The organism is Streptosporangium sp. NPDC000563 (assembly GCF_040299985.1).
Classification (GTDB): domain Bacteria; phylum Actinomycetota; class Actinomycetes; order Streptosporangiales; family Streptosporangiaceae; genus Streptosporangium.
The window spans coordinates 1669649-1727319 of the sequence record NZ_JBEPDA010000001.1; the positions used below are offsets into that span (position 1 = coordinate 1669649).

General features: G+C 70.1%; 43 protein-coding genes (1 of these 43 cut by a window edge). 24 read left to right on the top strand and 19 right to left on the bottom strand.

Annotated elements, in window-relative coordinates; translation table 11 throughout:
* Positions 1-95 precede the first annotated feature (95 nt).
* The gene (locus ABT352_RS07930) at positions 96-2339 is read right to left on the bottom strand and encodes a beta-propeller domain-containing protein (RefSeq protein ID WP_350943355.1); all 2244 of its coding nucleotides are present in this window, start codon (positions 2337-2339) and stop codon (positions 96-98) included.
* Positions 2340-2428: 89 nt separating this feature from the next.
* Between ABT352_RS07930 and ABT352_RS07935 the strand changes: the two genes are divergently transcribed.
* Together ABT352_RS07935 and ABT352_RS07940 are read left to right on the top strand one after the other, a co-directional pair.
* Positions 2429-4009, top strand: a complete 1581-nt coding sequence (locus ABT352_RS07935) for a succinic semialdehyde dehydrogenase (protein ID WP_350943357.1) — start codon at positions 2429-2431, stop codon at positions 4007-4009.
* A 160-nt stretch (positions 4010-4169) separates the two neighbouring features.
* Positions 4170-5861 (top strand): GMC family oxidoreductase N-terminal domain-containing protein, encoded by a 1692-nt coding sequence (locus tag ABT352_RS07940; protein ID WP_350943358.1) that lies wholly within the window; start codon positions 4170-4172, stop codon positions 5859-5861.
* 94 nt (positions 5862-5955) lie between these two features.
* On the opposite strand, the gene ABT352_RS07945 is transcribed toward ABT352_RS07940, so the two are convergent.
* Positions 5956-6363 (bottom strand): winged helix-turn-helix transcriptional regulator, encoded by a 408-nt coding sequence (locus tag ABT352_RS07945; RefSeq protein ID WP_350943359.1) that lies wholly within the window; start codon positions 6361-6363, stop codon positions 5956-5958.
* Positions 6364-6447: 84 nt separating this feature from the next.
* Between ABT352_RS07945 and ABT352_RS07950 the strand changes: the two genes are divergently transcribed.
* Positions 6448-7281 (top strand): NAD(P)H-binding protein, encoded by an 834-nt coding sequence (locus ABT352_RS07950; protein ID WP_350943360.1) that lies wholly within the window; start codon positions 6448-6450, stop codon positions 7279-7281.
* 159 nt (positions 7282-7440) lie between these two features.
* On the opposite strand, the gene ABT352_RS07955 is transcribed toward ABT352_RS07950, so the two are convergent.
* Positions 7441-8742, bottom strand: coding sequence for a helix-turn-helix domain-containing protein (locus ABT352_RS07955; RefSeq protein WP_350943361.1), 1302 nt, complete (start codon positions 8740-8742; stop codon positions 7441-7443).
* Between the two features lie 1093 nt (positions 8743-9835).
* On the opposite strand from ABT352_RS07955, the gene ABT352_RS07960 reads away from it, so the two are divergent.
* Positions 9836-10237, top strand: coding sequence for an ATP-binding protein (locus tag ABT352_RS07960; protein ID WP_350943362.1), 402 nt, complete (start codon positions 9836-9838; stop codon positions 10235-10237).
* A gap of 79 nt (positions 10238-10316) precedes the next feature.
* On the opposite strand, the gene ABT352_RS07965 is transcribed toward ABT352_RS07960, so the two are convergent.
* Positions 10317-10553 (bottom strand): hypothetical protein, encoded by a 237-nt coding sequence (locus tag ABT352_RS07965; protein WP_350943363.1) that lies wholly within the window; start codon positions 10551-10553, stop codon positions 10317-10319.
* A gap of 200 nt (positions 10554-10753) precedes the next feature.
* Here ABT352_RS07965 and ABT352_RS07970 point away from each other — a divergent pair, with 200 nt between their 5' ends.
* The 4 genes from ABT352_RS07970 to ABT352_RS07985 all read left to right on the top strand — a co-directional run bounded on the left by ABT352_RS07970 (position 10754) and on the right by ABT352_RS07985 (position 16259).
* Positions 10754-12295 carry a DUF885 family protein gene (locus ABT352_RS07970; protein ID WP_350943364.1) on the top strand — a complete coding sequence of 514 codons (1542 nt, stop codon included), beginning with the start codon at positions 10754-10756 and terminating at the stop codon, positions 12293-12295.
* A gap of 54 nt (positions 12296-12349) precedes the next feature.
* Positions 12350-13249, top strand: a complete 900-nt coding sequence (locus ABT352_RS07975) for an SDR family NAD(P)-dependent oxidoreductase (RefSeq protein WP_350943365.1) — start codon at positions 12350-12352, stop codon at positions 13247-13249.
* A gap of 151 nt (positions 13250-13400) precedes the next feature.
* On the top strand, positions 13401-14972 hold the full coding sequence (gene guaA, locus ABT352_RS07980; RefSeq protein ID WP_502992838.1) for a glutamine-hydrolyzing GMP synthase: 1572 nt from the start codon (positions 13401-13403) through the stop codon (positions 14970-14972).
* Between the two features lie 81 nt (positions 14973-15053).
* The gene (locus tag ABT352_RS07985; RefSeq protein WP_350943368.1) at positions 15054-16259 is read left to right on the top strand and encodes an acyltransferase family protein; all 1206 of its coding nucleotides are present in this window, start codon (positions 15054-15056) and stop codon (positions 16257-16259) included.
* A 59-nt stretch (positions 16260-16318) separates the two neighbouring features.
* Here the strand turns inward: ABT352_RS07985 and ABT352_RS07990 are convergent, their stop codons facing one another.
* A complete protein-coding gene (locus ABT352_RS07990) occupies positions 16319-17149 on the bottom strand; it encodes a polysaccharide deacetylase family protein (RefSeq protein WP_350943369.1) in 831 nt (276 codons plus the stop codon).
* A 274-nt stretch (positions 17150-17423) separates the two neighbouring features.
* Here ABT352_RS07990 and ABT352_RS07995 point away from each other — a divergent pair, with 274 nt between their 5' ends.
* Positions 17424-18986: a hypothetical protein gene (locus tag ABT352_RS07995; RefSeq protein ID WP_350943371.1), complete on the top strand. Its 1563-nt coding sequence runs from the start codon at positions 17424-17426 to the stop codon at positions 18984-18986.
* A 16-nt stretch (positions 18987-19002) separates the two neighbouring features.
* Here the strand turns inward: ABT352_RS07995 and ABT352_RS08000 are convergent, their stop codons facing one another.
* The 3 genes from ABT352_RS08000 to ABT352_RS08010 form a co-directional block, all read right to left on the bottom strand.
* A complete protein-coding gene (locus ABT352_RS08000; RefSeq protein WP_350943373.1) occupies positions 19003-20157 on the bottom strand; it encodes a glycosyltransferase in 1155 nt (384 codons plus the stop codon).
* Positions 20154-23036 (bottom strand): CDP-glycerol:glycerophosphate glycerophosphotransferase, encoded by a 2883-nt coding sequence (locus ABT352_RS08005; RefSeq protein ID WP_350943374.1) that lies wholly within the window; start codon positions 23034-23036, stop codon positions 20154-20156. Before ABT352_RS08005 ends, ABT352_RS08000 begins: the two co-directional genes overlap by 4 nt.
* 122 nt (positions 23037-23158) lie before the next feature.
* Positions 23159-24766, bottom strand: coding sequence for an NAD(P)/FAD-dependent oxidoreductase (locus tag ABT352_RS08010; RefSeq protein WP_350943376.1), 1608 nt, complete (start codon positions 24764-24766; stop codon positions 23159-23161).
* 490 nt (positions 24767-25256) lie between these two features.
* Here ABT352_RS08010 and ABT352_RS08015 point away from each other — a divergent pair, with 490 nt between their 5' ends.
* From ABT352_RS08015 to ABT352_RS08030, 4 genes are all read left to right on the top strand, one after another.
* A complete protein-coding gene (locus tag ABT352_RS08015; protein ID WP_350943378.1) occupies positions 25257-28799 on the top strand; it encodes a bifunctional glycosyltransferase/CDP-glycerol:glycerophosphate glycerophosphotransferase in 3543 nt (1180 codons plus the stop codon).
* Positions 28800-28963: 164 nt separating this feature from the next.
* Positions 28964-29950, top strand: a complete 987-nt coding sequence (locus tag ABT352_RS08020) for a CDP-alcohol phosphatidyltransferase family protein (RefSeq protein WP_350943380.1) — start codon at positions 28964-28966, stop codon at positions 29948-29950.
* A gap of 25 nt (positions 29951-29975) precedes the next feature.
* A complete protein-coding gene (locus tag ABT352_RS08025) occupies positions 29976-30986 on the top strand; it encodes a sulfotransferase family protein (RefSeq protein ID WP_350943382.1) in 1011 nt (336 codons plus the stop codon).
* Between the two features lies 1 nt (position 30987).
* Positions 30988-32031 carry a sulfotransferase family protein gene (locus tag ABT352_RS08030; protein WP_350943384.1) on the top strand — a complete coding sequence of 348 codons (1044 nt, stop codon included), beginning with the start codon at positions 30988-30990 and terminating at the stop codon, positions 32029-32031.
* A gap of 156 nt (positions 32032-32187) precedes the next feature.
* Here the strand turns inward: ABT352_RS08030 and ABT352_RS08035 are convergent, their stop codons facing one another.
* Positions 32188-33363 carry a glycosyltransferase gene (locus ABT352_RS08035; RefSeq protein ID WP_350943386.1) on the bottom strand — a complete coding sequence of 392 codons (1176 nt, stop codon included), beginning with the start codon at positions 33361-33363 and terminating at the stop codon, positions 32188-32190.
* On the bottom strand, positions 33360-36155 hold the full coding sequence (locus tag ABT352_RS08040) for a bifunctional glycosyltransferase/CDP-glycerol:glycerophosphate glycerophosphotransferase (RefSeq protein ID WP_350943388.1): 2796 nt from the start codon (positions 36153-36155) through the stop codon (positions 33360-33362). Before ABT352_RS08040 ends, ABT352_RS08035 begins: the two co-directional genes overlap by 4 nt.
* Before the next feature lie 1194 nt (positions 36156-37349).
* On the opposite strand from ABT352_RS08040, the gene ABT352_RS08045 reads away from it, so the two are divergent.
* From ABT352_RS08045 to ABT352_RS08060, 4 genes are all read left to right on the top strand, one after another.
* Positions 37350-37853: a hypothetical protein gene (locus ABT352_RS08045; protein ID WP_350943390.1), complete on the top strand. Its 504-nt coding sequence runs from the start codon at positions 37350-37352 to the stop codon at positions 37851-37853.
* Between the two features lie 143 nt (positions 37854-37996).
* The gene (locus ABT352_RS08050; RefSeq protein WP_350943392.1) at positions 37997-38122 is read left to right on the top strand and encodes an AAA family ATPase; all 126 of its coding nucleotides are present in this window, start codon (positions 37997-37999) and stop codon (positions 38120-38122) included.
* Positions 38123-38543: 421 nt separating this feature from the next.
* Positions 38544-39083 (top strand): RNA polymerase sigma factor, encoded by a 540-nt coding sequence (locus ABT352_RS08055; protein ID WP_350943393.1) that lies wholly within the window; start codon positions 38544-38546, stop codon positions 39081-39083.
* On the top strand, positions 39080-40180 hold the full coding sequence (locus tag ABT352_RS08060; RefSeq protein WP_350943395.1) for a CU044_5270 family protein: 1101 nt from the start codon (positions 39080-39082) through the stop codon (positions 40178-40180). Before ABT352_RS08055 ends, ABT352_RS08060 begins: the two co-directional genes overlap by 4 nt.
* Positions 40181-40208: 28 nt before the next feature.
* On the opposite strand, the gene ABT352_RS08065 is transcribed toward ABT352_RS08060, so the two are convergent.
* From ABT352_RS08065 to ABT352_RS08090, 6 genes are all read right to left on the bottom strand, one after another.
* The gene (locus ABT352_RS08065) at positions 40209-41222 is read right to left on the bottom strand and encodes an SRPBCC family protein (RefSeq protein ID WP_350943396.1); all 1014 of its coding nucleotides are present in this window, start codon (positions 41220-41222) and stop codon (positions 40209-40211) included.
* A gap of 179 nt (positions 41223-41401) precedes the next feature.
* Positions 41402-42382 carry a pyridoxamine 5'-phosphate oxidase family protein gene (locus ABT352_RS08070; RefSeq protein ID WP_350943398.1) on the bottom strand — a complete coding sequence of 327 codons (981 nt, stop codon included), beginning with the start codon at positions 42380-42382 and terminating at the stop codon, positions 41402-41404.
* A complete protein-coding gene (locus ABT352_RS08075) occupies positions 42383-42826 on the bottom strand; it encodes a VOC family protein (RefSeq protein ID WP_350943399.1) in 444 nt (147 codons plus the stop codon).
* Positions 42827-43259: 433 nt separating this feature from the next.
* Complete coding sequence (locus tag ABT352_RS08080) at positions 43260-43835, bottom strand: CGNR zinc finger domain-containing protein (protein WP_350943401.1); 576 nt, start codon at positions 43833-43835, stop codon at positions 43260-43262.
* Positions 43836-44051: 216 nt separating this feature from the next.
* The gene (locus ABT352_RS08085) at positions 44052-44258 is read right to left on the bottom strand and encodes a hypothetical protein (RefSeq protein WP_350943403.1); all 207 of its coding nucleotides are present in this window, start codon (positions 44256-44258) and stop codon (positions 44052-44054) included.
* Positions 44248-45906: a PspC domain-containing protein gene (locus ABT352_RS08090; RefSeq protein WP_350943404.1), complete on the bottom strand. Its 1659-nt coding sequence runs from the start codon at positions 45904-45906 to the stop codon at positions 44248-44250. Before ABT352_RS08090 ends, ABT352_RS08085 begins: the two co-directional genes overlap by 11 nt.
* Before the next feature lie 142 nt (positions 45907-46048).
* On the opposite strand from ABT352_RS08090, the gene ABT352_RS08095 reads away from it, so the two are divergent.
* The 6 genes from ABT352_RS08095 to ABT352_RS08120 all read left to right on the top strand — a co-directional run bounded on the left by ABT352_RS08095 (position 46049) and on the right by ABT352_RS08120 (position 51911).
* Entirely contained in the window at positions 46049-47263 is a 1215-nt protein-coding gene (locus ABT352_RS08095; RefSeq protein ID WP_350943406.1) for an ATP-binding protein, read from the top strand.
* A 67-nt stretch (positions 47264-47330) separates the two neighbouring features.
* Positions 47331-47969: a response regulator gene (locus ABT352_RS08100; protein WP_350943408.1), complete on the top strand. Its 639-nt coding sequence runs from the start codon at positions 47331-47333 to the stop codon at positions 47967-47969.
* A gap of 51 nt (positions 47970-48020) precedes the next feature.
* Complete coding sequence (locus ABT352_RS08105) at positions 48021-49490, top strand: glutamate-cysteine ligase family protein (RefSeq protein WP_350943409.1); 1470 nt, start codon at positions 48021-48023, stop codon at positions 49488-49490.
* Positions 49491-49545: 55 nt separating this feature from the next.
* Complete coding sequence (locus ABT352_RS08110; RefSeq protein WP_350943410.1) at positions 49546-50220, top strand: neutral zinc metallopeptidase; 675 nt, start codon at positions 49546-49548, stop codon at positions 50218-50220.
* 269 nt (positions 50221-50489) lie between these two features.
* On the top strand, positions 50490-50768 hold the full coding sequence (locus ABT352_RS08115) for a WhiB family transcriptional regulator (RefSeq protein WP_350943412.1): 279 nt from the start codon (positions 50490-50492) through the stop codon (positions 50766-50768).
* A 123-nt stretch (positions 50769-50891) separates the two neighbouring features.
* Positions 50892-51911 (top strand): CPBP family intramembrane glutamic endopeptidase, encoded by a 1020-nt coding sequence (locus tag ABT352_RS08120; RefSeq protein WP_350943414.1) that lies wholly within the window; start codon positions 50892-50894, stop codon positions 51909-51911.
* A 163-nt stretch (positions 51912-52074) separates the two neighbouring features.
* On the opposite strand, the gene ABT352_RS08125 is transcribed toward ABT352_RS08120, so the two are convergent.
* On the bottom strand, positions 52075-52794 hold the full coding sequence (locus tag ABT352_RS08125) for a PIG-L deacetylase family protein (RefSeq protein WP_350943416.1): 720 nt from the start codon (positions 52792-52794) through the stop codon (positions 52075-52077).
* A gap of 118 nt (positions 52795-52912) precedes the next feature.
* Between ABT352_RS08125 and pcrA the strand changes: the two genes are divergently transcribed.
* Positions 52913-55177, top strand: a complete 2265-nt coding sequence (gene pcrA, locus ABT352_RS08130) for a DNA helicase PcrA (protein ID WP_350943417.1) — start codon at positions 52913-52915, stop codon at positions 55175-55177.
* Between the two features lie 276 nt (positions 55178-55453).
* Here pcrA and ABT352_RS08135 read toward each other — a convergent pair whose 3' ends face one another.
* Together ABT352_RS08135 and ABT352_RS08140 are read right to left on the bottom strand one after the other, a co-directional pair.
* Positions 55454-56362: a hypothetical protein gene (locus ABT352_RS08135; RefSeq protein WP_350943419.1), complete on the bottom strand. Its 909-nt coding sequence runs from the start codon at positions 56360-56362 to the stop codon at positions 55454-55456.
* A gap of 457 nt (positions 56363-56819) precedes the next feature.
* Positions 56820-57671, bottom strand: the 3' portion of a protein-coding gene (locus tag ABT352_RS08140) for a hypothetical protein (RefSeq protein WP_350943420.1). It continues 30 nt past the right edge of the window; the window shows 852 of its 882 coding nt (coding positions 31-882); its start codon lies off the right edge, out of view; it ends in the stop codon at positions 56820-56822.

Genomic DNA, 57671 nt, shown 5'->3' on the forward strand with positions numbered 1-57671 from the left:
TTTTGTTGGTTTTTTTTGGCGATTAATCCGAACATACGCGGCCGGCCCCCGGGGGGGGGGGGGGGGCCGCGGTTCCGAGGCTTCGGGAGCCGGGCTCAGGAGAAGGGGATCCACGCCTGGTCGGCGAGGTCCTTCATGTCGCTGACCTTGAGGCCCAGGTCGGAGACCGTCCACAGGCTCTCGCCGATCACGACCGAGCGGCGGATGCCGGGATCGTACGCGGCGAAGCGGGTGTTCTCCACCGGCTTGGGCCTGGGGTGACTGATCGTGCCGGTCCTGGTGACCGCGGAGTCGTCGATCCTGAGGACCAGGGCGGTCCCGTTGGTCGGCTCGGGGCCTCCCCACGAGCTCAACGGGAGGACCGCCATGCCCGTCCTGGCCCAGTACAGGAAGGCGTGCGGATCCCACTCGGCCTCCGAGCCCGAGTCCTTCTGGAACATCTGCGACAGGCGGCGCGGGTTGGCCGGATCGCTCACGTCGAACAGGGAGACCTGGGTGCCGAGCGTACGGCCCTGCTCGCTCGCCTCCTGGCCCACGCCGATCAGCCGCCCGTCACCCGCCGGGTGCAGGTACGCCGAGTAGCCGGTGATCTTCAGCTCGCCCGTCTTCCTCGGCGCGGCGGGGTCGCGCAGGTCGAGCGTGTAGAGCGGATCCACCTGCTTGAACGTCACCACGTAGCCCACCGGGCCGATGAAGCGGACCGAGTAGATCCGCTCGCCCCGTCCGAGCCCGCCGACCTCGCCGGTCTTGGCCAGGGTGTCGGCGTCGAGCACGTAGACGGCGCTTGAACTGTCCTGCCCGTTCGTCGAGGTGGTGGCGACCCGCAGGTGTCCCTCGTGCTCCGACAGGGAGTACTGGTTCAGCAGCCTGCCGGAGACCTTGCCCGAGGCGACGTAGCGGGGTGCCCCGGCCGCGGTGATGTCGAACCGGTGGACCTCGGTCTCCTCGGGAGGCTGCCGCGGGGTCGGCTCGGCAGGGGCGGGCGTCGCGGGCACCGGGGTGGGCGAGGCGACGGTCGGTGCGGCGGGGTCGCTCGGCGAGGCCGTGCCGGTCACCGACGGGTCGGGGACCGGTGAGGCGGGCGGCTCGGGGAGCAGGCTCGGGGCCGGGTCGGCGTTCGAGACGGACGCCGGGGTGACGGCGGGGGCGGGTGTCAAGGTCGACGCGGCGTTCGGCGTCAGGGAGGGCGCGGCGGTCGGTGCCGAGTCGGGCGCGCCGGTCGACGTCCCCGGGACGGCGGTGACGGTCGCGGAGTCGGACGGCTCGGACGGCTCGGAGGTCGCCGGAGCGTCCTCGACGATCGGCAGATCGACCGGCCGTGGCCACCACCAGCGCGGGTTGCTCGCCACGTACAGGCTGGAGCCCGTCCCGTAGACGGTGTCGCCGTCGGCCGCGACGCTGATCGGGGACGTCTCGGCGAGGGCCTGCGACAGGTCGAGGCTGTGCACGGTCAGCATCGACGTCCCCGTGTACTCCGCGGGGTGGCTGACCTGGCCGCAGTCGACCGTACGGTCCGAGGTCACGCCGTCGGCGGTCGTCAGCTCGTACTTCGGCAGCCACGCCTCGATCGGCGCCTTCGCGACGATCTCCGCGTTGCGCCGGGTGCGCTCGTTCTCCGACAGGTCGGGGCCGGGGTCGGGGAACTCGATCCGAGGCTGGCTACGGACCACGACCCGTACGGTCGAGCCGACCATCCTGGCGTCCACGTGGGCGCCGTCGGGGGTGAGCGAACCGATCACCTTCGGCTTCTCCGACAGGTCGACGAGAACGTAACGCGGTCCGGGACTCGCCGGGCGCTTGGCCGTCGCGCCGTACGGGATGATCCCGCCGCCGGAGAACAGCACCAGCGCACGGTCACCGCTGACCAGCAGATCGGCCGGGGCCCACGCCTGCTCGGCGTCGACGAGCCTGAGCGTGCCGGTGACCTTCCTGGTCGCGGCGTCCACCACCCGCAGCACGCCGCGGTTCACGACGACGACCCGCTCACCGTCGGTCTTCACCAGGTCGGGCTCGTCGACCCCGGCCTCGTGCGTGTTCGTGGTGGAGTGCTCGGGCGCGCCGGACCCGCTCTTGGCCGCGGTGTCGGAGGCGAGCGACCGCGCCTCCGCGAACATGATGGCGGGACCGCCGATCCCCCATGGGCCGACGTTCTCGGCCGTCGCCGCGCGCAGACCGGCCAGCATGTCGTCGCAGCCGCTGTAGGAGACCAGCTTGACGTCTCCCAGCTCGACCGGTGCCGTACGACCCGCGGCGGTCTTCGGTTCCGTCGAGCTGCACGCCGTGGCGAGCAGGGCCGCGGCGAGGGTGACCGCGCCGGCCGTACGAATCGATGTCCTCATGCCCCTACGACGGATCGGGAGAGCATGCGGTTCAACACCGCGCTACTCGCCGGTAGCCACGGCATGCCTCCCACGATTACGCTGCGAACATGGCCGTTCCCCCTGAAATGACGCGGGCAGCGATGACACGGGTCCTCGACCCCCGCATGATCGAGCGCGTCCTGCGGCACGTGACCTCCGGCGGCGAGACGCGGGAGATCACGGCGCCGTTCACCGGCGAGGTCCTCGCCGAGATGCCCATCTCCACCGCCGACGACGTCCGCGCCGCCCACGCCTCGGCGCGACAGGCACAGCGGGAGTGGGCGGCCAGGTCCGCGCGGGAGCGCGCCGAGCCCTTCCTGCGCCTGCACGACGCCATCCTCGACCGCCGCGAGGAGATCCTCGACGTGGTCCAGTGGGAGACCGGCAAGGCCCGCAGGCACGCCTTCGAGGAGGTCCTCGACGTCGCGGGCTGCACCCTGTACTACGCGCGGCGGGCCCCCGGCCTGCTGGAGCCGAAGAGACGGGCGGGGATCCTGCCCGTCGCCACCAGGACGGTCGAGACGCGCCGGCCCCGGGGAACGGTCGCCCTGGTCTCGCCGTGGAACTACCCGCTCTCGCTCGGCGTCACCGACGCCGTCCCCGCGCTGCTCGCGGGCAACGCCGTGGTCCACAAGCCCGACACCCAGACCGCGCTGTCCACGCTGTGGACGATCGACCTGCTCGTCTCCCTCGGCATGCCCCGCGACATCTGGCAGGTCGTCCTCGGCGACCCCGCGGAGGTGGGCGAGGCACTGCTCGACGACGCCGACTACCTGGCGTTCACCGGCTCGACCCGGGCCGGCAGGAAGATCGCGGAGGAGGCGGCGAAGCGGCTGATCGGCTGCTCGCTGGAGCTCGGCGGCAAGAACCCGATGCTCGTGCTCGACGACGCCGACCTCGACGCCGCCACCCAGGGCGCGCTGCGCGCCTGCTTCACCAACGCCGGACAGCTGTGCCTCTCGGTCGAGCGGCTCTACGTCCACGACTCCGCGTACGACGCGTTCGTGGAACGGTTCGTCCGGCAGGTCGGCAACATGCGGCTCGGCGCGGGGCTCGACTGGAACGTGCAGATGGGCTCGCTCTCCTCCGCGCGGCAACTGGAGGCGGTCGGCGCCCACGTGGACGACGCCGTCGCGAAGGGCGCCACCCTCCTCGCGGGAGGCAAGGCCCGCCCCGACCTCGGCCCGCTGTTCTACGAGCCCACCGTCCTGTCCGGCGTCGACGAGAGCATGGAGATGTGCCGCGCCGAGACCTTCGGCCCCGTCGTCGCGATCTACCGCTTCGGCGACGACGACGAGGCGGTCGAGCGGGCCAACGACACCGCGTACGGGCTCAACGCCTCCGTCTGGACCCGCGACGTGCCGCGCGGGCGGGCGCTCGCCTCCCGGATCAGGGCGGGCACGGTCAACATCAACGAGGGGTACGCCTCGGCCTACGCCTCCTACGACGCGCCCATGGGCGGCATGAAGTCCTCGGGCCTCGGCCGCCGCCACGGGACCGAGGGGTTGCTGAGATACACCGAGGGACAGACCGTCTCCAGCCAGGCGCCCTGGCTGGGCTTCGAACCGGTCCTCGGCATGGCGTACGAGAAGTACGCCGACACCCTCGCGACCGCCTTCAAGCTCATGAAGACGCTCCGCCTGAAGTGAGCGTCACGGGGCCGCCCGGGACGCGGAGTCGCCTGGGCCGTCCGGGGCACGAGGTTTCCCGGGCGGCCGCGCCGAAGACGCGGAGCCTGGCCCGCCGAGGGCCGTCAAGGTCGCCGGGCCGGCTGAGGTCGATGGAGGTCGTCGTTCGAAGGGAGCCGCCGTGTTCGACCACGACGTGCTGGTGATCGGATCGGGGTTCGGCGGGAGCGTCTCGGCGCTGCGCCTGACGGAGAAGGGCTACCGGGTCGCCGTGCTCGAGGCGGGCCGCCGCTTCGACGAGACCACGCTCCCCAGGACCTCCTGGCGGATCCGCGACTTCCTGTGGGCTCCGGCACTGGGTCTGAAGGGCATCCAGCGCATCCACGTGCTGCGGGGCGAGAAGGGCACCGGCGTGATGGTCCTGGCGGGCGCCGGGGTCGGTGGAGGCTCCCTGGTCTACGCCAACACCCTCTACGAGCCGCCGGACGCGTTCTTCCAGGACGCCCAGTGGTCGTCCATCACCGACTGGAAGGCCGAGCTCGCCCCGTACTACGACCAGGCCTCACGCATGCTGGGGGTGACGCTCAACCCGACCGTCACCCCGGCCGACGAGGTGGTGCGCGCGGTCGCCGAACGGATGGGCGTGGGCGACACCTTCCACCTCGCGCCGGTCGGGGTCTTCTTCGGCACCCCCGGCGTCGAGGTGGACGACCCCTACTTCGGCGGCGCGGGGCCGCGCCGCAGGGGGTGCACCGAGTGCGGCGAGTGCATGACGGGCTGCCGCCACAACGCCAAGAACACGCTGGTCAAGAACTACCTCCACCTCGCGGAGCGGGCGGGGGCGAAAGTCTTCGCCGAGACCACGGTCACCTCGGTCGCCCCGGTCGAGGGCGGATACCGGGTCGAGGTGCGCAGGACGGGAGCGCCCTGGCGCCGCCGGGTGCTCACCGCCGAGCACGTGATCTTCGCCGCGGGGACGTACGGCACCCAGAGCCTGCTGCACCGGCTCAAGTCCTCGGGTGCGCTGCCCGGCCTCTCCGACCGCCTGGGCGCACTCACCAGGACCAACTCCGAGGCGCTGCTCGGGTTCGAGCGCCTCTCGGTCACGGGGGAGAAGCTCAACCGGGGGGTGGCGATCACCTCCTCGATCCACCCCGACGCCCACACGCACATCGAGCCGGTCCGCTACGGCGACGGTTCCAACGCGATGGGCATGCTCCGCACCCTGCTCGTCGACGGAGGCGGCGCCCCGCGCTGGCTCAGGTTCCTCGGCGAGGCCATGCGCGCGCCGCGTCGGGCCGCGAGGATGTTCAACCACCGCCGGTGGTCGGAGCGCGGCATCATCGCGCTGGTCATGCAGGCCAAGGACAACTCGATCACCCTGTCCTCGCGCAGGGGGGTGTTCGGCCGCGGGCTGCGCTCGCGGCGGGGCCACGGCGACCCCAACCCCACCTGGCTGCCGGCCGGTCACGAGTTCGTCCGGCACGCGGCCGAGGAGGTCGGTGGCGTGCCCGCGGGCTCCTGGCTCGACCTGTTCGACATCCCGGCCACCGCCCACTTCCTGGGCGGCTGCGCCATCGGCGCCGGGCCGGACACCGGGGTGATCGACCCCTACCACCGCGTCCACGGCTACGCGGGGCTGCACGTCGTCGACGGCTCCGCGGTCTCCGCCAACCCGGGCGTCAACCCCTCCCTCACCATCACCGCACAGGCCGAACGCGCGATGGCGCTGTGGCCCAACCGGGGAGAGCCCGACACCCGCCCCGCCCAGGGCTCCCCGTACGCCCGCCTCACACCCGTCGCCCCGGCGAACCCCGCCGTCCCCACCGCCGCCCCCGGTGCCCTCCGTCTCCCCATCGTCGACATCACCTGACGGGAGGTGCCGGTCCTGCCGTGAGTTCGGCCACGAGCCACAGCCAAAATCCCGGTGTGCGACTGAAGCCGGCACGGGAAAGTCTCGGCGGGGCTCAGCGGATGCCGGAGTCGGGGTGGGCGGCGTCCCAGCGGCGGCGCGACTCGGCGATGCCGTCGCGGTGCTCGGCCGACCAGTCGGCGAGGGCCCGCACCAGGTGGGTGAGGCTGTGCCCGGTCGGGGTCAGTTCGTAGTCGACCTGCGGCGGGACGACGGCGTGGACGGTCCTGGAGATCAGGCCGTCGCGCTCCAGGCGGCGTACGGTCAAGGTGAGCATCCGCTGCGAGATGCCGGGTACGGCCCGCTGGAGTTCGCGGAACCTGCGCACCCCCTGGGCCAGCTCCACGATCACCAGCACCGACCACTTGTCGCCAATGCGGTCGAGGACCTCGCGGATGCCGCAGTCCTCGTCCCCGCAGGAGACGACCGGCTCCGTGGTTACCGCGGTGTGCCCCACTGACATCGAAGTGCCTCCTTATGCCACGCGTCCTGGTTATCGATGATGGACCCGGTTACCGAAGAGAACTACTTACACGGGGGAGATTCCATGATTCTCATGACAGGGGCGACGGGCGCACTGGGGCGGCTCGTCGCCGCGCGGCTGACGGGACGGGACGACGTGGTGATCGGCAGCCGCGCCCCGGAGGCGGTCCCCGCGGGGATGCCGAGCCGTCTGATCGACTTCGAGGACCCCGCCTCGCTGGAGGAGGGCTTCGCCGGAGTGGACACGCTGCTGCTGATCTCCGCGGGCTACGGTGAGGACGATGTGGTCATCGCCAGGCACGGCGCGGCGATCGAGGCGGCGGAGAAGGCCGGGGTCTCGCACATCGTCTACACCAGCCTCAGCGCCGCCGGTGACCACCTGGCCTACGCGCTCGCCCACCGCTGGACCGAGCGCAGGCTCCGTGAGGGGACCGCGAACTGGACGATCCTGCGCAACGGCCTTTACGCCGAGCTGCTGGCGACGCTCGCACCCGTCGTGGACGGCAGGATCACCGCGCCGCTGGGCTCAGGACGGCTCGCCGCGGTGGCTCGCGAGGACCTGGCGGACGTGGCCGCCCTGGTCGCGACCGATGCCTCCGCGCACGCGGCCCGAACGTACGAGCTGGTCGGGGAGGAGGCGGTCGGCGGCGCGGAGCTGGCCGCCGCCCTCACCGAGGCCACCGGAAGCACCGTCTCGTACGAGCCGAGCACTCTCGCCGAGGCCCGCGAGGCGTTCACCGCCCTGGGCCTGGCGTCCTTCCAGGTCCCGATGCTGGTGGGCACCTACTCCTCGATCGCGAACGGGTTCATGGACGGCACGGACGGCGACCTGCGAAGCCTGCTCGGTACGGCACCCCGCTCCGCCCTGGAGATCATCGCCGGGAAGTCGTCCCGATAGTGCCGACTCCCGGGTTCGGAGCGGCGCGCGGTCTGGCCTCCGAGGTTCCGGGAGGCGGAGGAGGGAGGCGGAGGAGAGTGTGCGTGAGGCGGCGTTCAGGGCGCATGCCAGGTTGATGCAGCACGTCGAGAAGGCCGCAGGACGCGAGGGCTGCGCAGATCAGCGTCGATAGCCGATGGCGGCGGCGAGCGCCTGCACACCGGCCACCCGAGGATGCTGGTCGATCAGGGTCACCGCCATCGCGCGGATGGCAGGCCGAGTGCGGACCTCGTCGGCCGACTGTCGGAAGGCGTTCAACAGGGCCGCCGTGGTCTGTTCGGGTTTGCCCCATTGCCACCATGCTCGTGCAAGATCGGTGTACAGGCGTCCGCGTCGTTCGGGGGTGGACAGCTGGCTGGGATGCACGTCGCGCGCGGCGTGCAGGGCCGCTCCGGCGTCGCCGAGGGACCAGTGCACCCCGATCTCGTACAGGCTGACGTGCGCGGGGCCGATGCTGAAGGGCTGATTGGGGATCGCTCGCGCGGGAAGCCGGGCGGTGACGTGTGCGGCTTGTTTGATCATCTCTAGGGCGCGGTCTCGGTCTCCCGCCTGTGCGGCGTTGTAGGCGCAGGTGCACAGCATCTGGGCGTAGGCGGCAGCGTGGGCGGGCGTGCCGAGTCCTGCGGCCTCCAGGCGGTGGGTGGCCTGCAGAGTGAGCTGGTCGGCGATTTTCCGGCGGCCTTCGTGGCGGAGCACGATGCCCAGGGAACGCGCCGAGGCGGCCATGCTGATCGGGGAGCCGGACAGGCTCGCGAACACGCCGGCGCGGTCTGCGGTGATCCTGCTCGCCTCATACCTCCCGATCTTGTTCAGGATCGCGGTCGCCAGGTCGTAGCAGGCGGCCGCCCGCGCGCAGGCACCCGCTTCTCGGCCGTCGGCCGCTTCGTGAGCCAGGGCCAGAAGGTCAGGCAGATCGGCGACAAGCCGAACCAGATCGCCGCTGTCGAAGCGACTTCGCGCTCGGGTCAGACGAGAGGTGATCTGCTCGGGCAAGGGGGGAGCGGAGGATGCGGGCGGGATGGCCAGCGCGTCATCAAGCCTGGACAGCAGATGGGCAGGGATGGCGAGTCCGGCGGCGGACAGCAGAGTGCGGCGGCGCATCAGGTCTTCCTTCGCGAGCTGACCCATCGTTTCGGCTACCGTAACCGGATTGATCAGCGCGCCGAGGATATGACCGGGTACCCCGGCTGCGTGGGCGACGCGGCGCAGCACCTGCAAATCGATCCCCGCACGCTGACCTGTCTCCAGTCGGGAGATCGTCGAGGCTGAATAGCCCGAGGCTTTTCCCAAGTCGGCCTGTTTCCAGCTCCGTAGCTGCCGCGCGAACCTGATGACACCACCGACGTCATGGGCGGCGATCAGTGTCCGTAACTGTGGCGACTGCCATTGATCGTCATCGCGTGTGATCGGTTGCCCACCCATCGCGACTCCTTGTCACGACATGATTTCTCTTAGTCACCATACTCTCGCTGTCCATCTCCAAGAGTCTGGATATGCAGATCCTGCACACGGCGTGCGCATCTGGCACACGCGCTGGTGAGGAGACGGGGGCCGACGCTTCTCTGAAGGCAGGCCGAACATGGCCGCTCCACTTCAGCATCTACGGCGCCCCGGACGAGCCATGGCATCGCACGCCGGGGGTGAGCCCTTTGACCGGACGCAGGAGGTCCGATCCGATGCACAACCCCAAAGGAAACCCCAGACCGATCCGGATCCGTTGGCACGCCGACCAGCCGCCGATGCCGCTCGGTTGCCGCTGGTGTGGGCATCCTCCGTACGCCCACGAGGCCACCAGCCTGCCGCACCGAACCCGCCACGACTGGCAGCAGCCCACCGCCGAGCAGGTCCGCGCCCGGATGTCCGCGCGCAGGAGTCTCGGTCTGTGCGGCCGGTCCCAGGCGGTGGCCGTGCCGACGCGACCGACCCTCCGGCCCGAACCTCCGACCTCCCGTCCGCCGCTGCACGCCGCACCCCGTACGGCTCGTCCCCCGCTGCGGCCCGACTTCCCGGCTTACTCGCCTGGACGGCATCGGCGACAGGAGCAGCCCGTGGCACCGGCTGCTCCTCCTCACCGACGTGGATGGCCGCCGAACCTCTCAGGCTCGCGTCCGATGGGCGCGAGCCGTACCGCCTCGGCGGTGACGGTGTGAGCGAAAGGGAAGGCAGGGAACGGCCGACCGGGCGGCACCGGCGGGGCGCATCCGTCTCTCCGGTCGGTCCCCGGTGCTGGGACGCGGCCAGCATGGCCTGCGCTCGGCAGCTCGATCTGATCGAACCCGCCTGGGCCGTCTGGTACGGACCGGCCACCCGGTGCTTTCACGCTGTCACCCTCTGGTACGCCCCAGAACCCCTGATCGTGCACGCGAGCACCGCCGACGGCCTCCGCGATGTGATGCGGGCTGCCGAGCAACCCTCGCCACCGCTTCAGCCGATCCACGAAACCCGACCCGCCCCGTCACCACCCTCAAGGACGCGGGAGAGCGAACACACCCCACCGGCACTCCGAGGAGCCACGATGCCCGATGTCCCGGACGACCCCCGTACCGCCCGCTGGGACGTGCCGCACGACCCCTCGGCGATCGCAAAGATCCGCGCCCTGGTGGATGAAACCCTCAACGCCTGGGAGCTTCGACACCTTGCCGACGATGTGGTCCTCGTTGCCGGGGAGCTTCTCGCCAACGCCGTCGTCCACGGCGACGCCCCGGCCGCCCTTTCCCTGCGGGCCGGAGCCGGCGAACTCCTCCTCCAGGTCGCCGACCACAGTCCGGGGCAGCCCCGCCACCTTCGCCTCGACACCGACGCCTTGCACGGGCGCGGTCTCACGATCGTCGAGGCCCTTGCGCACGACTCCGGCGTCACCCCGCTCCGCGACCATCCTGGCAAAACCGTCTGGGCCCGCTGGTGGCTTTGCTCTTGAACGACTCACTCGATCCACTTGGATACCGTTCTGAGCTTCCCCAGTCCGAGGGGCGGGCGGTAGGTGATCTCGGCGAGCGTCACGGGATCTCGCTCACCTCGCTCACCTCGATTCCCGCCGAGCGCCCCTGGGCGATCGCGGACGCGATCGCCTCCACCGCTCCACTGGCCTCGCGGTCGAACGTGGCGACGCCGGGTCCCCCCGCGACGGGATCGAACGACACCGTGGCGTCGTCCCATCCGGCCTCGTACAGAGCGTCGATCACGGCTTCACCACTCGGAGCCGTGAAGTGCAGGTCGAAGCTGTAGATGGTCATGGGCTCATGTTCCCTCTGAACTCGCTAACCCGCGCTGCGACCCTCGGTAATGGGGGAATGCGCGGTCAAGTCGTTGGACGCGGACGGGCTTGGCGGGATCGATGTCGCCTGCCTGCCCAAAGCTTTGAAGCGCCGGGAGGGGCGTCCGGATAGTGCTTACTCTCGGGTTCGGGAGGGTTCGCTGATATAGCGTCGCGGTCATGAGCGAACTCGACGGCCGCCTTCGCGCGGTGTGCGACCTCACCGTCTCCAACGTCAGGGAAATGGCCGGGCGGCACGAGTACGACGGACTCATCCAGGACCTCTCGCCCGAGGGGGTGCGCACCGGGCTGGCCGCGCTGGGCAGGGGGCCGCTGCCCGCCGATCCGTACGACGCGGCGCACCTGCAGATCTTCGAGAAGGCCGTGCGGGTGCAGTTCGGCGAGCTGGAACTGCACCGCCGCAACCCTCTGGAGCATGTGGGCAACCTCGACCTGGCCACCTACGACCGCGAGTACGCCCCGGAGGCCGAGCGGAACGCCGCCAAGCTCGCGCACCTGGCCCGCTGGCCGGAGGCGGTGGACGGCGCGATCGCCTCGCTCGACCTGCTCAGCGCCCCCGTCGCGACCGCCCTGCTCGGAGTGGTGCGCGGTCTGGCCTCCGGGGTGCCCGGGGACGCCGAGGAGAGTGTGCGTGAGGCGGCGTTCAGGGCGCATGCCCGGTTGGTGCAGCACGTCGAGAAGGCCGCGCACGACGGCGACCCGGACGCCTCCCTCGGCGCCGAGGGGCTCACCAGGCTCATGGGTGGCGGTGAGGGCCTCCCGGTCGACCTGGGGCGGCTCGCCGAGCGCGCCGACGCCGAGCGCGACCGCCTGATGGCCAGGCTGGCGGAGTCGTGCGCCGCGCTGGGACTCGCGGGACGGCCGCCGCTTGAGGTCGCGCGCGAACTCGTCAGGCGGCACCCCGACCCCGACGGCGTGATCGAGGCGGCCAGGGTCGGCACCGAGAGGGCGATCGCCTTCACCAGGGAGAAGGACCTGGTGCCCTATCACGACGGGGAGTGCCTGGTCGGCATCGCGCCCGAGTCACGCCGGTGGGGCATGGCGATGATGAGCTGGTCGGCACCCGGCGAGCCGGACGGTCCCTCGTGGTACCACGTCACCCCGCCCGACCCCTCGTGGCCCGAGCGCGACATCGAGGAGTGGCTGGAGGTCTTCAGCGACACCACGCTTCCCGCGATCAACGTGCACGAGGTCGCTCCCGGGCACTTCTCCCACGGCCGCGCCCTGCGCCACGCCCGCTCCGACGTGCGGCGGACGCTGATGTCGCTCTCCTTCGCGGAGGGCTGGGCGCACTACGCGGAGGAGCTCTGCGTCGAGGAGGACTTCGCCCCGGGCGACCCGCGCTTCGAGATCGGCGTGTGGCTGGAGGCGCTCATCAGGGTGACCCGGCTGGCCTGCGCGATCGGGGTGCACTCCGGTGCGATGACCGTCGAGGAGGGGGCCCGGCGATTCGCCGCCGACACCCACCTCGCCGGTCCCGCGGCCCTGTCGGAGGCGGCGCGGGCCACCTTCGACCCCACCTACGGCCGCTACACCTGGGGCAAGCTGGAGATCCTCGACCTGCGTGACCGCGCCAGGGCCGAGTGGGGTCCCGGCTTCGGTCTCAACCGCTTCCACACCGCGATGCTCGACCTCGGCTCCCCGCCCCTCGGCCTCCTCGACCACGCCCTCCGGCACGAACCGGAGGAGCGCGAGGTGTGAACCAGCGGCCTGGAGGTACGACGATCCGTAACCATCGGGCTGGGAGGAAGCGCCATGCGGGAGTTGTCGGGCAAGGTCGCGGTCGTCACGGGGGCGGGCGGCGGGATCGGGAGAGCGCTCGCGCTGGGCCTGGCCGCGGAGGGGATGTCCCTCATGCTCGCCGACGTCGAGCCGGGAGATCTCGCGGACACCGCCTCGCTGGTGGAGGCGGTCGCCGACGGGGGCAAGGTCCTCACCGAGATCACCGACGTCTCCGACCCGGTGGCCGTGGAGCACCTCGCCGACCGTACGTTCGGTGAGCTGGGCGCGGTTCACGTGCTGTGCAACAACGCGGGGGTATTCCAGGGCGGCCGAATGTGGACGAGGGAGCCGGAGGACTTCGCCTGGCCGCTCGGGGTGAACCTGTGGGGCATCCTCCACGGCGTCCGGGCCTTCGTACCCCGCATGATCGACCAGGACACCGAGGGGCACATCCTCAACACCGTCTCCGCCGCTGGACTGTTCGCCATCCCCTACCTGGGGCCCTATTCGGTCTCGAAGTACGCCGCGTTCGCCGCCTCACAGTCCCTCGCCCAGGATCTCGCGGCGGCCGGCTCCAGGCTCCGGGTGACCGCGCTGTGCCCCGGCGGGGTGCGCACCGGCCTCAACCACTCCGGCCGCCACCGGCCGGAGAACCTGGTGGCCGCCGGACGCGCCGAGGACGAGGACGAGGAGGTCTCCGCCGCGATCATCGGCGGCCTGGTGGAGGAGGGCATCGACCCGGCCGAGGTGGCCCGCGCCGCGGTGGCCGCCATCCGCGAGGAGCGTTTCCTGGTCCTCACCCACCCGGGCTACGCCGAGATCCTGCGCGAGCAGACCGAGGCACTGATCGCCGGGACGCTGCCCTCGTTCTCCGGCCGAGGGGACCGTGCGGATGGGCACGACGGCGGGGAAGTCCTTCCCGGTCGCGGGTAGAGGGGAATCCCCTTCCGGCGCGGACAGGGAGGAGTCTTTCCCGTTGCGGGCAGGCAGGAGTCCTTCCCGGTCCGGGTGAGCGGGGCGGCGGGAGATCTTTTCGGCTGTGAGCGGGCGGGCTGACGGGCGCCGATAGACTGGGGACACCGCTCTGTTCCTTTTGGGGGTCTTGGTGTCTGAGTTCGACACGGTCCTGGTCGTCGACTTCGGCGCGCAGTACGCGCAGCTGATCGCGCGAAGGGTGCGTGAATGCCACGTCTACTCCGAGATCGTCCCCTCGACGATGCCGGTCGAGGAGATGATGGCGAAGAAGCCCAAGGCGATCATCCTGTCCGGCGGCCCCTCCTCGGTGTACGCCGAGGGTGCCCCCGCCGCCCCCGCGGGCCTGTTCGAGACCGGCGTGCCGACCTTCGGCATCTGCTATGGCTTCCAGGTCATGGCCCAGGAACTGGGCGGAAAGGTGGCCAGGACCGGCACCGCCGAGTACGGCGGCACCCACCTCGACGTCGAGGAGGAGGGTGTGCTCTTCGCGGGGCTGCCCGCCGCGCAGTCGGTCTGGATGTCCCACGGTGACAGCGTCTCCGCCGCCCCCGAGGGGTTCACGGTCACCGCCGCGACGGCCCAGACGCCCGTCGCCGCCTTCGAGCACCCCGAGCTGGGCCTGTACGGCGTCCAGTTCCACCCCGAGGTCCTCCACTCCGAGCACGGCCAGACCGTGTTGAAGCACTTCCTGGACGCGGCGGGCTGCCGCCCCTCCTGGACGATGGTCAACATCGTCGAGGACGCGGTCGAGGCGATCCGCGCCCAGATCGGCCCCGAGGGCCGCGCCATCTGCGGCCTGTCCGGCGGCGTCGACTCCGCGGTGGCCGCAGCCATGGTCCAGCGGGCGATCGGTGACCGGCTGACCTGCGTCTTCGTCGATCACGGGCTGCTGCGCAAGGGCGAGGCCGAGCAGGTCGAGCGCGACTTCGTGGCCGCCACCGGCGTCAAGCTGCGCGTGGCCGACGCCCAGGAGCGCTTCCTGAAGGCGCTCGACGGGGTCGTCGACCCCGAGGAGAAGCGCAAGATCATCGGTCGCGAGTTCATCAGGGTCTTCGAGGACGAGCAGCGCGCCATCCTCGCCGACGGCCCCGTCGACTTCCTCGTCCAGGGCACTCTTTACCCCGACGTGGTCGAGTCCGGCGGCGGCACCGGCACCGCCAACATCAAGTCCCACCACAACGTCGGCGGCCTCCCCGACGATCTCCGGTTCTCGCTGGTGGAGCCGCTGCGAGCACTGTTCAAGGACGAGGTGCGCCGGGCGGGGGAGCAACTGGGCCTGCCCGCCGAGATGGTCTGGCGCCAGCCGTTCCCCGGCCCCGGGCTGGGCATCCGCATCATCGGCGCGGTGAACCGCGAGCGCCTGGAGATCCTCCGCGAGGCGGACGCCATCGCCCGCGAGGAGCTCTCGCGCGCCGGTCTCGACCGGGACATCTGGCAGTGCCCGGTCGTCCTGCTCGCCGACGTCCGCTCGGTGGGTGTCCAGGGCGACGGCCGCACCTACGGTCACCCGGTCGTGCTGCGCCCGGTCTCCAGCGAGGACGCGATGACCGCCGACTGGTCGCGTGTCCCGTACGACGTGCTCGCCCGCGTCTCCACCCGCATCACGAACGAGGTTCGCGAGGTCAACAGGGTGGTGCTCGACGTGACCAGCAAGCCCCCGGGCACCATCGAGTGGGAGTAGCCGCCTCGGCGGCCGACGGGGGAGGGATCTCCTCGGTGGTTGGCGCCGTTTGACGGGAGGGCGAAGGGTAAGTTGGGGTGGGTGTCTTCCACCACCCCCATCGGCGCAGACTCCCCCAAGACCGCCGTCGCCCGCCTGGCGTGGCTCGACGCGTTGCGTGGCATCGGCGCGGTCGCCGTGTTGCTGGAGCACATGCTGCCCTGGTTCATGCCCGCCCTGAGACCGTACTGGTTCAACCTCGGGATGTACGGCGTCCTGGTGTTCTTCCTGGTCAGCGGCTACATCATCCCGGTCTCGCTGGAGAGGCACGGCGATGTCAGGGCGTTCTGGATCAGTCGCGTGTTCCGGCTCTACCCGATCTACCTGCTGGTCTCGGCGCTCGTCCTGGTGATGGCGTTCTGGATGCCCGTCCGCGAGCAGGTGCCCAGGGATCTGTCGTCGGTGGCCGCGCACGCCACGATGCTGCTGGACGTGGTGGGCAGGGGCGGCCTCGCCGACACCATGTGGACGCTCTCCTACGAGATGGTCTTCTACCTGGTCGTCACCGCGCTGTTCGTCGGCGGGCTGCACCGCGCGAGCGGGACCTTCGCGGTGGGCTTCGGTGTCGTCGCGGTCGCGGTGGGGCTGGTGCTGACGGCACCGCTGCTACAGGGCCCCTGGCCCGCGTACGTGTCCGGGGTGCTGTTCTTCGTGGGGCTGGCGTGCCTGATCGGCGGCCGGTTCAGAAGGACCGCCGCGTACGTCCTCGGTGCGACGGCGCTGGTGCTTCTGATCTTTTCGAGTTTCGTGCCGTGGTTCGGTGCGGCGATCCTGTCGGTGATGTTCGCCGGGACCGCGATCCGCCGCTGGGAGCAGGGTTCGGGCGGGCTCTGGCCCGTGGCGGCGGCGACCGTGCTCGTGGCGCTGGCGCCGGTCTGGGCGGAGCAGGCGGGCTGGTGGTGGGTACAGCCGGGGCCGTGGTTCACCACCATCGCGCTGGCCGGGGCGTCGTTCGCGGGTGCGATAGCCCTGCGCGAACGACGGCTGCCCAGGTTCCTCGTCTGGCTGGGCCTGGTCAGCTACTCGGTCTACCTGCTGCACCACCCGCTCCTGCGGATCGCGCACGTCGTCGTCGGTGACGTGCGGAACGCGGGGCAGGTGGTGCAGGTCTCACTGTCGGTGGCGTTCGTGCTGGTGGTGCTCGGCCTGAGCCTGCTCACCTACCGCTACGTGGAGCTTCCCATGCAGCGGCTGGGCAGGCGGCCGGCCCGGAGGCCGTCCTCCAGCGAGATCGCCCCCACGCGGTGAGGGTTCAAGCGGATCACCCCCGAGAGGTCGCCCCTGCGGTGCGGTGAGGGTTTAACGGCTCAGGAGCCGTCCTCGGGGGACTGGGCGTAGTCCTCGGGGTCGCCGGTGGGCGACTCGGAGGGCAGGTCCTTGTCCTTCTCGGAGCCGACGGGGTAGACGTCTCCGGGCTGGGTGGCCTTGGCGCCGCGCAGCGAGGAGACGGCCACCACGTGGTAGCCCTGCTTCTGGAGCGCGGTCAGCAGCTTCGGCATCACCTTGACGGTCTGCTCCACCCAGTCGTGCATGAGGATGACCCCGTCACGCTTGGCGTTCTTGAGCACCTCGTCGTAGATGGCCTTCTCGTTCTTGGTCGCCCAGTCTCGTGAACCGCCGTTCCACAGGATGATCGGCATGTTCATCTGGGTGGCGATCGCCGAGACCCGCTCGTCGAACTCACCGTAGGGCGGGCGAATCGTCGTCGGGTACTTGCCGGTGACCTTCTTGACGATGTCCTGGGTCTTGGTGAGTTCCTCGCGGATCTTGTCTTCCGAGATCTCCCGCAGGTGCGGGTGGGTGTAGCTGTGGTTACCGATGTCGTGGCCTTCGGTGACCATCCGCTTGGCGAACGCGGGGCGGGACTTCACGTACTGGCCCTCAAGGAAGAACGTCGCCTTGGACTTGTACTTCTTGAAGGTGTCGAGCAGCTTGTCCGCGTACTTGCCGGGGCCGTCGTCGAAGGTGAGCGCGATGCACTTCACCTTCGCGCAGTCCACGGGCTTCGGCGTGGGCTTGGCCTTGGGGGCGGGCTTGGCCTTGCTCGCCGTGGTGGCCTTCGGTTCGGGCTTCTCCGCGCTCCACGCGGTGGTCGGGACGGAAATCATGGCCAGCGCACAGGATGTGGCCAGCAACATTCGGACAGGAGACTTCATGAGGGGAGCTCCGGGTCAAATCGACGTCGGTCGAATGGGCATCCTATCGAGGTGCCTGATGCCTCCTGGGGCAGAAGCGTCACGATGTCCTGTGAAAGGCACGCTCTCCCGTGGCCGGGGCATGCCGTCTTCGCTCAGCACAAACTTGACGTTTCCCCAGGTCATGAGTGCGTATAGCGGGCCGTGGGCGTGCGGGGCGCACCTCGGGCGTATTCGATGATGGGCGTCGGTCCCCCGGAGGAGCGCGCTGGGAAAAATGACGATCAGTACGGCGAGCTTGAAACCGGTCGATAAAGGGCTCGGGGCGACCGATGGGGCGCCGGCCCGCGACCGGCGGTTCACGCTCGCCTGTTACGCCACCGCCCAGCTCGCGCTGCTCGGCTGGTGGCTCGGCTTCCACCCCGGGTTGATGAGCCCCGACTCCGTCACCTACGTCGCGCACGTCACGACGGGCCCCTGGGTGGCCGGGCAGTCGGTCGCCTACGACGCCCTGCTCGGGCTCTCCCTGAAGGTGACCGGCGACCTGTCCGCGGTCACCCTCCTGCAGACGGCGGCGATGGCCGCCGCCCTGGCCCACCTCGCGGGCGCGATCCGGCCGCTGGGGGTACGGGGACGCCCGCTGCTCGTGGCGGTGGGGTGCGCGGCGCTGTCACCGCCGCTCGGCGCCTTCACGGTGTCGATGTGGAAGGACGTGCCGTTCACCGTGTGCGCCGTACTGGCCGCCGGCACCGCGGTACGGCTCATGACCCGGCCTGGGGCGCGGCCCGGTGGGGATGCGGCCGGAGGCGTCGTGCGAGGTGAGGGCCGGATGTGGTACGCGGCCGGGGTCGGCGGGCGGGGGAGGGCCGGGCGCGGGGGCGGCCGGTGGGCGTGGGACCCGCGCTTGTTCGCCCTCGGGGCCGAACTGCTCGGCCTGGGGCTCTTCCGCAACAACGGCTTCCTCGTGGCGCTGGTCGCCGCCGTCGCGCTCGTCGCGCTCCTGGCCGGCCGCCCGGGAGCCCGCCGGCGGGTCGCGGCGCTCGCGGCCGGAGCGGTGGCGGCGCCGCCGCTCCTGCTGAGCGTCGGCTACCCGGCGATGGGCATCGCGTCGCCGTCCCGCTCGTTCGCCTACCAGACGGTGTTCGGCGACCTCGCCGTGGCGTACGGGGAGAGACCCCACCTCTTCGACCGCGAGCAGCGGGAACTCCTGGCGGAGATCGCCCCGCTCGACGTCTGGCGGCGGGGGGCGACCTGCCAGACCATGGCGCGGGTCTTCTTCGATCCCGGGTTCGGCCACGCGCGGGCCGAACAGCGGATGTCCGAGATCCTGGAACTGTGGCGAGGGCTGCTGGGCCGCGCGCCCGGCACGATCCTGGGCGCCAGGATCTGCCGCGCCGCGCTCGCCTGGCAGGTCGGCCCGACCTCGGGCGAGCCCGGCGGTGAGCTCTACCGCTTCTCCCTGGGGGACCCACGGCTCCCCGACGGCTGGGAGGGCTCCCCGGCGGCCTCGGCGATGCGGCGGCGGCCGATCTCCGAAGGGCTGCTCGCAGCCGGGCTGTTCGCGCTGGACGCGAGCACGGTGAGGCAGTTCGAATGGCTGCTCTGGCGGGCGCCCTTCTGGTGCTACCTCACCTACGCCACGGCCGCGCTCGCCTGGTGGCGGACGGGGAGCCGGGCGGCACTCGCGGGGGCGGCCGTGGTCGCGGGGCAGCAGATCGGGGTGATCCTCACCAACACCGCGCCGGACTTCCGGTTCATGGTGTCGCCGATCCTCGTCGGCGTCCTGTTCGTTCCGCTGCTCCTGCGGGAGGCGGGGCACCTCGCCCGTTCCGATCCGTAGGACGCGGGCCCGGTCGTCAGCGGTCGAGTTCGTCGAAGAGCGCCTCCCAGCGTTCCAGGACGCGCGGCAGCCGGTACCTCCTCATCCGTTCCCTGCCCCTCGCCCCCATCCTGCGGCGCAGTTCGGCGTCGGACATGAGGCGCTCCAGGGCGGCGGCGAAGCTCCCGGTGTCTCCGGGCTCGGCCAGTATGCCGTTGTCCCCGTCCTCGACCAGGGTCCTCACCCCCGCCGAGGCGTCGCAGGCCACGGCGGGCAGCCCGCAGGCCGCGCCTTCGGCGAGGACCAGCCCCCATCCCTCGAAGTCGCTGCTCAGGGTGACGATAGAGGCGTCCAGGTACTCGGCCTCGACGTTCTCGACCTGTCCGCGAAAGACGATCCGGTCGCCGAGGCCGGTCTGGGCGGCCTGCGCCTCCAGGGCCGCCCGAAGCGGCCCGTCGCCGATGACGTGCAGCTCCCACGGCTCGGCGACGGCCGGGGCCGCGGCGGCGAAGGCGTCGATCAGCAGGTCGATCCGCTTCACCCTGACCAGCCGTCCGGCCGAGACGATCCGCGGGTTGCGCAGCGGGGCCGCCTCCTCGGGGAAGACGCTGACCGGGTTCAGCATGGTGCCGCAGTTGGCGAGCCGGTGCGCGGTGAAGGATGCCGCGTAGTCGTCGCACAGGAACAGCGCCTTGTCGAGGTGCGCGTAGTGCTTCTTGATGAGCTTGAGGTTCGGTGAGTCCACCGCCTCGGTGTACGACTGGTGGTACTGGCCGATCTTGGCGATGTGCGGCATGGGCAGGTCGGCGATCCAGTGGGCGGCCCAGGGCGAGGCGATGACCATGTATCCGCCGTGTCCGCCGTGTCCGCCGTGTCCGACGTCGATCCGGTCCGTCAGCCGCAGCAGCTTCCGCTTCGCGGCGGCGACCTCCTCCGGGCTCCTTCTCTGCCTGCCCCTGCGCCACGGCAGCGAGCGGGCGGCGGGCTCGGGGGCGGGCGTGTCGTACAGCGTGGCGTGCCGGTAGACGGGGTCGGCGACGTAGGTCTGCGGCTGCCGGGAGGGATTGATGCTGATCAGGGTCACCCTGTGCCCCCGCGAGCCGAGGCCCTGGGCCAGGGTGTGGATGACCCGCTGGGACCCGCCCATCGAGTCGCCGTCGGTGCTGAGGAAGAAGACGTCTCGCGATCTCAACGCATGACCTCCGGGAAGAACGCGTCCACGACCCTGCCGCTCGCCTGCCCGTCGTCGAGGCCGCACCAGCGGTCGCGGAACTCCGCGTAGCGCCGCCGGTACCTCTCGGTGATCTCGGTGAGCCGCTCCAGCGCCTCGGCCAGCTCGCCCGGTTCGCGCAGCAGCGGCCCCGGGGCGACCTCGGCCAGGTCGAAGCAGATCCCCCGCTGGGCGGAGGCGTAGCGCTCGTAGTCGTCGACGTAGTAGAGGATCGGCCTGCCGAGACAGGCGTAGTCGAACATGATCGAGGAGTAGTCCGTCACCAGGACGTCCGAGGCGAGCATCAGGTCGTTGACCTCGGGGAACGCCGAGGCGTCCCGGACGAGCCAGCCGAGCGGGTCGGGCACCGTGAAACGGTCGTAGGGGTGGGCGCGCACCAGGATCACCCAGTCCGGGGGCAGCGCGCCGGCGAGGGCGGGCAGGTCGAGCCGGATCGAGTCGCCGCTGAAGCGCCTGTTGTCGCGGTAGGTGGGTGCGTAGAGGATCACCCGCTTTCCCGCGGGGATCTCGAAGAACTCCCTCACCTGCCGCGCCCGCTCGCGTTGCGCCGGTTCCATGTGCCGTACCAGCACGTCGGTGCGCGGGTATCCGGCGTGGATCAGCTCGCCCCTGAACCCGCTCGCCTCGGCGAAGTCGCGCAGGAAGTCGGGGCCCGGGGTGAGCAGCGCGTCCCAGCGTGCCACCGCCTCGGCGTACTTCCTGGCGAGGGCCGGCTGCGTCCGGTGCCTGGGCTCGTCCAGGCCCATCTTCTTGAGCACCTGACCATGCCAGGTCTGCAGGTAGCGGGTGCTCCCGCGCTTGCGGTAGCAGTAGGGCAGGTTGTGGCTGTCCACCCAGTGTCCGGCGCGCGCCAGGGTCCAGGCGTAGCGGAAGGTGTCGCGCCGGACGAGACCGACGTCCTCAGGGAAACGTTCGGGAACGTCCGCGTGGGACCAGACCGCCCGCAGGCCGGTGGCGCGCCGCTGCAGTTCCTCGTGGACGTAGCGCGGGTTGCCGGTGTAGCCGGTGCCCTCGGCCGACTCGAACAGCACCAGGTTCCGGCTCACCGGCACCGTCATGCTGACCAGCCGGTAGAAGCGGCCCAGGTTGCGGGGGGTGGCGAGGTCGGCGAGCAGGCCACGCCAGAGTTCCGGCACGCTCGGGAAACGCCGCTTGGCCGCGGGGCCGAGCCTGCGCGCCATGAGGCGGAACGGGAGGTCGGCGGACGCCTCGAGGACGAGGCGGCCGGAGCCCACCGTGCCCACGGAGGTGAACGAGAACCCCGGGACCGCGAGGAGGGGCCTGAGGTTCCCGCGCTCGCCCTCCTGGAGCGAGATCATGACCGCCTGCGGCCTGACGGCGTTGTCCGGCCACTCCAGCTCCGGCAGGGAGATCGTCACCGTCCCCTCCAGGATTCCCGTCCCCTCGGGAGGACCTCCCGTCATCCGCGGGATCCTCGTCCGCTCCGGCTCCTCCGGCTCCCACTGCCCTTCGAGCCCTCTCGGGCTCTTCTTCTCCCGCTCCTCCAGCGACTCGATCACGACGGGGGCCATCTGGACGGGGATCGAGGTGATCGTCCTCTTCCTGCCGCCGACGCGGAGCCACGCGGTCAGCGTGCGGCCGTCGAGCACCCGGCCGGGGTCGTAGGTTCGCAGGCGCAACCGGATCCGGTCCCTCGACGCCTGCAGGTCGATGAGCTCGTGCCGCAGCAGCGCTCCGGACAGCGGTTGCTCGGCCAGGCGCAGCTCGGTGACGTCCAGTTCGCTCCTGGCCCGCTCGTCCTGAGGGGGCACCGTCCCCCAGAACACCCGATCGCCGTCCGCCGTGACCGCCCGGGGCGGGACGGAGTGCCTGCCCCCCAGCTCGACGGCGGCGAGCGCCGCCTCGGCTCCGCGCCGCTCGCGGACGAGCTGGAGGCACACCCGCTCCGCCCTGGTCAGCCGCTCGATCGCGGCGGGTTCGAGCGTGTCCACGTACGGGATGACGATGTCGGCGAAGTCGGAGATCCACGCCGGGTCACGCTGGGGCAGGTCGCCCAGGTAGAGGCGGAGGTCGTGGGAGAGGAAGCGGAAGTCCTTGTCCTCCTTGAGGTCGAGGGAGTGGGTGTTCGCGAGGGCGCGGTCGCTCAGGACGGCGGCGGCGACGCGCTGGCGAACGTTCTCCAGTTCGTGCCGCCGCGACGAGATCGACCTGGTGGCCGGGGTGGCGGCGAGCAGCCAGCGGTAGACGGGCCACGGCACGACGGCGAACAGCTTGCTGCGGCAGAACAGCTCCGTCGACCAGACGATGTCCTCATGGTGGATGTCCTCGGGAAAACGGATGCCGGTGACGTCGAGGAAGGTCCGCCGGTACAGCTTGTTGGTGGCGAGGCAGTTGAAGAGGAGTTCGGGTTCGGCGCGGATGCCGTCCACGACCCGTCGTTCCGCGAACAGCTGGGGGTACCAGAGGGTGACGGCGCCGGTCGCCTCGTCGACGCGCTCCACGGTGCCCATGACGAAGTCGGCGCCGGTCGCCTCCGCTTCGAGCAGGAGGCTCTTGCAGGCGTGTCTGGGCAGCTCGTCGTCGCTGTCGAGGAACATCAGGAAGGGCGAGCGGGAGGCGTCCATGCCCGTGTTGCGCGGCGCGCCGCAGCCGCCGCTGTTGGCGGGCAGCCGCAGGTAGCGGACCCGGCCGTCCTCCTCGGTGAGCGCCTTGGCCACCGCCGGGGTGTCGTCACCGGAACAGTCGTCCACGATGATCACTTCGAGGTTCTTGAGCGTCTGGCCGAGAACGGAGCGCACGGCCCGGGGTAACCGGGCCGCGTCGTTGTAGGTGATGACGATCACGCTGACGTCCGGGACCGTGTACGGCTGTGTTGTCATGGCGCGCAACTCCAAGGCGGCTGGGAGGAGAGCCTTGACCCGCGGTGGTCCGCGCTCGGCGGGGCGGAGGCGGCAACGGCAGGGCAAGGCGTCATGGGATCGCTGGTGTTGGATGTGGGCACTCAGCCCGAGGTGGGCGTGCCGGCGAGGAGGACGGGGGCGTCACGGCCGGTTCCCCTCGTGACCCTCGGGGTCCTCGGCCGTCCCGTGTGCTCCTCGTGGTACTCCGCGTCGACGTTGACCTGCCAGACGTCGTGCCCGGCTCCGTCGACGACGTTCTCCACGGTCAGCATCGCGGTGAGCATGGAGTGGTCCTGGTTGTTGTACCGGTGCATGCCGTTGCGGCCGACCGGGTGGATCTCCGGCCACTCCACGTCGAGATACTTCCTGAGCACCTCGACGTTGCCGGCGTAACCGGCGTCGTAGACGGGGTAGGCCTTCGGCATTCGCACCACGTAGCCCTGCCGGACCGAGCCGGGGGTCACCAGGCCCAGCCGCTCCAGCTCCCGGGTGCCGAACGCGATGAGGTCGTCGTCCGGAGCGCGCCACAGGTCGTCGCCCTCGTTGACGAAGTACTCCAGGCCGAGACAGGTCCGTCCCGCCTGCACCAGGTACGGCGACCAGGAACCGTAGTTCTGCACCCGGCCGAGCCGGACCTCGGGGGAGTGGATGTAGATCCAGTTGTCGGGGAAGGAGAACCGCTCGGGGACGACCAGCGCGACGGTGAGGAAGTCGCGGTATTTCAGCCCCGCGGCGGCCTCCGCGACGACATCGGGCACGTCCGGCCCGAACGCGCGGATCAGGGCGTTGAGCGGCATCGAGGAGATGAGGTTGTCACAGTGCACCTCGCGGACGGCGCCCCCGGCACCGTCCTGGCGGTCACCGTCCTGCCGAAGGGCGCCGCCATACGGGCGAACGCCGTCGTCGTGGACGTCGCCGCCCGCCGGACGAACGACACCGGCCCTCTCGTTCTCGCCGTCGTCGTGGCGGACGGTGACGGCGAGGCGGCCGTGGTGGCGGCGGATCCGTTCGACCCGGGTGCCGAGGTGGATGGTGGAACCCCGCTCGCGGACCCGGTCGGCGCAGGCCTCCCACATCATGCCCGGCCCCAGTTTGGGGTAGCGGAACTCCTCGATGAGACTCGTGATCTCCTTGCGGTTCCTCCCCGGCGTCAGCGCGGCGGCGATGGCCTTGCCCAGGGAGAGGTCCCTGATCCGCTGCGCGGCCCAGTCGGCCTGGATACTCGCGGCGGGAACGCCCCACACCTTCTCGGTGTAGGTCTTGAAGAAGATCCCGTAGAGCCGCCGGCCGAACCTGGCCGCGACCCAGCCCTCGAAGGTGGACTGGTCGGCGGGCGGCCTGATCCTGGCCCAGGCGTACGAGCCGACACAGCGCAGGGATTCCAGGACACCGAGGTTGCGCAGGGCGTTGGACGCCCTGAGCGGGTAGTCGTAGAAACGGCCCCCGTAGTGGATGCGGCTCATTCTCGGGCGGAGCAGGAAGTCCTCCTCGCCGAGGATCTCGTTCCAGAAGTCCTCCACCCGGGGCACCTTCGTGAAGAAGCGGTGCCCGCCGATGTCGAAGCGCCAGCCGTCGCGTTCCTCCGTCCGGCTGATGCCGCCGACCACGCGGTCGGCCTCGAAGACCTCGCACGGGTGTCCTCGCCGGGCCAGCTCGTAGGCCGCGGTGAGCCCGGCGGGCCCCGCTCCCACGACCACTGTTGAGTCCATGCGTTTCCCCCCGCGAATGCCGTTTGCCGCGATCTCGCCCGTCTCGGTCACCCGATCGTGTCGGACGCTCAGGGGGGATCGAGGGGTCATCACGTCTTACTAGGACGTGTGCATTCCCAGCCTTGACCTGGGCTTGGGGGAGGCGTTGCCGCGTCACGGACCCGAGGGCGGATCGGCCGGCCGGGGGAGATGTGCCGGAGATGGTCAAGTCTCGGTCAGCTCACTCCATCGCGGTCATATTTTGGGCTCGCCCGGCCCGGCGCGGAGCCATGCTGCTGACGTGACGTCTACGTCGCGTTCATGGCCGCCAGGTTGTGTCGACGGGCACACGGGCTCCTTCCGCCGCTTTCCGGCGACCACTGGGCTTCCCGCCGCGCGCCCGTGACGTCTTCCACGCTGAGTGGATCTTCGCCCGCGTGCCATGTCCGGCGTTCACGCCGATGGACCGGACTGTGAGCTTTCGACTACCGGAGGACCGATCGTGGCCCCAGTGAGCATCATCGTGCCCATATACAACGTGGAGCCGTACCTTGAGGCGTGTCTGGAGTCGTTGGTCGCGCAGACCTGGAGTGACATCGAGGTCGTCATGGTGGACGACGGCTCTCCCGACTCCAGTGCGGAGATCGCCGAGACCTTCGTCGAGCGTGACGCCCGGTTCCGGCTGATCCGGCAGGAGAACGGGGGCCTTGGCACCGCGCGCAACACCGGCATAAGGCACGCCAGCGGTGATTTCCTCGCCTTTTTGGACAGCGACGACATGCTCCCGTTGACGGCCGTCGAGACGATGGTGTGCTCTCTGACGAAGAGCGGATCCGATCTCGTCACGGGCAACGTCCTGCGCTTCAGCGGGCAGGGGGTGCGCCAGTCGGCGATGCACAAGGCGATCTTCGCCAACTCCGCCAGGCGGACCCACGTGACCGCCGACGAGATCCTGCTCAAGGACCGGCTGGTCACGAACAAGCTCTGGCGGCGCTCCTTCTGGGACGAGCGGGGGCTGAGCTTTCCCGAGGGGGTCCTGTGGGAGGACATCGCCGTCGCCCTGCCCGCCCACTTCCTCGCCGGGGCGGTGGACGTGCTGTCCACTCCGGTCTACCTGTGGCGGGAGCGGGAGGGGGAGAGCGTCTCGATCACCCAGAACCGGGGGCACCTCAAGGGGATCGAGGACCGGTTCGCCGCCGTCGACTCCGTGCGGAGTTTCCTCGTCGACACGGGGCGGACCCAGCACCTGAGGGCGTGGGACCGGATGGTCCTCGACAGCGACCTGCCGAACTTCCTGCAGGTGCTCGACCAGGCGGGGGAGGAGTTCCGGAGTCGCTTCCTCGACCTGGCGTGCGCCTATCTCGACAGGGCGGGGCCGAAGGTTCTCCCGCTCATCCCCGCGCAGCGCAGGGCGAAGTGGATCCTCGTCAAGGAACGCAGGATGAGCGACCTGCTCCAGCTGCTGGAGTGGGACAGGACGGTGAAGCCGACCGCCCGCGTCGTCGGGAGCAGCCTGCGCGGGTACCACCTCAACGTCCCCGTTCAGGTCGAGCGGTCCGCCACGCGGATGCGCGAGGAACTGGACCTGCGCCAGCGGGTGGACAGCCTGGAATGGAAGGACGACAAGCTGGTCGTCGAGGGCCGGGTCTCGCTGCGCTACCTGCGTCCCCGCAGGCGGATGCAGCAGCACCTCCTCGCCTGGCTCGTCCCAGAGGGCCCCGAGAGCACCGGGGACGCCAAGGGCACCGGGGACGCCAAGGGCACCGGGGACGCCAAGGGCGCTAAGGGCGCTAAGGGCGCTAAAGGCGCTGAGGGCACCGAAGGACTCGAAGGTCGCCGGCGCAGGATCCGGCTCCCCGTCACGATCAGGCGGGGCCTGTCGCTGGTCGACACCGGCCCGCGCAGGCGCAAGGACTGGTGCGGGTTCCGGCTCACCGTCGATCCCGCCAAGCTCCCGGCCGGCTCGTCCTGGCGGATCGACCTGTGCGTACTGTCCCGAGGACTCCTGCGCCGGGGAAGGCTGGGGCAGCCGAGCCCGGCCGCACGGCGGCTGGAGTTCACCGAGCGCGAGCCGGGGACCGTGGCGTGGACGGAGTGGACGCCCGCCGAGGAGTTCAGGCTCCGGGTGGAGCGGCCGGGGGGCTGGGTCACCGGCCACCGGGTGGCCGAGGGCAAGCTGAGGATCGGCGGCCGGTGCGACGACGACCTCGGCGCCGCACCGACGCTGCGGCTGGTCCGGCCGCAGGGGGGCCGTGACCGGCGCTACCCGATGACCGTGTCGGACGGCGCCTTCGAGGCGGTGGTCGACCTCGACGGGGTGCTGTCCGAGCACTGGCCGGAGCTCGACCCGGCCGGCCTGGAGATGAGCGCGCTCAACCCCGGGGCCGAGTGGCACTTCGAGGTCGTCCCCGCCGAAGGAAAGGCCCGGCCGCTGCTCGTCGCCCGCGACGTGGAGCGTGGCCTCTACCGGCTCCGCGGGCGCGACGTGGTGCTGAACCGGTCGCAGGCCGGTGGGCTCGTGCTGCGCGAGCAGCGGCCGACGTTCTACGTGGAGCGGGTGGAGTGGACCGACCTGGGCCACCTCAGGGTGACCGGGGCCCTGATGCGCCCGATCGACGGCCCGGCGTGGCTGGTCGTCACCTCGCGCAACCGGCTCACCGAGCGGCTCTTCCCGCTCGTCGACGGCAGTGCCACGGTGACGCCCGAGGGGAGCGAGACGCTCGGTGGGTGGCTGCCGCTGCCGGCGGGCACGCACGGCTTCGCGATCCGTACCGGCGCCGGCACCGGTGACATGCGCATGGAGTTCCGGCTGTCCGCGCCGCTGGAGCACATCTCCGCCACCCGTACGTTCGTCTTCGACACCGACCTGATGAACGAGGCCGTCTTCACCGTGAGCGACGACCTGCGCGCCTCGGGCAGGCCGAAGCAGCAGCGGTTGCTGCGCGAGGACTTCTACCCCGCGAGGTGCCAGGAACCGCTGCGGCCCGCCGTCCTCTTCGACGGTTACGGGGGCAGGCAGTTCTCCGACAGCCCGAAGGCGATCTACGAGGAGCTCGTGCGGCGGGGGTCGGACCTGGAGTTCATGTGGGTCGTGCGGGACGGGCAGGTGGAACTGCCCGAGGGGGTGACGCCGGTCCGCCGGTACGGGCGGGAGTTCTTCGAGGCCCTCGCCCGCTGCAGGTACATCGTGACCAACAGCCACCTGCCCTCCTGGTTCGAGCGCAGGCAGGGGCAGACGGTGCTGCAGACCTGGCGGGGCACGCCGTTGAAGCGCGTCGGGTTCGACGTCGAGAAGGTGCCGTTCGCCAGGCCCGACCAACACGAGCGGCTCGCCAGGGCCGTCGCCCGGTGGAGCCACCTCATCTCGCCGAGTCCCTGGTGCACCTCGATCCTGGACGGTGCCCTGCGGTTCGAGGGGGAGATCCTGGAGATCGGCTCTCCTCGCGACGACCTGCTGCGTCGTGCCGGAGCCGAGCGGATCGGAAAGATCCGGGAGCGTCTCGGCCTGCCCGAGGGCAAGAAGGTCATCCTGTACGCCCCGACGTGGCGCGACGACAAGCTCTACAGCAGGGGACGCTACCGGCTCGACCTGCGCCTCGACGTTCGGCACATGGCGGAGAAGCTCGGCGAGGACCATGTGCTCATGATCCGTAAGCACCCGAACGTCACGGACAGGCTGCCCAGGGTCGGCACGGACTTCCTCTTCGATGTCTCGATATATCCAGATATCCAGGAGCTTTACCTGGTCGCGGACATGCTGATCACGGACTACTCGTCGGCGATGTTCGACTTCGCGGTGACCGGCAAGCCGATGTTCTTCTTCACCTACGACCTGGAGCGCTACCGCGACGAGGTGCGCGGCTTCTACTTCGACTTCGAGGTCGAGGCCCCCGGGCCGCTGCTGCGCACGACCGAGGAGGTCGTGACGGCCGTACGGGACGCCGACGAGGTGCGCGGTGAGTACCGGAAGCTGTACGACGCCTTCACCGCCAGGTTCTGCCCGCTGGAGGACGGCGGCGCGGCGGCCAGGGCCGTGGACCGGATCTTCCGGTAGCCGCCCGTCGTCCTCACGAAAGGCCGGGGAGACCCTCCTCGGCCTTTCGTGTCCTTCAAGCGCCGGAGCCCCATGGCGCGGGTCGGTCAAGAAGTGGCATGGAGATCTTCTAGTAGTTACAGAGCGTAGATGACAGGAGACACCGCGTGGCCATGCTGGAACGCATGAGGGCCTATTCGTTGGACGACGTTCTCGCGACCCGGAAACGAAAAGACTCCTGGTGGACCGTTTTCCTGGTCGACCCGGTGGCGTGCAGGCTCACCCTGCTCGTCGCCAACCACACGTCCATCACCCCCAACGGGCTCACCCGTTTCTCCCTGATCCTCGGCATGTGCTCGGCGATCTGCTTCGCGTCAGGACGGCTCGCCGCAGGGGCACTGCTGTTCTACGTGAGCTTCATGGTCGACTGCATGGACGGGAAGATCGCCCGGCTCAAGGGGACGGGGACGGCGTTCGGGCTCTGGCTCGACTACGTGGGCGACCGGATCAGGGTGCTCTGCTGCGCCGCGGGGCTGGCGTCCGGGCAGTACGTGGCGACGGGCGACGTCTCCTACATCCTGCTGGGCGCCGGGGTGGCCGTCCTCGACCTGTTCCGCTACGTGAACGCGCCGCAGATGAAGCGCGTGCGCGAGGTGGTCAGGGAGAACCGGCTCGGACGGCCGGTACCCGTCGAGTCCGTGGTGACCGTGGGATCCCCCAGGGCGGGGGAGGCGCCGGTGGCCGCCGGGCACACCGCCCACGCGGGACACCTCAGGCCCGTCGAGGTCATCACGCCCCGCGAGCCGCTGCGAGTCGCCGGATTCGAGGACCAGGAAGAAGACCGTGAAGAGGTGCGCGGCGAGAACCGGGGAGAGGACGGGGCCGGACGGCGGGGGCCCAGGAAAGGCAGGCGCCCGAGGCTGCCCCGCAGGTTCACCCGACTCCTGGCCCGCCACCGGGTGCGGACCCACCTGATCAGCGGTATCGAGTTCCACGCCGCCGTGTTCGTGGTCGCCCCGCTGGTCGGGACGGTCGCCCTGGTACCCCTCGCGGTCGCGGCGGGGGTCCTGCTTCTGCTGAACGAGGTCGTTCTGATCTACCGAATGTGGCTCTTCGCCCGGGTGGTGCCCGTCGTACCGCTCGTCGGGAAGGCGCCACGCATATCTGTTTGACCAAGCTTTACGGGGGTTCGTTGTCATGCAGTCCGACCGCCCGATCTTCGTGATCGGTTGTCCGCGTTCCGGCACCACGATGCTGCAGCTCATGCTGCACTCGCACCCGCGCATCGCGGTGCCTCCGGAGACACGGTTCGTGGTGCCCGGCTACTACCGCAGGTTCTCCTTCGGGGACCTGCGCGAGGAACGCAACCGGCGCAGGGTCGGCCGGTGGATCGTGAGCGACAAGGACACCAAGTTCAAGGAGCTCAAGCTCGACGGGGACAGGCTGATCGACGACATCGTCGCCGGTCCGCCCACGCTGGGGTCGGCGATGGGAATCACCTTCCGCTCCTACGCCGAGCAGTACGGCAAGAGCCGCTGGGGTGACAAGCGGCCCAGCTACTACCACCACGTGGACCTTCTGCTGCGGCTGTTCCCCGACGCCCAGTTCGTGCACCTGATCAGGGACGGCCGCGACTGCGTGGCGTCGCTGAAGGAGATGCCCTGGTACACCAAGGACGTCTTCCACGCGGCGGTCAACTGGAGCGAGGCGATCGACTACGGCCGCCGCCACGCCAAGAGGCTCCCCGCCGACAGCTACTACGAGCTGCGTTACGAGGACCTGACGGCCTACCCGGAGACCGAGCTGAGCAAGCTCTGCGACTTCCTCGGCGAGGACTACGACCCGGCGATGACCGAGCCGTACCACGTCGCCAGGGTGGCGATCCCGCAGCACAAGGTCTGGCACAGCCACACCCACGGCGACGTCACGACGGCGAGGGCGGGGTCGTGGAAGGCCAGGCTGGAGCCCTGGGAGATCTCGGTGTGCGAGACGGTGCTCGGCGACCGGCTCACCGCGAACGGCTACGAGCTGAGCGGCGCCCCCAAGGCGAGCAAGACCCACGTCGAGGCGTGCGAGAAGGCGGCGTCCAAGCGGCGCTGGGCACGCAGGCGCAAGGAGATGCGCGACCGCGTCAACCGGTTCCGCGAGCCGAGCCCGGTGGCCGCGAGGCTCACCAGCCGGCAACTCGGCGAGCTTGCGAAGGTCTGAGATGAAGCCCGATCGCCCGATCTTCATCCTGGGCTGTCCCCGCTCGGGGACCACGATGCTGCAGCTGATGCTGCACGCCCACCCGCGCGTCGCCATCCCGCCGGAGACCCGGTTCATGGTCTCCGCCTACCAGCGGCGGCTCCAGTTCGGCGACCTCAACGACGCCGCGCACCGGCGTGAGCTGGGCGAATGGGTGGTCGACCGGCGCCAGTCACGCTTCCACGAGCTGGAACTGGACCGCGACGAGGTGCTCGACCAGATCGTCGGCGGGCCGCCGACACTCGGCTCCGCGCTGGGCATCGTGCTGCGCGCCTACGCGGCCAGGCACGGCAAGCCGCGCTGGGGTGACAAGCGGCCCTCGTACTTCCAGTACACCGACGTGCTGCTGCGGCTGTTCCCCGACGCCCAGTTCGTGCACCTGATCAGGGACGGCCGCGACTGCGTGGCGTCGCTGAAGGAGATGCCCTGGTACAACGGGACCGTCTACAGCGCGGTCTCCGCCTGGGCCGAGGCGATCGACTTCGCCAGGCACGGCGCGCCGAAACTGCCGGGCGGCAGCTACCACGAGCTGCGCTACGAGGACCTGACCGCGGAGCCGGAGGCCCACCTGCGCAGGTTGTGCGAGTTCCTCGGTGAGGACTTCGCCCCCGCCATGTGCGACCCGGGCGCGATGGCCGGCATCGCCGTACCCGCACGCAAGACCTGGCACGCGCGCACCTTCGGCGAGGTGACCACCGCGCGGGCCGGTTCGTGGCGTGACCGGCTCGACCCCGGCGAGATCTCGCTGTGCGAGAGCGTGCTCGGGGACCGGCTGCAGACGTACGGGTACGAGCTCACCGGGGCGCCGAAGGCCGAGACCTCGCGGTTGATGTCCTACGAGCGGACGGCGGCCAGGCGGAAGCTGACCCGGGTGAAAAGGGTGACGTTCGACCGGCTGATCCGGCTCCGCGAGCCGAATCCGCTGGGGGCCCGGCTCACCTCCGCCCAGATCGTGCTGGCCGGGGTGCCCATGCCGCGCACCGAGCCCGTCGCGGCCGGCAGGTGAGGGGCTTCCCGCCGATCCGGTACGTGGTCGGCATCCGGCCGAACGGGACTTCCCGCCGGCGGTACGCGGTCAGAGGGTGATCCGGGCAGGGCTTTCCGCCGGTGGTACGCGGTCAGGGTGTGATCCGGACAGGGGTTCCCGCCGGTCCGGGGACGGTCAGCGGGTGATCTGGTCGAACAGGGCCTCCCAGCGGTCCAGGACGTGGTCGGGGCGGAACGCCTCGACGTGCGCGCGGGCGGCGGCTCCCAGCCGCCGCCGCTCCGCGGCCGAGGCGATCAGCCCGGCCAGCGCGGCGGCGAGCCCGGTCACGTCGGCCGGGGGCACCAGCACCCCGGTCTGCCCGTCCAGTACGAGTGACCTGAGTCCGCTCGACACGTCGAACGCCACCGAGGGCACCCCGTAGGAGGCCGCCTCGCCGACCACCAGCGGCAGCCCCTCGTGCTCGCTGGACAGCGCGAGCAGCGACCCGCCCGTGTACTCGTCCGCCATCCGGGCGGCGGGCACCGCGCCGCGGAACACCACCCGGTCGCTCACCTCGCACTCCGCGGCGTGCGACAGGAGCCGTTCCCGCTCGGCCCCCTCGCCGATCAGGTGCAGCTCCCAGCCCTCGCTCGCCTCGCGACGGGCCCTCACGAGATCCGGGTGGTCGCCGTCGCCCTCTGCGCCCTCTGTGCCTCCGGGACCCGGACGGCCGCACGCCCGCGCGAAGGCCGAGATCAGCCGGTCGAACCGTTTCACGCCCTCCAGCCTGCCGACCCCGAGCACCCGGCGGGCGGTGAGGTCCGCGGTCCGCGAGGGCCAGACGGGCAGCGGGTTCGGGATGGACCAGGTGTTGGGCAGCAACGCGTGCTCGGAGAACAGCCACGCGTCCTCCTCGCTGAGGAACACCGCCTTCTCCAGGGCGCCGTAGTGGCCGCGGACCGAGCCGAGGTGCCACGATCCCCGCGCGTGCTCGTAGGATCCGTGGTACTGCCCGATCGGCAGCAGTCGCTCGGGCAGCAGGTCCCCGATCCGGGTGACCACGCTGGGCGAGGAGAGCACCGCGAACCCCGACCCCACCTCCCGCAGCAGCCTGTCGAGCGCCTGCCGCTCGCGGCGCCTGCCGAGTCGGGAGAGCCTTCCCACCGGAGCCCGGTGGATCACGTGACTGGTGTAGCGAGGCCGTTCCACATAGCGGAACGGCTTCTCCGACCGATGCAGCCCGATCACGTGCACCTCGCGGCCCCGTTCCGCCAGGCCCTGCGCCACGGTGTGGGTGACGCGCTGGACGCCGCCCAGGGTGTCGGCGTCCAGGCACGCGAACACCACCGCCCCACCGCGCCCGCCGGTCACCGCGACCGTCCGAGCAGCGGCAGGCGTGCCAGGTGCCGTGGCACGATCGGGGGGCGTTCCCGCACGTCGGAGGGGAGAGGGGCCTGGGCGTGCCGGGGGTCGAAGAAGGCGTCCACCACGTTCGCCGAGGCGTTCCCCTTCTCGTCGGCGCACCACGTCCTGCGGAACGCGATGTACCTGGAGGCGAACGCCGCCGTCGTCCCGTCGAGATCTCGCAGCACCTCGATCAGCTCCTCGGTCGTGGTGAGGCAGGGGCCGGGGGCGATCGCGGGCAGGTCGTGGTAGACGCCGCGTTCCACCCTGCGGTACTCGTCCCAGTCGTCGATCAGGAACAGCATCGGCCGCCCGGTGATCGCGTAGTCGCACATCAGCGACGAGTAGTCGGTGAGCAGCGCGTCCGAGAGCAGGATCAGGTCGTTCACCTCCGGATAGGAGCCCGCGTGCCGGACGAAGTGGCGCAGATGCTCGGGCACCTCGAACCGCTCGACCGGGTGGGTCCGCAGGATCACCGTCCAGTCGCCGGAGAGGGCCTCGGCCATCGCGTCCAGGTCGGCCCTGACCGACTGCCCGGACCCCTTGGCCCGGTCGCGGTAGGTGGGGGCGTACAGCAGCACCCTGGACCAGTGCGGGATCTCCAGTCGCCTCCTCGCCCGCCCCGCCGCCTCCCGGTCGCCGCGCACGAGCACGTCACAGCGGGGAGAACCGTGCCGCAGCAACCGCCCCCGGTAGCCGTTGGAGGGCACGAAGACCCGCTCGAACTCGGCGCTGGGCGAGACCAGCGCGTCCCAGCGGTCCACCGCGGCCCGCCAGGTCGCCCTCGGTCCGTCGAAGTCGGCGCGCAGGTCGGGCGCGTCGAAGCCGACCGACTTGATGCCCTGGCCGTGCCAGGTCTGCAGGTAGCGGGTGCCCGGCGGTTTCGGATAGGCGAGCGGCATGCCATGGCTGTCGACCCAGTAGCCCGCCCTCGCCATGGTCCAGATGTGGCGCCAGCTCATCCGCCGTACCAGCCGGACACCGGAGGGAAAGTGCCCCCGTGCCGTGGCGGCCGACCACACCATCTTCAGCGGCGCGCCGCGTCGCCTGAGCTCCTCGTAGATGTAGCGCGGGTTCCCGGTGTATCCGGTGCCGACATCGGACTCGAACAGGGCGAGGTCCCTGCGCGCGGGCAGCACGGAGATCAGGCTTCTGTAGACGCGGAGCTTCACCTCCGGCCCGCTCACCTTCCGCAGCAGGCGGGCGGCGGCCCGCTTGAGCCTGGGCAGCTGCCGCAGCAGCCCCTGGCGGCGCCAGAGCACCCGCAGGAACGCGGCGTTCCCCTCCGCCTTGACGACGATCTCGTGGCACAGGACGGTCGTGCCCAACGGCGCGGTGGACGGGTCGACGAGCAACCGGTCGGCGGTGACCCGTCCGTCGGGGTTGAGGATCTCGATCACCGGGTCGTAGCGGCCCTCGAAGCCCAGCCGGCCGTGGTGGATCGTGGTGAGGTCGATCGTCGCCTCGCTCAGATAACCGCCGTCCGGCTGCTCGCGCGGTTCCAGCCGCAGCCGATCGTTCCTGAACCGCAGGTACGCGGTCCAGCCGGGCGTGGCGGTGAGCACGCCGAACGGGTCGTACGTCGTGATCGCGAGCCTGATCAGCGAGCCCTTGCCGGTGACGACCGCCTCGTGGCGCAGCCGGGAGGCGCTGTAGGGAAGCTCGGCCATCCGAAGCGAGGTGATCTCCCGCCTCTCGTCGGGGACCGCGCCCCAGTAGGTGCGCCCCCCTTCCCGTACGGCGACGCGCGGCGGGGCCTTCGGGCCGTTCAGCGACCGGGCGGCCACCAGCAGCTCGTCGGGCCTGCCGTCGAGGATGAAGCTGCAGCAGACCCGCATCAGCGGGTCGATCGTCTCGAACACCACCGGGTCGAGCTCCGCCAGGTAGGGGCGGACCACCGAGACGAACTCCTCGATCCACGCCGGGTCGCGCGAGGGCAGCGGGTTGAGATAGACCCGCAGGTCCTGGCGGATGAAGCGGCGCTGCCGCTCGTGCACCAGGTGGCCGAGGCCGTTGTCCCGCAGGATGTCGTCGCTGAGGCGGGCCGCCCTGATCCTGGAGCGGACGTTCGTCATCTCCGTCAGGCACAGCGAGATCGACAACCGGGTCTCGCTCTCCGCCGAGGCCCGGTGCCAGATGTAGACCACCCAGGGGACCACGGCGAACCGCCGCGCCGCGCAGTACAGGGCGGTGGTGAAGACATGGTCCTCGTAGTGCATGTCCTCGCGGAACGGCACCTGCCGCAGCAGTTCGGCCCGGTACAGCTTGTTGGTGCTGAAGGAGTCGAGGAACATCTCCGGCTCCTGGGCGATCCCCTCGACCGTCCTGCGCCTGGCGAACAGCGCGGGGTAGTAGCGCGCGGTCTTCCCGCTCCGCTCGTACAGCCGGGTGATCTGCCCGGTGACGAAGTCCGCGCCGGTCCTCTCGATCTCCAGCAGCATGCTCTTGCAGGCGTGTCTCGTCAGCTCGTCGTCGCTGTCCAGGAACATCACGTACGGCGCCCGCGCCGCCGCCACGCCCCTGTTGCGCGGGACCCCGCACCCCCCGCTGTTGACCTCCCCGCGCAGGTAGCGGACCCTCGGGTCCTTGCGCTGCAACTGCCGGGCCACCCTCTCGGTGTCGTCGGTGCTCGCGTCGTCCGCGATGATCACCTCGATGTCGCGCAGGGACTGCCGGAGTACGGACCGCACGGCCCTGGCCAGCCGTGGGGCATCGTTGTAGGTGATGACCACAACGCTGCATTCCGGGATATTGATCACGACCCGAGATATTCCCGGGAAAAAGTAGGCAGTTGTCCTACTTGTCCACTGATAACACTATTTTTGATGCCCTATGGGGCGCGATCCAGGTCCCGTGCTGCCGGGCACCGCCCGAGCCGTGACGGCCGGGGCCGTCAGGAGGACTTCGATCCTCTCATCGCCCGGTCGCGTCACAGTCCTCCTTGGAGGGGTCTGGCATGCATGATCTTCTAAGCCGCCCAGCCTCCACCTGCCGGGCTCGATACAGTGGTCGGCCAAGCTCGGCGAGACCTGCGGACGCCAGGCCACCCCGCGTACACGCGGCTATCAAACAGTCGTAAATCGCTGTTGGTGATCTAACTCTGGGCTTCGATCGATGGGTTAGTTGGGTGGCGCGATTCTTGCAGAAGTCCTTACCGTCCGGCAAAAGCATCTAATTGACTATAAAACTGCTCACCTCCCAGAGAATATTGATCATGGTCGGGCGATAGGGAAGGGATCCTCGAAACTTGTCTGCGGGCAGCCGGAGGGCGACGAGTCAATGCTCTCTGCAGTAAGGTTGTGGCCAACCTCTATCTTTTGCCGACGGGTGCGCGTAGGCTGATGATGGTTAAAATCCGGCAAGATCGGGCATCTGTGGCAAACTATATGTGAATAGAATAAAATCCCTTATGCGGCTAAAGGGAACGGTAAAACTTCTGTCAATCACGGGAAACTTATAGTGGCTGCAGGCGTCGCTGGTTAGCGTCCGTCTCATGAGCCAGCCAGACCGAGGGTACGTACGTGGAGAGGCCTGCAGTTGTGGACCGCCTCCCGAACGGTGCGTAAAGGACAGTGAAGTGCTGACTCACCACACCAAGAATGCGGGGGAGTTCCTTAACGCGCCTCGTGTCGAAACTGAACGCGAAGTTTCTCTTCTCAGAGGAAGGCTCACCACCGAAGAGGCCACGCGTTACCGCATCAGGCGGGGTGGCGAGGCGGCGATAAAAGCGGCAGTCGAAAGATCGGAAGTCCGCCATACCACTGCCGGTCGCTTAAGGCAGGCCGGCTTCGCGGTGGTACACACCCCGGGAAGAAGGGTCAACGGCCCCCATGTTTCGGTGGTGTGGCCGGATGACGACCCGTTGGGGAGGCAGGACATCCCGTGGCCGGACAGCGTGGAGGCCGGGTTTGCTGACTGTTTTGTTGGACACGGCTAGATGTGAGGTGGTTTCAGTGAACCTTGACTCCCTGGTGAAACAAGGTCGCCTGCCATGGTGCCCAAATTCCCAAGCAAGCCGCCTGGAAGTCTTTCACCGGTACGAGATTCCACTTACCGGGGTCTTCTGGATGGGACAGTCCGCAGTCCTCTTCACGATGACCTTTGAAGGGGATAGAGATCTATCGGTCTGGGCTTACGTGGAGCTGGACGCAGAGGTGGCGGCGGGCATGAAGGGGCTTGTTTTCGAGTCTCTTGAGGCGCTCGACGAATGGGTCGATGCTCAGTTCGTCGGACGGGAAGCTGTTCTGGCGATCGTTCGCGAAGACAAGATCGGAGATCGTTGGACACGGATGCCTATAGAGTCCGGCCTGTTGGAGGCAACGGACTCCTTTCTTACCGCGATCATCCGGAGCTTAGAAAAGGTCGAAGACACCACGAGTAGGATTCGAGCCAAGATCGCAGGGCTTGACGCGGCCCGATCCGAGCTTCCCGACAATTCCGAACTCCTCAAAATTTAAGATCAGGTCGGTCTGTGTTTTGTGTGCCTGTCGAGGTGTCGACACCACACTGGTCTCCTGCTTGAACCCCTACGACTTCCAGAGCCTCATCGGCCCAGGTTCGCCATGACCCTTGAGGTTCGCCATGACCCTTGAGGGAGGACATGAGCCCCGAATCCAGGCTGATCCTGCTGTGCGGGCTGCCCGGCTCCGGGAAGGCGACGCTGGCCAAGCACTTGGCGAGAGAGCTTCCAGTGGTGCAAATGAGACGACATCGGCTGGCAGGCTGAAGTGCTACGAACAAGGCAGTCATCAAACCAGTGCGAGTGCCCTGCGTCGTGCGCAACCATGAAGGCCCCACAAGCGGGCAGCGCGGCACGGCGCGTGCATGTCGTATCAACAGGCTGCGAAGGTCAGCCGAAAGCGGTGTCGATATCGTCGGCCAGGGCCAGGGCCAGGGCCAGGGCCTGGGTCGAGACGGCGACGAGCATCAGTGCGGGGGCAGCGGCGTCCTTCGGCTCCGGCAACCTCCTTCACCACTCTCACCCCATCGTTGGCTGATGCACCGGCCTGAACGTCCACCGGGGCCGTAGCGACTGCCCAGAGGTTCCGGCTGCTTCCGCCGAAAGGGACGGCGAGAAATAAGGGAAGGGTGGGATGCCCGTCGGGCAAGAAGGGGTGTCTTGTCCTTCTGGCAAGGGAGCCCCTTGCATGATCGCTGTTTCTGATCTGTCCTCGCTGGTCGACCGGGAGCGGTTCGCCGCCGTCTTCGACGCCAACTACGAGGAGATTCGCCGCTACATCGGGCGGCGGCTCGGCCTCGATGTCGCCGAGGATCTGGCCGCCGAGACGTTCCTGATCGCCTTCCGTCGTCGCGACCGGTTCGATGCCGCCAGGGGCGGGGTCCGGCTCTGGCTGTACGGCATCGCCACCAACCTGATCGGCCGTCACCGTCAGGCCGAGATCCGCCGCTATCGGGCGCTGGCCAGGACCGGACCGCCTCCCGACGACGACGGCCACGATCAACGGGTTGCCGAGCGGGTGACGGCGGGGGTCACGGTCGGTCGGTTGTCAGGGGCATTGGCACGGCTGTCCAAGGGCGAGCGCGACGTGGTGCTGCTGATCGCGTACGGAGGGCTGACCTACGAGGAGATCGCCGAGGCGCTCGGGGTCGCCTACGGCACGGTGGCCTCCCGGCTCAGCCGGGCGAGGACCAAACTGCGCGACGTGCTGGGAGTGGAGGTCTGTTGAACGAGTTCCGGTTCATTGACGATGTGATGCCCGACGTCCCGCTCGCCGATCCGGCGAGAGTCGCCGAAACCAGGGCCAGAGCGCTGAACGACGCGAGGTTCTCACAACGACGGTTCGCAGGACGGTCCCGTAGCCGTTTTGGATGGGCGGTCGCGGCCGTTGCCACGGCAACGGTGGTCGCGTTCGTTGTAACCGTGCCCCGACTGGGGCCGGACGCCGCACCTCGGGCGGGAGGGCCGGGAGAGGTGCTGGAGGCGGTGGCCGACCGGGCGGCGGCGAGACCGAAGCCTGTCGAGAGCCTGTACTGGCGGGCGACCACCCAGTTGTTCCTGCGGGTGCGGGTCAACGGCTACGTCGTCGACGACTGGGGGCGGCAGACGCTCTGGTACAGCCCTACTCTGCCCACGGTGCGCGAATGGACCAGGCTCGGTACGGTGCCGTCCACGGCGAAGGACCGTGCCGCGTGGGAGCGGGCCGGTTCGCCGGAGCTTTGCGCTTCGCACCGCGACTGTGACGTCAACCTTCCACCGATCGACCGGACTCTTGTCACGCCGGATTCCTCGAATCGGCCGGCACGTCCCCTGCGGGTCTTCAACGTGCCCTTGGACGTGAAGGAGGTCATGGAACTGCCGGAGAAGCCGGAAGATCTCAGGGCCAGACTTCTCACGTACTGGCCCGCGTACAGCAAGGCGAAACCGAAAGGGCCTGACGAGACAGTGGACGACTGGCTCTGGTCACTGGGGTCCTCCCTCCTGTGGGACGTGCCCATTTCGCCGGGTACGGGCGCGGCCGTCTACCGGATGCTGGCGGCTCTCCCTGGTGTTCGGATCATCGAAACGGTCCAGGGGCCCCACGGGCGCGTGGCGATCGCACTGGCACGCGAATCCTCGTTCGAGGGTACGGAGAGCCGAATTTTGATCGACCCCTCCACCGGCGACCCACTCGGTCTCCGCAAAGCATTGGTGACGGCCAGGGACGGCATGCCATCCGGCACTGTGATCACAACAATCACCGTCGGAAAGTCCGATTGGACCGATAGGTCGCCTCACGTACCCAAGGGCTGCACGTCGGACGACGTCGAAAAGTGCGTTTACTGAGGATCGCGGGAGACGCTCTGACAGCTGGTCAGTGCCGTAGAGCGCGGCGGATCAGCCAGGTGAGCAGGATGAGGGCCGCCAGGGCGGCGACCAGGGGGCCGATGCGCTTGAGCAGGGGCATGCCCGCGACCTCCAGGAGGTTCAGGGCCTCCTCTTCCGGGCTGAGCGAGGTGCGCGAGGTGCCCGCGGGGTGGCTCTGGCGGGACTCGGCCTCCTCGTTGACGGAGAGGCCGGGCGGTGTGGGCACCGCGCTGAGGTGACGTCCCGGTGTGGCCGGGACGCCGGGGGCGTTCAGTCCTTCCGGGCCGCCGGGGCCACCCAGCCCGGACGCCGCCGCCTCAGAGGCCGCCGGGCCACCGGGGCCTTCCGCGCCGTGACCGGTGGAGCCTGCGGGGCCGGGGAACGCCGAGCCGGTGGTGCCGCTCTCCGCGCCGGGGCTCCCGGCGCCGGGGGGTGTCGAGCCCGTCGAGTCCGAGTCGGCCGGACGGGCCGGGCCGGGACCCCAGCTCTCCGAGATCGCCGGAACGTCGTCGGCCGACTCCGGTTTCCCGGCCGCGCTCCGGCCGCCCACGCCGGTCGTTTCCGTGCCGGAGCCCTCGCCCAGCAGGCGGGAGAGGTTGGCCTCGAACTTGTCGATCAGCTTCCCGCCCACCTCGGTCAGCACGCCTCGGCCCGCCTGGGCCGGGCGGCCGGTCACATCGAAGGAGGTGTCGACGGTGACCCGGGTCTCGCGACCCTGGGGGTGCAGGCGTGCGACGACCGTGGCACCGGCCGTGCCCGGACCTTTGGCCTCCTTTCCGGAGGCCCTGATGGTCATGGTGTGGGTGTCCTCGTCCACCTTCTCGAAAGCGACGTCGCCCTGGTACGTCACCGTGACCGGGCCGATCTTCATCTTCATCCGGCCGGTGTAGGAGCCGCCCTCGACCTTGTCCACGGCGGCACCCGGCAGGCAGGGCGCGATCCGCTCGACGTCGAGCAGCACCGGCCACGCCTGCTCGACAGGCAGGGGAACCGTGAACTCGTGCTCGAACCGCATCGCCATCGCTCCGCTCCTTGCCGGTCGGCCGCTGTCGCGACATTACGACTACGCGGGGGCGTATCGCCAGTATGCCGCTCTGGAGTCCCTTCGGACCCTCACGGCGGGCCGTGTCCACGCTCCAGCTTCGTGTCCTTTCCTTCCTACTGCCCTCATTGGCGAGGGCGATGCGTCCGGCCGTGCGGTCAGACCGGCGGGTTGTGGCGGGAGTACTCGGTGAACCTCCAGCGGAGCGGGCTGGCTCCCGGTACGCGGACGACCCGGTCCACCTCGAACCTGACCAGTCGCTCCGCGCCCGGAACGCTCCCCGGATCCCAGTCGATGCGGGCACGTCCGGTCAGGTGCAGGGCGTCGCCGCCCTCCCAGTCGAGGAAGAGCAGGCCGCAGCTGTCGTCCAGCTCCAGGTTCCCCAACGTCATGTACATGGAGTTGCCGACGTACTCCGGCCAGACCAGCCGCCGGTCGTCCAGCACCCGGACGAACCCGGGGTTGCCGCCCCGATGCGACAGGTCGGTGCCGAGGCCGGGCGCGGTGGTGGCGACGAAGAACGTGTCTGCGCCCTCGATCCAGGCCCGGTCGTCGTCGCCGAACGCCGTCGCCGAGGAGAAACCGGCGAGGTCGGCGTCGGGAGAAGCGGAGGTCCTTTCATGGGGATCGGGTGAGCCGGGAATTTCCGGGGAGTCTCCGTGGGGATCGGCGGAGCCGGGAGTTCGGGAGGCGGGTCCCGCCGGTTCCGTGACGATCTCTCGCGCCTGGATGTACTTGGGACAGTTGGCGTACGTCTGCTCGGTACGGACGATCAGCCGGTCGCCTTGCCGCGAGACCGTGCCGTTGATCCGCATCCTGCGCCTGCTCCGCGGCTCGATCGCGAGCATCCCGATCTGGCCCCCGTCCAGCCCGGTCAGCGGGTCGTGCTCGCCGGGCACCGCGTCGATCACGACCGTCCGCTCGTCCACCGCCTCCGCGAATCCCTCGGGTCCGGTCAGGACGGACGCCCACAGGAGTCCGTCCCGTCCTGTCGCCCCGATCAGCAGCATCCGCTGTCGCCCCAGGAACTCGGCCGCCACCGTCGGGATCTCCGGCCGGGTCCTGGCCGAGCCCAGCGCCACCGCGCGGACCCCGGCCCTTCGCTGGACCGCGAGCTCTCCGGCGTGTTCCACGGGCATCTAGAAGAAGCCGCAGGTAGGAGCGGCGGCCACCGGTACGGGAGAACCTTCGACGCCCGTGGGCGTGTAGATCTCCAGCCGGATCCCGTCGGGGTCCTCGAAGAACACGCCGCCCGAGGACGCGCCCTCGCCGTGCGCCACCACGCCGTCGTGGTGGAGCGTGGCGCCGGCCTCCCTGATCGCGTCCTCGGCCCGGCGGACCGCCTCGACGTCCGGAACCTGGAAGGACAGGTGGTGCAGGCCGGGCAGGCCGGTGGCGAAGCGGCCCTCGCTCTGCTGCCAGAGGGTGAGCATCAGCGTGCCGTCGAGACCGAGGAAGGCGTACCTGCGGTCGGCCTCACCGGACTCGGCGAGGACCTCGAAGCCGAAGATCTTCAGGTAGAAGTCCCTGGACCTGTCGAGGTCGGAGACGTTGAGGCCGACATGGCCGGTCTGGAAGGTCATCTGATCTCTCCCGTCAGGTTTTCTAACGGATCGGTCCGTTAGTTTGGCTGCAGGATGAATCTAACGCATAACTGGCATTTTTCCCATTATAAATTTGTGGTGTAAATCACAATAAAGAAGACCTAGATGTGAGATCGCGGCGTCGGGTGTGAGTTCGGCGCGGGTGTCGCGGGTGCGGCCCGACTCGGACGCGGACGTGAGGTGGATCGTCCCGGCGTCGGCCCACGTCGTTCCGTGGCGGGGGGCTCGGTGCCACCTCATGTCGTTCCGTGGCCGGGGTCTCGGTGTTGGTTCGCGTTGTTTCGTGGCCGAAGTTCCGGTGCCGGTTCGCGCCACCTCGCACCCGTGCGTGGGAAAACACCCGTGCGCGGGGAAAGGGGGAGCCGTCGCGGCGACGGCTCACGTGTCACTCGTGAGGGAATCCGGAAAGGCGTCAGCCGTCGCGGTGCTGGTGGTAGTGGCGGGCCGCGCGGGCCCGGTTGCCGCAGCCGACCGAGCACCACTCCTGCCGGGCGTGGTCCTTGAGAAAGTAGAGCACGCAGCGCGGCGCGGGGCAGGTGCGGAGCCGCTCCCGCTGCGGCCCGGCGAGCAGTTCGATCGCCGACGTCGCGAGGGCCGCCCGGATCCGCTCCGACTCCGTGACCCCGTCGCCGTGGACGCTGCGTGCCCGGGGAACGCCCTCGGCCGGCCACTCCAGCCGCGCGGCGAGCGGCACGGCGAGAGCCGCGGCGTTGACCAGGTCGAGCGACTCGGCGAAACCGGGAAGCCGATGCGCGTCCGCGCCGCTCGCGGCGCCCGGCTTCACCGCCCTGGCGAAGAGCGCCCGTACGGCCTGCCGCAGCTCCACCACCTCGACCCGCAGCCGCTCCGAGGCGACGAAGTCCGAGTCGATCCCCAGCTCGGCGGCGTGCGCCCGGCCCCACGCGGTCATGCCCGCCACGTCGGCGAGCGTGTCCGTGAGTCCGGCCCGCGTCGCGCGGACGGTGCTGACGAACTCCAGGGCGGACATGCTCCGACTCTAATGCCTGATCTGGCCTTTTGCCGTGAGACCCGGGGCGGCGGGATCGGAGAGGTGAAGCTCGTGGTCCTGGCGCCGGACGGCCTTGCGTGACCGCGCGGACCGTGCCGTCCTTGACGGTGAGATGCGAGGGCGAATCGGTGAACCGCTCGTTCGCGAGCCAGGAGCCCGTGCCGTTCTCGACTGTGAGGTGTGAGGCCCGCGGTTCTAACGCCGGACGGACTTGACCAGGATGGTGACCAGGCCCGCGAAGCCCAGGCCGCCCACCAGGATCGTGAGCATGACCAGTGGCGAGACGGACGGCTCGCTGATGAAGACGATCCCGGCCGCGATGAAGACCACGCCGCTGAGCAGGGCCATCCAGTCGGTGCGGTGTACGCGACGCTGCTCGGCCCTGTCGATGTCAGGCCGCACGGCGCACCTCCACGTCCCCGATGCCGGCCTTCACGTTCAGCACGATGGTCGCCACGTCGCCCTTGGGGGGCACCTCGGGCTCCAGGATCTTGTTGTGCGCGATGTCCGCCCCTCCCTCCACCGCATGGTCGATCTTGATGTCGCCGAACCTGGTGGAGCTGTTCACCTCGACTCTGGCCGTCGCGGGCAGGATCACGCTTATCGAGCCGACCGAGATCGAGACGTCCACGATGGTCCGTGAGCCCTGGGGCAGGACCAGGTCGCTCAGGTCGAGTCTGCCCGCTCCCACGCCCACCGAGTAGTCGCGGGCCACCTCGGACAGGGTGACGGGCCGCCAGTCGAAGTCGCCGAACTTCTTCGGCATACCGCCCAGCGTGGGCCCCGCGACCAGGGCGATCGACAGGATCGTGCCGGTCGCGACCAGTCCCGCTCCCCGGCCGAACCAGGTGGCGACCAGCAGGCCGGCGCCGATGACGACGAGTACCGCGCCGCCGACGACCGTCATGTTGACCGATCCCGAGGCGGACTGGATCGCCACGATGACCCCTCCAACGATCATGGCCAGACAGATGGTGATGCTCCCGACGAGCGACCTGGGCCGTCGCGGGGCGGGTGGTGCCACCACCGGCCCGCCGTACGCGGCCGGGTCGTAGGGGGAGTAGGGCTGCCGCCTCCGGGGATCCAGAGGCTGGTAGGGGCCGTACGGCGAGAAGGGGGCGCCGGAGGAGTCGAAGGACGGCCTCGTGTGGGCGTAGTACGGGTCCTGCGGGGTCTCGCCGGGCGCCTCCCGCGGTGGCATGGCGGGACCGGGGGGCATGCCCGGCGCATGCCCGGTGGGGCTTTGCGGGGTGGGGAGCGGATGGGACGTCGTGGAGCCCGGTCCGGCCTCGGGCGCGTACGGCTCCGTGACCGTCTCACCACCCGGCCGCGGCGCGGCGTGAGCGGCGTCTTCCGCGGTGGTGCCGACGTGAGCGGTGTCTCCCGAGGTGGTGCCGGGAGGGCTCGCCGTCGGAGCTCCGGCGTACGCGGTGGGGCCGGTGGCCCAGGGCGCGGCGGCGTGGGCGGCCGGGTCCCGTTCACCGACTCCGGGCGGTCCTGCGGGGGTGGACGGGCCCGGCCACCGGCCGGGCGGGTGCGGGGTGCGGCGCCTGCGCAGCCGATCGGGCAGGGACCTGGCCACGGCCAGCAGGTCGACCCCGCGGGAGTGGGCGGCGAGCAGGGCGATCGCGAACACCGTGCCGACCACGACCGTGCCGGTGCCGATGCCGTCCGAGGAGACGTTGACGATCAGCCCGAGGGCGAACAGGCCGGTGAGCAGGGTCAGGACCGTCTCGCTGTCGAAGTCGCGCCGGGTCCACTGCTCGAAGTAGCCGGGGCCGCCGTCGGTCTCGCGCATCAGCAGGAACGCCGCGAGGTAGAGCATGATGCCGATACCGGAGCCGAGCACCAGGACCGCGAAGCCGACCCGCAGCACCACGGGATCGATCTGGGCGTATCTCCCCAGCCCCGCGCAGACGCCCGTGAGCATCCGTCCCTCGTTGCTGCGCTTCAGGCCGTGCTCCTCGAAACGCTCCTCGGAGCGTTTTCCCGAGAGGGAGGAGGCGGACGGCGAGCTCGCCGGACCATGGGCCCGCCCGGTGTCGTTCATATGGTCAATCGTGGCCTTTCCCGGTCCGTGACGCATCCGGGAGACCCCTGAGTCGTCCCGGAGGGGGGATGCCTCTCTCAGGGTCGCTTCAGGGGAACGCCTGATGCAGTGGCAGGCTGGTTCATGTGACGATGCTGACGATATGGCTGACCGACAGACAGTTCGTGATTCGGCGCCCGTGACACCCGAAGAAGCCCCTTTCCCCCGCCTTGTGCGGCCGGTGGAAGGACGGCTGATCGCAGGGGTGGCCCAGGGCGCCGCCGCCCAGCTCCGGCTCGACCCGGTCGTGCTGCGGCTGACCTTCGTGCTGCTCACCGTTCTGGGCGGGTTCGGCACCCTGGCGTATGCCGCGCTGTGGATGTTCACCCCGCGCGAGCCGCACGAGGGCAGGGAGCCTTCGAGGGACTGGAGCCAGCTCGCCGCGTACGGCGCGATCGGGTTGGCGCTGACGGCCCTGGGCTGGCTCACCGGCGCCTCGGAGACCGGGATCGGGGCCTGGCCGCTCGCCGTGGGCGGCATCGGTTCGCTGATCCTGTGGCAGCAGGCCGACCCCGACCGGCGGCAGCGCTGGATGAACCACACCGTCGGGCAGGTCCGCCAGAACCGGGTCCGTACGTTCCTCGGGCTCGTGCTCGTCGTGGTCGGCGCGATCGGCTTCCTGGTGGCCAACGACGAGCTGGGCAAGGCCCGTCCCGGCATCGTGTTCACCATGGTGGTCGTGGGCGGTGTCGCGCTGATCGCGGCGCCCTGGCTCGCCGCCCTGTGGAAGGAGCTTCAGCGCGAGCGCCGCGAGCGCATCCGGCAGGAGGAACGCGCCGAGGTGGCCGCCCACGTGCACGATTCGGTGCTGCACACGCTGACGCTCATCCAGCGCAACGCCCAGGACCCGCGCGAGGTGATGCGGCTCGCCCGCTCCCAGGAGCGGGAGCTGCGCAACTGGCTCTACCAGCCCCAGCAGGACGCCGACGCGTCGGTGGCCGCGGCCGTGCGGCGGGTCGCGGCCGAGGAGGAGGACGCGCACGGGGTGCCGATCGAGGTCGTCTGTGTCGGCGACGGCCCGCTCACCCCCGAACTGTCCGCGATGATGCAGGCCGCGAGGCAGGCCATGGTCAACGCCGCGAAATACTCCGGTGCCGAGGTCGTCTCCGTGTACGCCGAGACGGAGCCGGACGAGGTCACCGTCTTCGTCAGGGACCGGGGGGCCGGGTTCGACATGAGCGAGGTGCCCGAGGATCGTATGGGTATCCGCCAGTCGATCATCGGCAGGATGGAACGCCACGGGGGCAGCGCCCGGGTGCGGACCGAGCCCGGCGAGGGCACGGAAGTGATGCTGACCATGAAGCTGGAGAAGACGTGAGTATCGAGCGAGCCGAAGTCGTGCGGCCGGCCGGAAGGCGGACCTCGGGACCGCGAGGGGAAGTCCGATGAGCGTGGTGAAGGTTTTGATCGTCGACGACCACCGTCTGTTCCGTTCCGGGGTGCGGGCCGAGCTCGGAGACTCCATCGAGGTGATCGGGGAGGCCGAGGACGTGGAGTCCGCGGTCAAGGCGATCGCCGCCCTCGGGCCCGACGTGGTCCTTCTCGACGTGCACATGCCCGGTGGCGGAGGCCAGGAGGTGCTGCGCCGGGTCCTCGGCTCCGGTTCCACGGTGCGCTTCCTCGCCCTGTCGGTCTCCGACGCGGCCGAGGACGTGATCGGCGTGATCCGGGGCGGCGCGCGGGGATACGTGACCAAGAACATCAGCGGGCGGGAGCTCACCGACGCCATCCGCAGGGTGGCCGAGGGCGACGCGGTCTTCTCGCCGAGGCTGGCGGGGTTCGTGCTGGACGCGTTCGCCTCCAGCGAGGCCCCGCCGATCGACCCCGAACTCGACTCGCTCACCCAGCGCGAGCGCGAGGTCCTGCGGCTGATCGCCCGGGGGTACGCGTACAAGGAGATCGCCAAGGAGCTGTTCATCTCGGTGAAGACCGTGGAGACCCACGTCTCGTCCGTGCTGCGCAAGCTGCAGCTCTCCAACCGCCACGAGCTGTCCCGCTGGGCCACGGCGCGCCGCCTGGTCTGAACCTTCACCCCCTCCTGTACGAGCAGTTACTTATGTGCGACTCTGCGAAGTATGGGACGCGATGTACCCGCGATGGTGTTCAGCCGCGAGGACCGGCGGCGCTACCGGGACAAGGTTCGGCGGTGCCTTGACGTCTTCGCGCAGCTGCTGCGCGAGTCCAGGTTCGAGTTCGACAGGCCCCGGGCCGGGCTGGAGATCGAACTCAACCTCGTGGACGAGCGCGGCGAGGCCACGATGAAGAACACCGAGGTGCTGGAGGCGATCGCCGAGCCCGACTGGGGGACCGAGCTGGGCCAGTTCAACGTGGAGATCAACGTCCTGCCGGAGTCGCTGGAGGGAGACGGTGCGGCCCGGCTGGAGAAGGTGATCAGGGACCGTCTCAACCACGCGGAGGAACAGGCCCGCACCGTCGGCGGGCACATGGTGATGGTCGGCATCCTGCCCACATTGCGGGAGAGCGACGTCCACGAGGGCACGCTGTCGGCCAACCCCCGTTACAAACTCCTCAACGAGCAGATCTTCGCGGCGAGGGGCGAGGACCTGCACCTGTCGATCGAGGGCGACGAGTCCCTGGAGACCTACGCCGACAGCATCACCCCCGAGGCCGCCTGCACGAGCCTGCAGCTCCACCTCCAGGTCAGCCCCGAGGCGTTCGCCGCCAACTGGAACGCCGCCCAGGCCATCGCGGGCCCCCAGGTGGCGCTGGCGGCCAACTCGCCGTTCCTGTTCGGCCGCAGGCTCTGGCAGGAGACCAGGATCCCGCTGTTCGAGCAGGCCACCGACACCCGCCCGGTGGAGCTGAAGACCCAGGGCGTCCGGCCCCGGGTGTGGTTCGGCGAGCGGTGGATCACCTCGGTCTTCGACCTCTTCGAGGAGAACGCCCGCTACTTCCCCGCGCTGCTGCCCCTGTGCGACGAGGAGGACCCGCGCGAGGAGCTGGCACGCGGGATCACCCCGCAGCTCGGCGAGCTGACCCTGCACAACGGCACCGTCTACCGGTGGAACCGGCCGATCTACGCGGTCGTGGACGGCACCCCGCACCTGCGGGTGGAGAACCGGGTGCTGCCCGCCGGGCCCTCGGTGGCGGACGTCGCCGCCAATGCCGCCTTCTACTACGGGCTCATGCGCGTCCTCCCGTACGCCGAGCGCCCGGTGTGGACGCGTATGTCGTTCGCCGCGGCCGAGGACAACCTGCACGCCGCGGCACGGCACGGCCTGGACGCCAGGCTCTTCTGGCCGGGGCTCGGTGAGGTGGCCGCGTCCGAACTGATCCTGCGCCGCCTGCTGCCGCTCGCCCACGAGGGACTCGACCTGTGGGGCGTGGCCCCCGACTCCAGGGACCGGCTGCTGGGGATCGTCGAGCAGCGCTGCCTGACGGGCACGACCGGGGCGAGCTGGCAGATCGACATGGTGAACGCGTTCGGCGACCTCGAAAGGCACGAGGCGCTGCGCCGGATGACGTTGCACTACATCGAGAACATGCACACCAACGAGCCCGTCCACACCTGGCCGTCCCCCTGAACCCCGGTCGTGCCGATTCCGCGCGCGGGGAGCGTAACTCCGTCACGATGGGTTCATGAGAGCGTTTTCTTTTCTCCTCGTGCTCGTGCTCGCGGCCGTCACCGCCTGCGGGAGCGTCGGGGAGGGCCCGGAACCGGAGGCCGGTCCCGCCGGTGAGCGGGCCACGCCCAGCGCGCGCGGGGAGACGTTCGAGTCGGACGTAGAGCTGGCCAGGGAGCTCACCGAGGCCTACTGGAAGCAGACCTTCTCCGCGGCGGGGCTGACCTACCGCCCGGTCGCCGCGTTCACCGCCTACCAGGGAGAGAACGGGCCCGACTGCGGCGGGCAGCCCTCGGTGCCGAACAACGCCTTCTACTGCCCGGTGGGGCACTTCATCGCCTACGACGAGAGGTGGATGAACGAGCTCTACGAGCGGATGGGCGACGGCTCGGTCTACGTGATCATCCCGCACGAGTTCGGCCACGCGGTGCAGGCACAGCTGAACACCGCCTTCCGGCTGAGCATCGAGCAGGAACTCCAGGCCGACTGCTACGCCGGAGGAACCCTCGGGGCGCTGGTCAAGGGCGGCGCGCTGCAGACCGAGCCGGGCGACGAGGACGAACTCCTGCTCAACCTCGCCGCGGCCGGCGACCCCACCGACGACTGGCTGCGTCCGGACGCCCACGGTACGGCGGGGCAGCGCCAGGAGCTGTTCGTCAAGGGCTACAACCAGGGGACGAGCGTCTGCTGAGGCGCACCGGGAGTCATCGCGCGGGAGCCGAGAGGCCCGGAGCCGGGGACCACGTCCGCGATGGTCTCGCGCGGTTTCACGTCCGGGCGTCCGGAGCCGCCGCGTGGGAGCCGCGGGGGAGCCGGAGGAGCCGCCGGGCTGGGCACCCGCCTGACCAGGCCGCGACGAAAGTACGCCGCGATGAGTACACATGAATCCGCCGGGAGGTTGATGCCGGGCCGTCCCGGTCCACCTACGCTGAGGGCGGGGAGCGACCAGGGGGTGATGGCATGCGGATGACGGTGCGAGAGATCGGCTGGGCCGCGCGAGGTGCCTGCGGTACGAGCGATCCCGAGCTGTTCTTCCCGCTGACGCAGTCGGCCGAGCACGAGGCGCGGGCGAAGGCGGTCTGCGAGCGGTGTCCGGTGCTGAATGAGTGCCGGGCCTACGCGCTCCGTGCGGCCGAGCCGGAGGGGATCTGGGGTGGCCTGACGGTGAAGGAACGCCGCGGCCTGCGCTTCCCCGACGGTTGGCGCCAGGCCGCCACGGGCCGGGCCCCCGTCGCGTAGCCTCGAACCGGATTCGTGCCGGATCGGCGGGGATCATCGAAGGCGCGGGGCGGGCCCGAGGTCGCGATCCCCGGCGCGGCCCGGCAGGCGGGGCGCGAGACGACGTCCGAGGGAGTCGTGGGCATGGAACGCGAGCCGGGACGAGCCGCCCGTGCCGGATCCGAGGCGGTGCCCGGCGCTCTGCCGGGCACACTGGCGGGCACCCTGGCAGGCACGGTGGCGGTGCTGGTGGCGGCGAACGTGCTCAACAACCGCCTGGCGCCGAGGCTGGCACCGCTGACCTCGGCCGCGGCCACCGGCGCGCTGGTCGTCATGGCCCGCCGTTCCGGGCTCTCCTGGGCCGAGCTGGGGTTCCACCGGCGTTCGCGGGGCCTGCGGATCGGTGGCGCGCTCGCCTCCGCCGTGGCCGGGGCCTACGCCGCCGGCATCGCCGTGCCGGCCACCCGCAGGTTCTTCCGCGACGAGCGCGCCCTGTCCCTGTCGCGCGCCCGCGCGCTGGAGGAGGCCCTGATCCAGGTGCCGTTCGGCACGGTCCTGCTGGAGGAGGTCGGTTTTCGCGGGGTGACGCACGCCCTCGTCGCCCGCTCGCACGGCCACGGTACGGCGACCGCCGTCTCCTCGGTCCTCTTCGGCCTCTGGCACATCCTGCCCGCCGTCGACATGATGGCCGCCAACCCCGCCCTGAGCCGCCTGGCCACGGGGGAGGCCCTCGGCGCCCCCGGCGCCCCGGGTGCCCCTGACGTTCCCGGTGTCCCCGACGCCGCGGGCTCCGGTGGCTCCCGTGGCTCTCGTACGGAGGGGACGGGAGGCGAAGGCCCCGGCGTCCCGGCCGTCCTCGCCTCTCGCGCGCGAGGAACGGGAGGCGAGGAGGGCTCCGGGGCACCGGCTGTGCCCGCCGGACCGGACGCGCCGGGCGTGCCACGAGGCCCGGAGGGGGCGCCCGCGTGGCAGGTGGCGCGCGTCGTGGCCGGGTCGGTGGTCACGACGGGCCTCGCCGGGGTGCTCTTCACCGAGCTGCGCAGGAGGGGCGGCCTCGCCGCCCCCGCCCTGTTCCACGTCGCGACCAACTCCCTGGGCTACCTGTTCGCCCGCCTCGCCCCGCCGGAGGAGCCGGCCTCGGGCCGCGGACCGCTGCCGAGGTGACCCCGCGCCGGCGGGTCCGGCAGTGCTCTCCCGGTCTCGGCCCCCGGCCGTGCCTTCCCGGCTCTTCCCGGGCCGTGCCCTCCCGGCCTGCGCGCGGGGAGATCAGCGCCCCGGCTCGGTCAGCGAGCCGTGCGCCAGGCCTCCCGGCCTGCGCGCGGGGAGATCAGACGGTGATGACCCGCTGGAAGGCCTCGACGTAGCGACCCTCGCCGAAGCCCGCCTCGGTGGCGATCTGCGAGAAGCGGCCCCGCAGGAAGTCCTCGAAGTCGTCCAGGTGGTCGATCTGGCTGGCGTGGGCGCGCAGGGCGGCGAGCTTGCGGTCGAAGGTGTCGGTGACGTCCACGTAGTGGTCGGGCGTCGGGCCGCCGTTGAGCCAGACCTCGCGGACGGTCCACGCCTCAAGTCCCTCGTCGAGCAGCAGCGAGGGGAAGGTGTACGGGTTGCGCGCGTCGGGATAGACGGCGTCGAGGGTGCAGCCGCCGACCGCCCGGTGGTCGGGGTGGCTGGGGGCGATGAACCGGTGGTTGCGCTCGGGGCTGTGGGTGATCACCAGGTCGGGCCTGACCTGGCGGATGACCCGGGTGATCTCGCACCGCAGCTCCAGGCTCTGCACCACGGTCCCGTCGTGGCGGCCGAGGTAGCGCACGTCGGTCACCCCGACGGCCTTGGCGGCGTTGGACTGCTCGGTCCGGCGCAGCTCGGCCATCCCGGTGTTGTCCAGCTCGCGGTCGAAGCCGCCGGCGTCACCGTCGGTGACCACGCAGTACGTCACCTCGACACCTCGCGCGGTGAACAGCGCCATGGTTCCCGCGGCGGCGAAGTCCACGTCGTCGGGATGCGCGGTGACCGCGAGCACGCGGCTGATCTCGTTTTCCGAAAGCATGGGAGGACCCTTTCGTTTTCCGCGTACCGCTCGGTCGTCACAACCGTGGGCGAGTCCACCCGCATTCCTTGACGACGACTGGACCCGGTTGTCGGTCGGTCGTTCTAACCTAGGGGACGTGTCGATCCCAGCCGCTTCCCTGACCCATCCGTTGCTCGACGGGCTCAATCCTCAGCAGCGCGAGGCCGTCGTGCACCACGGCAGCCCCCTGCTCATCGTCGCGGGTGCGGGTTCCGGCAAGACCCGGGTGCTCACCCACCGCATCGCCTACCTGCTGGGTGAGCGGGGCGTGCAGCCGCAGGAGATCCTGGCGATCACCTTCACCAACAAGGCCGCGAGGGAGATGAAGGACCGGGTCGACCGGCTCATCGGCCCGCGCTCGGCGGCGATGTGGGTGATGACCTTCCACAGCGCGTGCGTGCGGATCCTGCGCCGCGAGGCCAAGCGCCTCGGCTTCCCCTCGGGTTTCTCCATCTACGACCAGGCCGACTCCCAGCGCCTGATGGCGATGGTCTGCCGCGAGATGGACCTCGACCCCAAGCGTTACCCGCCGAGGTCGTTCTCCGCCCAGGTGAGCAACTTCAAGAACGAGCTGATCGACTACGAGACGGCGGCGGCCCAGGCGTCCACCCATCTGGAGCGCAAGCTCGCCGAGGCGTATCGCAACTACCAGCAGAAGCTCACCGAGGCCGGAGCGATGGACTTCGACGACCTCATCATGCTGACGGTGACGCTGTTCCAGATCTTCCCCGACGTGGCCGAACACTACCGGCTCCGCTGGCGCCACATCATGGTCGACGAGTACCAGGACACCAACCACGCCCAATACACCCTGATCCGCGAGATCGCGGGCCGTCCCGAGCCGCGCACCGCCGACGGTGACGTGGTCAGGGAGGGTGGCGAGAGCAGGGTCGCTCCGGCCGAGCTGTGCGTGGTGGGTGACGCCGATCAGTCGATCTACGCCTTCCGCGGTGCGACGATCCGCAACATCCTGGAGTTCGAGCGCGACTACCCGGAGGCGAGGACGATCCTGCTGGAGCAGAACTACCGCTCCACCCAGACGATCCTGTCCGCCGCCAACGCGGTGATCTCGCGCAACGCGAGCCGCAAGCCCAAGAACCTCTGGTCCGACCAGGGCGCCGGGGCGAAGATCATCGGCTATGTCGCCGACAACGAGCACGACGAGGCCATGTTCGTCGCCCAGGAGGTCGACAGGCTCACCGACGACGAGGACGTCGTTCCCGGCCAGGTCGCCGTGTTCTACCGGACCAACGCCGCCTCCCGGGTGTTCGAGGAGATCTTCATCCGGACCGGTCTGCCCTACAAGGTGGTGGGCGGGGTGCGCTTCTACGAGCGCAAGGAGGTCCGCGACCTGCTCGCCTACCTGCGCTTCCTGTCCAACCCGAACGACGTGGTCTCGCTGCGCCGCATCCTCAACGTGCCCAAGCGCGGCATCGGCGAGCGGGCCGAGGCGATGGTCGAGGCGTTCGCGACCAGGGAGCGGATCCCCTACTGGGAGGGGCTGCGCCGGGCGGACGAGGCGCCGGGCATGGCCACCCGCTCGCTCAAGGCCATCGGCGAGTTCGTCGCGCTGATGGACGAGCTCATGGTGAAGGCCGACGACATGACGCCCTCGGAGCTGGCCCAGGAGGTGCTGGTGAGCACCGGTTACCGCCTGGAGCTCACCGCCTCCAACGACCCGCAGGACGAGAGCCGCCTGGAGAACCTGGACGAGATGATCTCGGTCGCCTCCGAGTTCGAGGAGGCGAATCCCGAGGGCACGCTGGTCGAGTTCCTGGAGCAGGTCTCCCTGGTCGCCGACGCCGACCAGATCCCGGCGGCCGACGGCGGTCAGGGCGTGGTGACGTTGATGACGCTGCACACCGCCAAGGGGCTGGAGTTCCCCGTGGTGTTCCTCACCGGCATGGAAGACGGGGTCTTCCCGCACATGCGCTCTCTCGGCGAGCCCAAGGAGCTGGAGGAGGAGCGTCGCCTGGCCTATGTCGGCATCACCAGGGCCGAGCGGCGCCTCTACATCTCCAGGGCGGCCGTCCGTAGTTCCTGGGGCTCACCCGCGTTCAACCCGGCGTCCCGGTTCGTCGCCGAGATCCCGTCCGAGCTGGTCGACTGGCGCAGCGACCCGGAGAAGAGCGCCTGGAGCGCCGCCACCCGCCGCGACTCCCGCCCCGCCCCGGCGAGGAAGCCCGGCGGCAGGCAGATCCCCAACCTCACCCCCGGTGACCGGATCACCCACGACCAGTTCGGTCTGGGCACGGTGGTGTCGGTGGACGGCGTCGCGGAGAAGACCAAGGTCAAGATCGACTTCGGTGGCGGGGGAGAGAAGACCCTGCTGCTGGCGTACGCGCCGCTGGAGAAGCTCTGACCCGCGACCGGCGATCCACGCTGGGCTGACTTACTCCACGGCCCGGAGAGCTCCGTCGCTTCGACCTTCGGGACCCGCGGGTCCGGCACCGGATGACGATGCCGGACGTCGACCGACCGTAATCGAGCGAGAGGTGCCGAGAGCCGGGGTGTCCGGGCGGAGGTGTCCGACGAGTGCCCGGCTGTCGCTCGCCGGGCACTCATCCCGTCCGAGATGCCCTCGGTGATCGTCTCGGACCGGTCTTCGAGTCGCCGATCACCTCGGGCGGCGTGCGGTTCAGCCCTTGAAGATCTCTCCGATGGGGTCCTCCGGCGGGGAGGTGTCACCGATGAGCTCGTCGAACTCGACCACCTGGCCGGCGGGCGGCGCCTTGATCGTGACCTTGGTGCCCCAGCCGGTGTAGCGGGTGTCGTTGACGTAGGACAGCTCGGTGCTGTTGAGGCCCCGGGTCGACTCCGTGTACGACGACACGACCCGGCGGACCAGCTGGTCGGAGCCGACGTAGATCTTCCAGGTCACCGGGAGCGTCGCGGACCTGCCGGTGGGCTTCTTGACCAGCATCGCGCGCACCGCGGGAGAGACCTTGAAGAGCTCGGCCAGCGTGATCGTGCCCGAGTGGACCGTGGTCCGGGTCCCGTCCCACGTCCCGCCGGGACGCTTGGCGGTGGTGCGGGCCAGGGTCGCCCGCAGCGTGGCGGGCTCGACGGTGCTGATGATCTGCTGGACGGCGCTGACCAGGTAGGCCGTGTCGCCGCGAGTGCGCAGCCACTTCTTGCCCTCGGGCATGGACTCGGCGAAGATGCCGCCCGAGGTGTAGGAGACGCCCTTCAGCGAGATCGTCCGCGACGGGGTGAACAGGCCCTTGAGCTCGCCATCCTCTGCGGGCAGGTTGAACTTGGTGGTGAGGTCCGAGGCGACCAGGCCGGTCCTGCCGAACTCCAGCACGCCGCTCCGCCGGGTGAAGATCGCCCGGTGCTTCTTGCCCTCACCGACGACTTTCGTGTTCTCGGTGAGCTTCACGCCCCTGTGGGTCCTGAAGTGGCGCTTCAATGCCGAGACCGGGTCGGCCGCCGAGGCCGTCGCGGCCGGGGTGGTCTTCGCGCTCGCCGGAGTGACGGCGACCAGCGTGGGAGCGATCAGAGCTGCCACGGTGGCGCCGGTGAGGGCGGCGATCATTCGCCTCATCGAGGGGGTCCTCCCGTATGTGTCCTCGCGTCGTCGCTGAGGGCGGAAGAAGATTCTTGCCTATATCCCGAAATATCGGATCAAGAACCGCCGAAGCCGGCGAGTCCCGTGTGACCGAAGAACGCGGAGGGCGCCGACCGCCTGCCGAACCATACCGGGAGCCGAACATGCCGGACAGCCGATCGTCCCAGGCGGTAGGAGGATCCTTCGACGCGCCGGGTCCCGAGCCCGTCAGCTCCCGAGCACGTCAGGTCTCGCATGTGTCGGATCCCGCGCACATGGAAACGCCGCGAGCCGCGCCCGGCGGGTGAGGCCCACCGGGCGCGGCTCGTGTGGTTTCGGGGTGGTCAGCGCGGGACGGTCAACGCGGTGTGATCATCGTGTGGCGACCGGCGAAATGCGATCGGTACGAAGCGATCGGCGTGGTGTGACCGACGCGGCGACCGAAGAAAGACGATCAGCTGGCGCCACTCAGCAGCTGGATGGGGGCGTCGGCCTCCACGCCCTCATCGAGGTCACCGGGCTGGGCGACCTGGTCGGCGGGCGGCGCCTTGACCGTGACCTTGGAGCCCCAACCGGTGTATCGGGTCTCGACCGAGAGGGTCGTCCCTCCCGGGGCGCCCAGGGCGCCGGCGGAGTAGCTGGTGGTCAGTTTCCTCGCGAGCAGGTCGGAACCGAGAACCAGCTTCCACTGCACCACGGTCTTCGACTGCTTGGCGGTCGGGGGAATGAAGATGCCCGCCCGGAACCACGGTGAGACCTTGTAGAGCTCACCGAAGGTGATCTTCCCCGAGTAGGCGGTCGGACGCTTGACCGTGGCGCGCGCGAGCAGGGCCTTGAGCGTCGCGGGTTCGGCCGGGTTGACAAGCTGGCTCAACCGGCCGTTGTTGCCCAGGATGCCGCTGGGAGTCTTCAGCCACGTTTTGTCGTCGGGCAGGAATTGGCCGAAGATTCCGCCGGAGATGTAGGAGGTGTTCTTGACGCGGATCACCCGCTCGGGCGAGGTCAGCCCGGCCAGAACTTTGGCGTCCTCCTCGCTCAGCTCCTCGGAAATCGCCGCGATGTCGCTCGCCTTGAAGCGCAGTTTGGTGGTCTGGTCGGACGCGTTGATTCCGGAGGCGCCGAACTGGAACACCCCCTTTCGCTGGGCCGTGACCGCGCTGCCGTATGAGGCCCGCACCTTCGTGGTGTCGACGTAGGTGACGCCAAGGCCGCTCTTGAACTGCTTCTTCAGCGCACTGACCGGGTCGGCGGCCTGCGCGTGCGCGGTCGATGCCAGCGCCGGAACGCCCAGCATGGCCGTCGCGGC

Coding starts and splice junctions, on each gene's coding strand:
- ABT352_RS07930 (WP_350943355.1), bottom strand. CDS start 2,339: ATGAGGACATCGATTCGTACGGCCGGCGCGGTCACCCTCGCCGCGGCC.
- ABT352_RS07935 (WP_350943357.1), top strand. CDS start 2,429: ATGGCCGTTCCCCCTGAAATGACGCGGGCAGCGATGACACGGGTCCTC.
- ABT352_RS07945 (WP_350943359.1), bottom strand. CDS start 6,363: ATGTCAGTGGGGCACACCGCGGTAACCACGGAGCCGGTCGTCTCCTGC.
- ABT352_RS07950 (WP_350943360.1), top strand. CDS start 6,448: ATGATTCTCATGACAGGGGCGACGGGCGCACTGGGGCGGCTCGTCGCC.
- ABT352_RS07955 (WP_350943361.1), bottom strand. CDS start 8,742: ATGGGTGGGCAACCGATCACACGCGATGACGATCAATGGCAGTCGCCA.
- ABT352_RS07960 (WP_350943362.1), top strand. CDS start 9,836: ATGCCCGATGTCCCGGACGACCCCCGTACCGCCCGCTGGGACGTGCCG.
- ABT352_RS07965 (WP_350943363.1), bottom strand. CDS start 10,553: ATGACCATCTACAGCTTCGACCTGCACTTCACGGCTCCGAGTGGTGAA.
- ABT352_RS07970 (WP_350943364.1), top strand. CDS start 10,754: ATGAGCGAACTCGACGGCCGCCTTCGCGCGGTGTGCGACCTCACCGTC.
- ABT352_RS07975 (WP_350943365.1), top strand. CDS start 12,350: ATGCGGGAGTTGTCGGGCAAGGTCGCGGTCGTCACGGGGGCGGGCGGC.
- ABT352_RS07990 (WP_350943369.1), bottom strand. CDS start 17,149: ATGTTGCTGGCCACATCCTGTGCGCTGGCCATGATTTCCGTCCCGACC.
- ABT352_RS07995 (WP_350943371.1), top strand. CDS start 17,424: ATGACGATCAGTACGGCGAGCTTGAAACCGGTCGATAAAGGGCTCGGG.
- ABT352_RS08005 (WP_350943374.1), bottom strand. CDS start 23,036: ATGACAACACAGCCGTACACGGTCCCGGACGTCAGCGTGATCGTCATC.
- ABT352_RS08010 (WP_350943376.1), bottom strand. CDS start 24,766: ATGGACTCAACAGTGGTCGTGGGAGCGGGGCCCGCCGGGCTCACCGCG.
- ABT352_RS08020 (WP_350943380.1), top strand. CDS start 28,964: ATGAGGGCCTATTCGTTGGACGACGTTCTCGCGACCCGGAAACGAAAA.
- ABT352_RS08025 (WP_350943382.1), top strand. CDS start 29,976: ATGCAGTCCGACCGCCCGATCTTCGTGATCGGTTGTCCGCGTTCCGGC.
- ABT352_RS08030 (WP_350943384.1), top strand. CDS start 30,988: ATGAAGCCCGATCGCCCGATCTTCATCCTGGGCTGTCCCCGCTCGGGG.
- ABT352_RS08050 (WP_350943392.1), top strand. CDS start 37,997: ATGAGCCCCGAATCCAGGCTGATCCTGCTGTGCGGGCTGCCCGGCTCC.
- ABT352_RS08055 (WP_350943393.1), top strand. CDS start 38,544: ATGATCGCTGTTTCTGATCTGTCCTCGCTGGTCGACCGGGAGCGGTTC.
- ABT352_RS08065 (WP_350943396.1), bottom strand. CDS start 41,222: ATGGCGATGCGGTTCGAGCACGAGTTCACGGTTCCCCTGCCTGTCGAG.
- ABT352_RS08070 (WP_350943398.1), bottom strand. CDS start 42,382: ATGCCCGTGGAACACGCCGGAGAGCTCGCGGTCCAGCGAAGGGCCGGG.
- ABT352_RS08075 (WP_350943399.1), bottom strand. CDS start 42,826: ATGACCTTCCAGACCGGCCATGTCGGCCTCAACGTCTCCGACCTCGAC.
- ABT352_RS08080 (WP_350943401.1), bottom strand. CDS start 43,835: ATGTCCGCCCTGGAGTTCGTCAGCACCGTCCGCGCGACGCGGGCCGGA.
- ABT352_RS08090 (WP_350943404.1), bottom strand. CDS start 45,906: ATGAACGACACCGGGCGGGCCCATGGTCCGGCGAGCTCGCCGTCCGCC.
- ABT352_RS08095 (WP_350943406.1), top strand. CDS start 46,049: ATGGCTGACCGACAGACAGTTCGTGATTCGGCGCCCGTGACACCCGAA.
- ABT352_RS08100 (WP_350943408.1), top strand. CDS start 47,331: ATGAGCGTGGTGAAGGTTTTGATCGTCGACGACCACCGTCTGTTCCGT.
- ABT352_RS08105 (WP_350943409.1), top strand. CDS start 48,021: ATGGGACGCGATGTACCCGCGATGGTGTTCAGCCGCGAGGACCGGCGG.
- ABT352_RS08110 (WP_350943410.1), top strand. CDS start 49,546: ATGAGAGCGTTTTCTTTTCTCCTCGTGCTCGTGCTCGCGGCCGTCACC.
- ABT352_RS08115 (WP_350943412.1), top strand. CDS start 50,490: ATGCGGATGACGGTGCGAGAGATCGGCTGGGCCGCGCGAGGTGCCTGC.
- ABT352_RS08120 (WP_350943414.1), top strand. CDS start 50,892: ATGGAACGCGAGCCGGGACGAGCCGCCCGTGCCGGATCCGAGGCGGTG.
- ABT352_RS08125 (WP_350943416.1), bottom strand. CDS start 52,794: ATGCTTTCGGAAAACGAGATCAGCCGCGTGCTCGCGGTCACCGCGCAT.
- ABT352_RS08135 (WP_350943419.1), bottom strand. CDS start 56,362: ATGAGGCGAATGATCGCCGCCCTCACCGGCGCCACCGTGGCAGCTCTG.